This window comes from Micromonospora sp. CNZ303, from assembly GCF_004345505.1.
The window spans coordinates 56,023-113,693 of the sequence record NZ_SLVT01000008.1 but is presented as its reverse complement, the minus strand read 5'-3'; the positions used below and the strand labels follow the sequence as shown (position 1 = coordinate 113,693).

The 57,671-nt window shown below is 74.2% G+C and carries 42 protein-coding genes and 2 pseudogenes (2 of these 44 only partly in view); 25 read left to right on the top strand and 19 right to left on the bottom strand.

Features of this window, described 5'->3' with window-relative positions; all coding sequences use genetic code 11:
• The 3 genes from EV374_RS15080 to EV374_RS15070 all read left to right on the top strand — a co-directional run.
• Positions 1 to 255 carry the 3' portion of a glycosyltransferase family 39 protein gene (locus tag EV374_RS15080; RefSeq protein WP_165947797.1) on the top strand. 1,275 nt of this gene lie to the left of the window's left edge, so the window shows 255 of its 1,530 coding nt (coding positions 1,276-1,530); its start codon lies off the left edge, out of view; it ends in the stop codon at positions 253 to 255.
• Positions 197 to 1,420: a glycosyltransferase family 2 protein gene (locus EV374_RS15075; protein ID WP_132235745.1), complete on the top strand. Its 1,224-nt coding sequence runs from the start codon at positions 197 to 199 to the stop codon at positions 1,418 to 1,420. The genes EV374_RS15080 and EV374_RS15075 overlap by 59 nt, the downstream gene beginning before the upstream one ends.
• Positions 1,421 to 1,573: 153 nt before the next feature.
• Positions 1,574 to 2,932, top strand: a complete 1,359-nt coding sequence (locus EV374_RS15070; protein ID WP_132235743.1) for a solute carrier family 23 protein — start codon at positions 1,574 to 1,576, stop codon at positions 2,930 to 2,932.
• Between the two features lie 300 nt (positions 2,933 to 3,232).
• Here EV374_RS15070 and EV374_RS15065 read toward each other — a convergent pair whose 3' ends face one another.
• The 4 genes and pseudogenes from EV374_RS15065 to EV374_RS15060 form a co-directional block, all read right to left on the bottom strand.
• Positions 3,233 to 5,812, bottom strand: coding sequence for a DNA topoisomerase (ATP-hydrolyzing) (locus EV374_RS15065; protein WP_486485787.1), 2,580 nt, complete (start codon positions 5,810 to 5,812; stop codon positions 3,233 to 3,235).
• Between the two features lie 150 nt (positions 5,813 to 5,962).
• Positions 5,963 to 6,793 (bottom strand): annotated as a pseudogene (locus EV374_RS33435) (LAGLIDADG family homing endonuclease); the annotation flags it as partial.
• Positions 6,767 to 7,027 (bottom strand): annotated as a pseudogene (locus EV374_RS33430) (DNA gyrase subunit A); the annotation flags it as partial. The pseudogenes EV374_RS33430 and EV374_RS33435, both read right to left, overlap by 27 nt.
• Before the next feature lie 29 nt (positions 7,028 to 7,056).
• Positions 7,057 to 9,114 (bottom strand): DNA topoisomerase IV subunit B, encoded by a 2,058-nt coding sequence (locus EV374_RS15060; protein WP_132235739.1) that lies wholly within the window; start codon positions 9,112 to 9,114, stop codon positions 7,057 to 7,059.
• Between the two features lie 447 nt (positions 9,115 to 9,561).
• On the opposite strand from EV374_RS15060, the gene EV374_RS15055 reads away from it, so the two are divergent.
• Positions 9,562 to 10,821 (top strand): SGNH/GDSL hydrolase family protein, encoded by a 1,260-nt coding sequence (locus EV374_RS15055; protein ID WP_132235737.1) that lies wholly within the window; start codon positions 9,562 to 9,564, stop codon positions 10,819 to 10,821.
• A gap of 177 nt (positions 10,822 to 10,998) precedes the next feature.
• On the opposite strand, the gene EV374_RS15050 is transcribed toward EV374_RS15055, so the two are convergent.
• Positions 10,999 to 11,640, bottom strand: coding sequence for a methyltransferase domain-containing protein (locus EV374_RS15050; protein WP_132235735.1), 642 nt, complete (start codon positions 11,638 to 11,640; stop codon positions 10,999 to 11,001).
• Positions 11,641 to 11,649: 9 nt separating this feature from the next.
• Complete coding sequence (locus EV374_RS15045; protein ID WP_132235733.1) at positions 11,650 to 12,249, bottom strand: Rrf2 family transcriptional regulator; 600 nt, start codon at positions 12,247 to 12,249, stop codon at positions 11,650 to 11,652.
• A gap of 113 nt (positions 12,250 to 12,362) precedes the next feature.
• Here EV374_RS15045 and EV374_RS15040 point away from each other — a divergent pair, with 113 nt between their 5' ends.
• The 3 genes from EV374_RS15040 (at position 12,363) to EV374_RS15030 (ending at position 16,032) form a co-directional block, all read left to right on the top strand.
• On the top strand, positions 12,363 to 13,631 hold the full coding sequence (locus EV374_RS15040) for a globin domain-containing protein (RefSeq protein WP_486485786.1): 1,269 nt from the start codon (positions 12,363 to 12,365) through the stop codon (positions 13,629 to 13,631).
• Positions 13,632 to 13,852: 221 nt separating this feature from the next.
• Positions 13,853 to 15,070 (top strand): glycosyltransferase, encoded by a 1,218-nt coding sequence (locus tag EV374_RS15035; protein WP_132235729.1) that lies wholly within the window; start codon positions 13,853 to 13,855, stop codon positions 15,068 to 15,070.
• 98 nt (positions 15,071 to 15,168) lie between these two features.
• Positions 15,169 to 16,032, top strand: a complete 864-nt coding sequence (locus EV374_RS15030; RefSeq protein ID WP_132235727.1) for an alpha/beta fold hydrolase — start codon at positions 15,169 to 15,171, stop codon at positions 16,030 to 16,032.
• Between the two features lie 52 nt (positions 16,033 to 16,084).
• Here the strand turns inward: EV374_RS15030 and EV374_RS32570 are convergent, their stop codons facing one another.
• A complete protein-coding gene (locus EV374_RS32570) occupies positions 16,085 to 16,255 on the bottom strand; it encodes a hypothetical protein (RefSeq protein ID WP_165947796.1) in 171 nt (56 codons plus the stop codon).
• Positions 16,256 to 16,448: 193 nt separating this feature from the next.
• Between EV374_RS32570 and EV374_RS15025 the strand changes: the two genes are divergently transcribed.
• Positions 16,449 to 17,084 (top strand): hypothetical protein, encoded by a 636-nt coding sequence (locus EV374_RS15025; protein WP_132235725.1) that lies wholly within the window; start codon positions 16,449 to 16,451, stop codon positions 17,082 to 17,084.
• Positions 17,085 to 17,247: 163 nt separating this feature from the next.
• Positions 17,248 to 17,613, top strand: coding sequence for a hypothetical protein (locus EV374_RS15020; protein WP_132235723.1), 366 nt, complete (start codon positions 17,248 to 17,250; stop codon positions 17,611 to 17,613).
• Positions 17,614 to 17,709: 96 nt separating this feature from the next.
• On the opposite strand, the gene EV374_RS15015 is transcribed toward EV374_RS15020, so the two are convergent.
• The 3 genes from EV374_RS15015 to EV374_RS15005 form a co-directional block, all read right to left on the bottom strand.
• Positions 17,710 to 18,237, bottom strand: a complete 528-nt coding sequence (locus tag EV374_RS15015) for a DinB family protein (RefSeq protein ID WP_132235721.1) — start codon at positions 18,235 to 18,237, stop codon at positions 17,710 to 17,712.
• A gap of 60 nt (positions 18,238 to 18,297) precedes the next feature.
• Positions 18,298 to 18,489 (bottom strand): hypothetical protein, encoded by a 192-nt coding sequence (locus EV374_RS15010; RefSeq protein ID WP_486485768.1) that lies wholly within the window; start codon positions 18,487 to 18,489, stop codon positions 18,298 to 18,300.
• A gap of 102 nt (positions 18,490 to 18,591) precedes the next feature.
• Complete coding sequence (locus EV374_RS15005) at positions 18,592 to 19,503, bottom strand: DUF72 domain-containing protein (protein WP_132235719.1); 912 nt, start codon at positions 19,501 to 19,503, stop codon at positions 18,592 to 18,594.
• A gap of 202 nt (positions 19,504 to 19,705) precedes the next feature.
• On the opposite strand from EV374_RS15005, the gene EV374_RS15000 reads away from it, so the two are divergent.
• The 5 genes from EV374_RS15000 (at position 19,706) to EV374_RS14980 (ending at position 24,222) form a co-directional block, all read left to right on the top strand.
• Positions 19,706 to 20,656, top strand: coding sequence for a hypothetical protein (locus tag EV374_RS15000; RefSeq protein ID WP_207914201.1), 951 nt, complete (start codon positions 19,706 to 19,708; stop codon positions 20,654 to 20,656).
• A 156-nt stretch (positions 20,657 to 20,812) separates the two neighbouring features.
• Positions 20,813 to 21,547, top strand: a complete 735-nt coding sequence (locus tag EV374_RS14995; RefSeq protein ID WP_165947795.1) for a Pr6Pr family membrane protein — start codon at positions 20,813 to 20,815, stop codon at positions 21,545 to 21,547.
• Between the two features lie 120 nt (positions 21,548 to 21,667).
• On the top strand, positions 21,668 to 22,714 hold the full coding sequence (locus EV374_RS14990; protein WP_132235717.1) for an NAD(P)-dependent alcohol dehydrogenase: 1,047 nt from the start codon (positions 21,668 to 21,670) through the stop codon (positions 22,712 to 22,714).
• 24 nt (positions 22,715 to 22,738) lie between these two features.
• Positions 22,739 to 23,254 carry a 2'-5' RNA ligase family protein gene (locus EV374_RS14985; protein WP_132235715.1) on the top strand — a complete coding sequence of 172 codons (516 nt, stop codon included), beginning with the start codon at positions 22,739 to 22,741 and terminating at the stop codon, positions 23,252 to 23,254.
• A gap of 101 nt (positions 23,255 to 23,355) precedes the next feature.
• Complete coding sequence (locus EV374_RS14980) at positions 23,356 to 24,222, top strand: trypsin-like serine protease (RefSeq protein ID WP_132235713.1); 867 nt, start codon at positions 23,356 to 23,358, stop codon at positions 24,220 to 24,222.
• Between the two features lie 169 nt (positions 24,223 to 24,391).
• Here the strand turns inward: EV374_RS14980 and EV374_RS14975 are convergent, their stop codons facing one another.
• Entirely contained in the window at positions 24,392 to 25,480 is a 1,089-nt protein-coding gene (locus EV374_RS14975) for a PIN domain-containing protein (protein WP_132235711.1), read from the bottom strand.
• A 161-nt stretch (positions 25,481 to 25,641) separates the two neighbouring features.
• On the opposite strand from EV374_RS14975, the gene EV374_RS14970 reads away from it, so the two are divergent.
• The 3 genes from EV374_RS14970 to EV374_RS14960 all read left to right on the top strand — a co-directional run bounded on the left by EV374_RS14970 (position 25,642) and on the right by EV374_RS14960 (position 28,907).
• Entirely contained in the window at positions 25,642 to 26,931 is a 1,290-nt protein-coding gene (locus EV374_RS14970) for a histidine kinase (protein ID WP_132235709.1), read from the top strand.
• Positions 26,919 to 27,587, top strand: a complete 669-nt coding sequence (locus EV374_RS14965; RefSeq protein WP_132235707.1) for a response regulator transcription factor — start codon at positions 26,919 to 26,921, stop codon at positions 27,585 to 27,587. The genes EV374_RS14970 and EV374_RS14965 overlap by 13 nt, the downstream gene beginning before the upstream one ends.
• Positions 27,588 to 27,758: 171 nt before the next feature.
• Positions 27,759 to 28,907: an HNH endonuclease family protein gene (locus tag EV374_RS14960; protein WP_486485767.1), complete on the top strand. Its 1,149-nt coding sequence runs from the start codon at positions 27,759 to 27,761 to the stop codon at positions 28,905 to 28,907.
• A gap of 318 nt (positions 28,908 to 29,225) precedes the next feature.
• On the opposite strand, the gene EV374_RS14955 is transcribed toward EV374_RS14960, so the two are convergent.
• From EV374_RS14955 to EV374_RS14905, 4 genes are all read right to left on the bottom strand, one after another.
• On the bottom strand, positions 29,226 to 29,858 hold the full coding sequence (locus tag EV374_RS14955; protein ID WP_132235703.1) for a CG0192-related protein: 633 nt from the start codon (positions 29,856 to 29,858) through the stop codon (positions 29,226 to 29,228).
• 82 nt (positions 29,859 to 29,940) lie between these two features.
• Entirely contained in the window at positions 29,941 to 30,972 is a 1,032-nt protein-coding gene (locus tag EV374_RS14950; protein ID WP_132235701.1) for an MBL fold metallo-hydrolase, read from the bottom strand.
• Positions 30,969 to 42,071: a non-ribosomal peptide synthetase/type I polyketide synthase gene (locus EV374_RS32565; RefSeq protein ID WP_165947794.1), complete on the bottom strand. Its 11,103-nt coding sequence runs from the start codon at positions 42,069 to 42,071 to the stop codon at positions 30,969 to 30,971. The genes EV374_RS14950 and EV374_RS32565 overlap by 4 nt, the downstream gene beginning before the upstream one ends.
• Entirely contained in the window at positions 42,068 to 43,315 is a 1,248-nt protein-coding gene (locus tag EV374_RS14905) for an MFS transporter (protein WP_132235699.1), read from the bottom strand. The genes EV374_RS32565 and EV374_RS14905 overlap by 4 nt, the downstream gene beginning before the upstream one ends.
• A 221-nt stretch (positions 43,316 to 43,536) precedes the next feature.
• Between EV374_RS14905 and EV374_RS14900 the strand changes: the two genes are divergently transcribed.
• Positions 43,537 to 44,337 carry a crotonase/enoyl-CoA hydratase family protein gene (locus tag EV374_RS14900; RefSeq protein WP_132235697.1) on the top strand — a complete coding sequence of 267 codons (801 nt, stop codon included), beginning with the start codon at positions 43,537 to 43,539 and terminating at the stop codon, positions 44,335 to 44,337.
• Positions 44,338 to 44,427: 90 nt separating this feature from the next.
• Here EV374_RS14900 and EV374_RS14895 read toward each other — a convergent pair whose 3' ends face one another.
• Positions 44,428 to 45,522, bottom strand: coding sequence for a sugar kinase (locus EV374_RS14895; RefSeq protein WP_132235695.1), 1,095 nt, complete (start codon positions 45,520 to 45,522; stop codon positions 44,428 to 44,430).
• 3 nt (positions 45,523 to 45,525) lie between these two features.
• The gene (gene eda, locus EV374_RS14890) at positions 45,526 to 46,191 is read right to left on the bottom strand and encodes a bifunctional 4-hydroxy-2-oxoglutarate aldolase/2-dehydro-3-deoxy-phosphogluconate aldolase (RefSeq protein ID WP_132235693.1); all 666 of its coding nucleotides are present in this window, start codon (positions 46,189 to 46,191) and stop codon (positions 45,526 to 45,528) included.
• A 54-nt stretch (positions 46,192 to 46,245) separates the two neighbouring features.
• On the opposite strand from eda, the gene EV374_RS14885 reads away from it, so the two are divergent.
• The 3 genes from EV374_RS14885 (at position 46,246) to EV374_RS14875 (ending at position 50,125) form a co-directional block, all read left to right on the top strand.
• Positions 46,246 to 47,022, top strand: coding sequence for an IclR family transcriptional regulator (locus EV374_RS14885; RefSeq protein ID WP_486485766.1), 777 nt, complete (start codon positions 46,246 to 46,248; stop codon positions 47,020 to 47,022).
• Positions 47,023 to 47,214: 192 nt separating this feature from the next.
• Complete coding sequence (locus EV374_RS14880) at positions 47,215 to 48,768, top strand: ricin-type beta-trefoil lectin domain protein (protein WP_486485765.1); 1,554 nt, start codon at positions 47,215 to 47,217, stop codon at positions 48,766 to 48,768.
• A gap of 94 nt (positions 48,769 to 48,862) precedes the next feature.
• Positions 48,863 to 50,125: a family 16 glycosylhydrolase gene (locus EV374_RS14875; RefSeq protein WP_132235689.1), complete on the top strand. Its 1,263-nt coding sequence runs from the start codon at positions 48,863 to 48,865 to the stop codon at positions 50,123 to 50,125.
• Between the two features lie 127 nt (positions 50,126 to 50,252).
• Here the strand turns inward: EV374_RS14875 and EV374_RS14870 are convergent, their stop codons facing one another.
• On the bottom strand, positions 50,253 to 51,194 hold the full coding sequence (locus EV374_RS14870) for a phosphotransferase (RefSeq protein WP_132235687.1): 942 nt from the start codon (positions 51,192 to 51,194) through the stop codon (positions 50,253 to 50,255).
• A gap of 739 nt (positions 51,195 to 51,933) precedes the next feature.
• Here EV374_RS14870 and EV374_RS14865 point away from each other — a divergent pair.
• The 4 genes from EV374_RS14865 to EV374_RS14850 all read left to right on the top strand — a co-directional run bounded on the left by EV374_RS14865 (position 51,934) and on the right by EV374_RS14850 (position 57,230).
• The gene (locus tag EV374_RS14865) at positions 51,934 to 53,460 is read left to right on the top strand and encodes a TROVE domain-containing protein (RefSeq protein WP_132235685.1); all 1,527 of its coding nucleotides are present in this window, start codon (positions 51,934 to 51,936) and stop codon (positions 53,458 to 53,460) included.
• Between the two features lie 165 nt (positions 53,461 to 53,625).
• Complete coding sequence (locus EV374_RS14860) at positions 53,626 to 54,525, top strand: bile acid:sodium symporter family protein (RefSeq protein WP_132235683.1); 900 nt, start codon at positions 53,626 to 53,628, stop codon at positions 54,523 to 54,525.
• A gap of 84 nt (positions 54,526 to 54,609) precedes the next feature.
• On the top strand, positions 54,610 to 55,092 hold the full coding sequence (locus EV374_RS14855) for an NUDIX hydrolase (protein WP_486485764.1): 483 nt from the start codon (positions 54,610 to 54,612) through the stop codon (positions 55,090 to 55,092).
• 260 nt (positions 55,093 to 55,352) lie between these two features.
• Positions 55,353 to 57,230 (top strand): ABC transporter ATP-binding protein, encoded by a 1,878-nt coding sequence (locus EV374_RS14850; RefSeq protein ID WP_132236026.1) that lies wholly within the window; start codon positions 55,353 to 55,355, stop codon positions 57,228 to 57,230.
• Positions 57,231 to 57,281: 51 nt separating this feature from the next.
• On the opposite strand, the gene EV374_RS14845 is transcribed toward EV374_RS14850, so the two are convergent.
• Positions 57,282 to 57,671, bottom strand: the 3' end of a protein-coding gene (locus tag EV374_RS14845; RefSeq protein WP_132235681.1) for a DHA2 family efflux MFS transporter permease subunit. Its footprint extends 1,194 nt past the window's final position; the window shows 390 of its 1,584 coding nt (coding positions 1,195-1,584); the start codon falls outside the window, past its right edge — the gene reads right to left on this strand; its stop codon occupies positions 57,282 to 57,284.

The following is a 57,671-nucleotide window of genomic DNA, read 5'->3' as shown; positions in this document are numbered from 1 at the left end:
GGAATCATGGTCTTCTCCGTGGCCACCTCGATGTTCGACCACCGCTACGGCCTGCCGGCGCTGGCGTTCCTCCCGATCGCCGCCGCGGTCGGCTGGCAGCGCCTGCGGTCGGCACCCCAACCGACGGACCGGCCCGCGCCGGCCGACGGCGAGCCGGACCGGCTCGCGCCCACCACGGCAGAAAGCAACGGGAAGCATGACGAACGAACCGGAGATCGAAGTCACGGTGCTGCTGCCGTGCCTCAACGAGGCTGAGACCCTGGAGGTCTGCGTACGCAAGGCCCTGCGCTCGCTCGCGGAGTGCGGGGTGGTCGGGGAGGTGCTGGTCTCCGACAACGGGTCCACCGACGGCTCGCAGGAGATCGCCGAGCGGGCCGGCGCCCGGGTGGTGCACGCGCCCATCCGCGGCTACGGCGGTGCCCTGCTCAACGGCATCGACGAGGCACGCGGCCGGTACATCATCATGGCCGACGCCGACGACTCCTACGCGCTTGCGGACCTCGGCCCGTTCGTCGAGGCGCTGCGCGCCGGGCACGACGTGGTGATGGGCAACCGGTTCCGGGGCGGCATCGCCGCGGGCGCCATGCCACCCCTGCACCGCTACCTTGGCAACCCGGTCCTGAGCTGGCTCGGCCGGCGGCTGTTCGGGCTGCGCGAGGTCCGCGACTTCCACTGCGGCATGCGCGGGTTCCACGCCGAGCGGATCCGCGCCCTCGGGCTCTGCATGCCGGGCATGGAGTTCGCCTCCGAGCTGGTGGTGCGGGCCGCGCTGGCCGGCTACGACATCGCCGAGGTGCCGACCACCCTGTCGCCCGACGGCCGGTCCCGCCCGCCGCACCTGCGCACCTGGCGCGACGGCTGGCGGCACCTGCGGTTCCTGCTGGTGTTCGCCCCGCGCAAGACCCTGGTCTGGCCGGGCGGTGCGCTCGCCGGGCTCGGGCTGGCCGGCGTGGCGGCGCTCACCCCGGGCCCGTTCGCCCTCGGTCCGGTCCGGCTCGACGTCGCCACGCTGGTGTACGCGTGCCTGATGGTGCTGGTCGGGGTACAGCTCGTGCTCTTCGGTGGCCTGGCCGAGATCTACGGCCGGCAGGAGGGGTTGGCCCGGCAACGCACGTCGGACCGTTGGGTCCGCTTCCTGCGGCTGGAGACCAGCGTCACCATCGGCCTGCTGCTGCTCGTCGTCGGCGTCGCGGGCACCGGCGGGGCGGTCGCCCACTGGGGGCTGGACGGGTTCGGCGACCTCGACCCGCGCGAGACGCTGCGGGTGGTGCTCCCGGCGGCCACCGCGATCGCGCTCGGCGTGGTCGTGCTCTTCTCCGGCCTGGTGGGCAGCCTGCTCACCCTGCGACCGACGCATCGGGCGCCGGCGCTCATCCGCCAGCCCGGGCCGGGGCGCGAGCAGGTCCTCAACACCAGGTGACGGCAGGGGCGACGGTGGCGCGCTCAGGTCCCGGGCGCGGTGACGTGGGGACCGCGGGAGGGTGACGGACGAGGTGGGGTGGGGTTCTGCTAGAAACGACTCCCGGGTTCCACCTGCGCCCCCGTCACCTCTCCACGACGCGAAGGGCGTTCCATGACCCAGTCCTCCACCGAGCCGCGCTCCCGTTGGTCCGCGTGGGCGGTCCACGGCGACGGCCGGTCCATCCGCCCCGGCGACGTGGTCCACCCCGACGAACGCCTCTCCTGGCCAAGGACCCTCGGCGTCGGCGTGCAGCACGTCGTCGCGATGTTCGGCGCCACCTTCACGGTGCCGCTCATCACCGGCTTCCCGCCCGCCACCACGCTCTTCTTCTCCGGGCTCGGCACGCTGCTGTTCCTGCTGATCACCGGCAACCGGCTGCCCTCGTACCTCGGCTCGTCCTTCGCCTTCATCGCGCCGGTGCTGGCGGCCAAGGCCGGCGGCGACATCGGCCCGGCGCTCGGCGGCATCGTCGTCGCTGGCGCGGCGCTGGCCGCCGTCGGGCTGGTCGTCCAGCTCGCCGGGTCACGCTGGATCGACGCGCTGATGCCGCCCGTGGTCACCGGGGCGATCGTCGCGCTGATCGGCCTGAACCTCGCCCCGGTCGCCTGGGACGGCGACGGGAGCGGCACCGGCGTGAAGGCGCAGCCGCTGATCGCGGTGGTGACGCTGGCCGCCATCCTGCTCGCCACGGTGGCCTTCCGGGGCTTCCTGGCCCGACTCTCCATCCTGCTGGGGGTGGGGGTCGGCTGGGCCCTCGCCGCCGCGCTCGGCGACCTGGATCCGAAGGCGGTCGACGGCCTGCGCGACGCCGCCTGGGTCGGCCTGCCCGAGTTCCACGCGCCGAGCTTCAGCCTGCGGGCGGTCGTGCTGGTGATCCCGGTGATCCTGGTCCTGATCGCCGAGAACGCCGGGCACGTCAAGGCGGTCGCCGCGATGACCGGCCGGAACCTGGACCGGGACATGGGCCGGGCGTTCATGGGCGACGGGTTGGCCACGATGCTCGCCGGTTCCGGTGGCGGCTCCGGCACCACCACCTACGCGGAGAACATCGGCGTGATGGCGGCGACCCGGGTCTACTCCACCGCCGCGTACTGGGTGGCCGGACTGACGGCGGTGCTGCTCGGGCTCAGCCCGAAGTTCGGCGCGCTGATCCTCACCGTGCCGGCCGGCGTGCTCGGCGGCGCCACCACCGCCCTGTACGGCCTGATCGCCATCCTCGGCGCGCGGATCTGGATCGAGAGCCGGGTGGACTTCCACGACCCGGTCAACCTGATGACCGCCGCGGTCGCGGTGATCGTCGGTGCGGCCAACTACACCCTCACCGCCGGCGACCTCTCGTTCAACGGCATCGCCCTGGGCACCGCCGCCGCCCTGACCGTCTACCACGGCATGCGCCTGGTGGCCCACCTCCGCGGCACCTCCACCCCCACCACCCCACCCACCAAAACCCCACCCACCAAAACCCACTGACCCACCCCGCCCCACCCCAGGTCCCTGGCCAAGGTCCCCGGCCCCGCAAGGTTGATCATGAGGTTAGCGGTGCGATATGTCCGGTCCCGGCCAGCCAACGTCATGATCGACGCAGCAGTGCGCCGGCGGGACGGCCGGAGCCAGGTCGGACAGGTCGCGGGGCAGGCCGGACGGGCAGGGCCAGGACGGCAGGGCCAGGACGGCAGGGCCAGGCCAGGCGGGGCACTGAGACGGGAAGGGCACTGAGACGGGAAACGGGAAGGGCCGGCTGCGTGTGCAGCCGGCCCTTCCCGTGACGGGTCAGTCGCGTTCGATCTGGTGGCCGACGACGGTGGGGCCCAGCATCACGGCGAAGCCGGAGCCGTCGCGGCGCGGGTCCGCCGCCGGCAGCTCCACCGGCTCGCCGGTGGCCGTGGCGGCCACCGGACGCGACCCGACCCAGGCGACGGCCACGTCGGTCTCACCCTTGAGGAAGCGGTGGGCGCGTACGCCGCCGGTCGCCCGCCCCTTCGCCGGGTACGCCTGGAACGGCGTCACCTTCACCGTGGCGCCCGTGGAGGTGACCACCATCGGCTCGCCGTGGCCCGGGTCGTCGGTGCGGACCGCCCCGAAGAACACCACCCGGGCACCGGCGGGCAGGTTGATGCCCGACATTCCCCCGCCCTTGGTCCCCTGCGGCCGGACCAGCCCGGCGGCGAACCGCAGCAGCGACGCCTCCGAGGTTACGAAGGTGAGCGTCTCCGCGCCGTCGGTGAGCCAGGTCGCCCCGACCACCTCGTCGCCCTCCCGCAGGCCGATCACCTCGAACTCGTCCGAGCGGACGGGCCACTCCGGTGCGCAGACCTTGACCACGCCCTGCCGGGTGCCCAGGGCGAGGCCCGGGGAGCCCTCGGCCGTCGGCCCGAGCGGGGCCAGCCCGACCACGGTCTCCCCCGATTCCAGCGGCACCAGCTCGGCGGCGGCCATCCCGCCGCGCAGCGACACCGTCCCCGCCTGCTCGGGCAGGACCGGCAACGGCAGCACGTCGACCTTGAACGCCCGGCCGGCGCTGGTCACCAGCAGCACCTTCCCCCGGGCGGTGGAGTGCACGACGGCGCGTACGGCATCGTGCTTGGTCCGGCCGTGCCGCCGCCGGCCCTCGGACGCCTCCTCCGACTCCGCCGCCGTCCGGGCGACCAGCCCGGTCGCGGAGAGGATCACCTGGCACGGGTCGTCGGCGACCTCCAGCGGGCCGGCCGGCGCGGACGCGGCCAGCACCTCCTTGAGGTCCCCGTCGACGAGCGTGGTGCGACGCGCCGCGCCGAACTGCTTCACCACCGCCGCCAGCTCGTCGGAGACGACCTTCTTCAGCACCTTCGGGTCGTCGAGGATCGTGGAGAGCTCGGCGATCTCCTTGCGGAGCTTCTCCTGCTCGGCCTCCAGCTCGATCCGGTCGTACTTGGTCAGCCGGCGCAGCGGGGTGTCCAGGATGTAGGTGGCCTGGATCTCGGAAAGCCTGAACTTCTGCATCAGGCCGTCCTTGGCGGCCTGGGCGTCCTCGCTGGCCCGGATGAGCTTGACCACCTTGTCGATGTCGAGCAGGGCGATCAGCAGGCCGTCGACCAGGTGCAGCCGCTCCTGGCGCTTGCGCCGGCGGTACGAGCTGCGCCGGGTCACCACCTCGTAGCGGTGGGCCAGGAAGACCTCCAGCAGCGCCTTCAGCCCGAGGGTCTGCGGTTGCCCGTCGACCAGCACCAGGTTGTTGACGCCGAACGACTGCTCCAGCGGGGTGAGCCGGTAGAGGTCGGCGAGCAGCGCCTGCGGGTTGACGCCGACCTTGCACTCGACGACCAGGCGGGTGCCGCTCTCCCGGTCGGTGAGGTCCTTGACGTCGGCGATGCCGGTGAGCCGCTTGGTCTTGTTGACCTCGTTGGTGATGGCCGCGATGACCTTCTCGGCACCGACGCCGTACGGCAACTCCACGACGGTGATCGCCTGCCGGCCCCGGCTGCCCTCCAGCGGGCCGATCTCAACCTTCCCCCGCATCCGCACGACGCCGCGCCCGGTCTCGTAGGCCCGCCGCACCTCGTCGAGCCCGAGCAGCAGGCCGCCGGTGGGCAGGTCAGGACCGGGGACGAACTCCATGAGCTTGTCGAGCGTGGCGTCCGGGTGGTTGATCAGCCAGCGGGCGGCGGAGACCACCTCGCCGAGGTTGTGCGGGATCATGTTGGTCGCCATGCCGACCGCGATCCCCGACGCGCCGTTGACCAGCAGGTTGGGGAACGCGGCGGGCAGCACGGTGGGCTGGGTCAGCGAGCCGTCGTAGTTGGGCTCGACGTCGACCGTATCCTCGCCCAGCTCGCCGACGAGCAGCATCGCCTCCCGCGACATCCGGGCCTCGGTGTATCTCGAGGCCGCCGGCCCGTCGTCCGGACTGCCAAAATTTCCATGCCCGTCGATGAGGGGAACGTTCAACGAGAAGCTCTGCGCCAGCCGCACCATCGCGTCGTAGATCGCGGTGTCGCCGTGCGGGTGGTACTTGCCCATGCAGTTGTGGACCACGTAGCCCTCAGCTACGAAGGCGTGCTCGTCGGAGTCGACCTGGATGTCGTAGGTGGTAGCGGACGCCACGGCTTCGACGGAGACAACCCGCAGGAACGACTGCCCAGCCAACGACTCGAGTCGGCCGGCGAGGGGCGAACCGATGCGCCGGAGTTTGCGAACCCAACCGTCCCGCTCCGCGCGCCAAAGCGGAAACGACCGCTCCGACAAGGGCAGACCGTTGCGGTCCTTGCCGTACCGCACCTTGCTCCCAGGGCCTGACAGGGACGCCCGGAAGGCGTTGCCGTCCTCGTCGCGGAACCATCCACCGCCCTGATGGGCGTTGGTGAACTCCTGCATCACCGGCCGGCACGGCAGGCGGTCGTTGCCCTGTTTGCCCCCGTATCGATAGCCCAGCTCGACCACCCGCCGGAGGCCGTCGCTCTTGTAACCGATGCGTACCCAGGGCAGGAGCAACTCGGCGACCACAGCAGCATCCCGGCCGGTGACGGAGAGGCCGAGAAGCGGGCGGTGTCCGTCGCGTCCGCTGCTCCAGTGGTGACCGTGCACCCCCAGGTCGGCGAGCATGGAGTAGATCTGACGCACCAACACCTCGCTGGTGCTTACGAAGACGAGTTCGCGGTAACGCTTGCGGATGTAGCCGTCACCGTCGAAGAAGCCGGCGAGGAACGGCGACCACGCGGAACGATTTGCGAGCACGTCGTCGGGCACGCGCTTCGCGTGACTGAGTGGCGTGCCGGCCTCGAGCAGCCCCTCGTGCCTGGCGAACGTGAGGATGTGCTGGTCACGATGGCGCGGATCGCTTGCTTCGCGCTTGCCTCGGGAGGCGTTCAATCCGTTCGCGATGGCCCACCCGTGGGCGACGTCGAGCGGTTCTACGTCGCACATGTGCAGCCGTACGCGGCCGTCAGCGTCGCGAGACCGATCGACGGCGAATCCTTCGGCCACCACGAGCCCACGGACGTAGTCGTACGGATCGCCGCCGGATGCGGGTGCCGGTGCCGCCCCGCGGCGCGTCCCGTACGCGACAGTGAGATGCCCAGTCAGGTCTCGGGCTTCCACCCACCGGACAGCCAGGTCCTCATCCACCACACGGAAACGCTGTCCGGGCGTCACGACCATGGTGTGGCCGTTGCTCCACGTGACCCGGACCAGCTCCGAATCCGGATTCCGATAAGCAGCGGCCACCGGGATGGCAGCCCCGTCGCCGTCCAACACGAGGTCACCGACGTCGACATCCTCGATCGGCCGCAGGCCCTCGGGCGTCGAGACCAGGGTCCCGGCGACGAAGCAGTCCCCGACGATGCGGGCGGACTTCACGTGCCCCCGGTCGGGGCGGTGGCCCTGCTCGTACATGGACCAGAGGATGCGCCGGTGCACCGGCTTGAGGCCGTCGCGGGCGTCGGGCAGGGCCCGGGAGTGGATCACCGAGAAGGCGTACTCCAGGTAGGAGTCGGAGACCTCGGTGACCAGCGGGTTGTCGAAGACCCGCGCGCCGGCCTGGTCGAAGGCGGACAGGTCCACCTTGGCGCGGTCGTCCTTACGGCGTGCCATCGTTCAGCTTCCCTCTCGGCGGGCGGTGCTCATGCGTCGATCGCCTCGCGGTCGACCCGGTCGGCGGAGTCGATGAGCCAGTTGCGGCGCGGCTCGACCTTCTCCCCCATCAGCAGTTCGAGGATCCGCTCGGCGGCGTCGACGTCGTCGAGGGTGATCCGGCGCACGGCCCGGGTGGCCGGGTTCATCGTCGTCTCCCACAGCTCGTCGGCGTCCATCTCGCCCAGGCCCTTGAACCGCGGGATCGGGGTGACGATCTGCTTGCCGGCCTTCTCCAGCTTGCGGACCGTCGCCTCCATCTCGGCCTGGGTGTAGGTGTAGATCGTCTGCGGGTTGCGCCCCCTGGTGGTGATCTTGTGCAGGGGCGGCATCGCCGCGTACAGCCGGCCGGCCTCGATCAGCGGTCGCATGTAGCGGGCGAAGAGCGTGATCAGCAGGGTGCGGATGTGCGCGCCGTCCACGTCGGCGTCCGCCATGATCAGCACCCGGCCGTAGCGCATCGCGGACAGGTCGAACGTGCGGCCGGAGCCGGCGCCGAGCACCTGCACGATCGCGGCGCACTCGGCGTTGTCCAGCACCTGCTGGAGGTTGGCCTTCTGCACGTTGAGGATCTTGCCCCGGATCGGAAGAAGCGCCTGATATTCGGCAGATCGGGCAAGTCGCCCTGTCCCGAGTGCGCTGTCCCCCTCCACGATGAACAGCTCACTACGATCGATGCCCGCCGCGCGGCAGTCGACCAACTTCGGCGGCATCGACGCGCCCTCCAGGGCGGTCTTGCGCCGGGCGGCGTCCTTCTGCTGCTTCTGGGTCAACCGCACGCGCGCCGCGTCGACGATCTTCTGGAGGACCGTACGCGCCTCGGCCTTGGTCCTGCGGTCCTCCAGCCACGCCTTCAGGTGCTGCTCGACCAGCCCCTGGATCACCTTCGTGATGCCGGCGGTGGAGAGCTCGTCCTTGGTCTGCGAGGTGAACTGCGGCTCCGGGATCCGGACGTGCACGACCGCGGTCATGCCCTCCAGGACGTCGTCGAGGGTCGGCGGGTCCTCCTTGGCCTTGAGCAGGCCACGGGTGTTGCGGACGGCGTCGGCGAGCGTACGCGCCAGGCCCCGCTCGAAGCCCTTGCGGTGGGTGCCGCCGTGCGCGTTGCGGATGGTGTTGGTGAAGCACTCGACGGTGCGCTCGTAGCCCGTGCCCCAGCGGAAGGCCACCTCGACCTCGGCCCGACGCTGCACGTTGGACTGCATGACGCCGTTGGCGTCGGCGGCGTTCTCCCGGTAGGTGCCCTCGCCGGTGACCATCAGCATGCCGGAGACGGGCCGGTCGCCGGCCGGGGCGAGGAACTCCACCATGTCCGTCAGGCCATCGGGGTAGTGGAAGCTCTCCTCGGTCGGCTCCTCGCCGGTGTGGTCGCGCAGCGTGTAGTTCACGCCCGGCACCAGGAACGCCGTGTTGCGCAGCTTCATCCGCACGGCCTCGGCGTCCAGGCGGGCGCCGGTCTCGAAGTAGCGTGCGTCGTGCCACCAGCGGATCGAGGTGCCGGTGCGCTGGCCGCGCTTCATCGCGCCGACGATCTGGAGGCCGGGGCCCGGGGTGAACGCCGCGTCGGGGCCGTCGCCGTCGAAGATCCCCGGCACCCCGTGCCGGAACGACATCGCGTGGACCTTGCCGCCCCGGCGAACGGTGACGTCGAACCGGCGGGACAGCGCGTTGACCGCCGAGGCGCCCACGCCGTGCAGACCGCCGGAGGTCTTGTAGCCGGAGCCGCCGAACTTGCCGCCCGCGTGCAGCCGGGTGAGCACCAGCTCGACGCCGGAGATGCCGGACTTCGCGTGCACGTCGGTGGGGATGCCCCGACCGTCGTCGTCGACCTGGACCGAGCCGTCGGCGTGCAGCGTCACCTCCACCTTCGTGGCGTGGCCGGCGACGCCCTCGTCCGTCGAGTTGTCGAGGATCTCGTTGACGAGGTGACCCACGCCACGGCTGTCGGTGGAGCCGATGTACATGCCGGGCCGCTTGCGGACGGCGTCCAGCCCCTCGAGGTGCGTGAGGTCGTCGGCCCCGTACAGGGTCTCAGGCTCTGCGGTCAACTGGTCGTACTCCCAGGTCTCGGCGATGTGGTGCCGCGTCCGACGTCGTCGGCCGGCCGGCGCGCCGCAGCGAGCCTAACCGGGAGATGCGACAGGACGACGGCGCCCCGCAGCGAGGCACGCGCCTCGTCGTGGGTCGGGCCCGGGCGGCAGGGTAGCGCGTTCCGTCCGGTTGCGGCGCATCGGAGCCGCCCTGACCGGTTTGCGTGCCGGGCCGGTCGCGGACGGTTCCACCCGGACAACAACGATGCCGTGGCCGGCCTTCCCTTGCGCGGCGGGCGCCCCGGACCGACGCTCCGACCGCCGGCGCCGCCGGGGCCGCGGCCGGGTCGAGTGTGCCCCTCTCGGAAAGATCTTGTTACGGGCCATTGACGCCCGTCGTGCCGGAGTGATCTGATCGCGCCCTCGGAGGATCTTTCACATTTCGATGGACAGTTAGGGGACGTCATGTCCAGGTTCCGTCGTACCGCACTCGCGGCGGCGCTCGCCGTCGCCACCGCCACCCTGTCGACCGCCGTCGGGCTGAGCGCCCCGGCCTCGGCGGCCCCGCCCACCGCCGCGGTGGCGCTCGGCGACAGCTTCATCAGCGGCGAGGGCGCCGGGGCGTACACCCCGGTGGCCGACGCCAACGGGGTCGCCCAGGGCTTCCCGGGCTGGACCGCCGCGAACAACAACGCGTTCTTCTGCCACCGCTCGGCGAACGCCTCACTGCACCGGGCCAACCTGCCGGGCATCCAGGACCGGTTCAACCTCGCCTGCTCCGGCGGGCAGCCGCACGACATCGCGGCCGCCTCCTCGGCCCGGGCCAACGGGCGTCAGGTGGCCGCCCAGCTCGACCAGCTCCGCGCGGTCGGCCGGACCCACGACATCGACCTGGTGCTGCTCGGCCTCGGCTCGAACAACAGCTCGTTCACCTTCGGCAACGTCGCGGAGAAGTGCGCCAACCGGTTCATCGCCGACGCCTGGACCGGCTGGTGGGAGTTCTGGGCCTACCTGAACGGCCCCGTCGAGCAGAAGCCCTGCTCCGACGCCGACCTGGCCACCGCCGCCCAGTGGAGCGCCGCGACCGCGGAGACCACCTCGGCCGTACGCCAACTCCTCGCCACGCTGCGCGAGATCGACGCCGACGGCCAGCACCGGGTCGTCTTCCAGGACTACACGAACCCGCTGCCGTTCGACCTCGCCCCCGGGTTCCACGAGGAGGACAGCCGGGACGACACCCGGGACAAGTTCCGCGCGCTGGGTGCCGAGCGGTACGCGGCCGGCTGCCCGATCCATCGGGCCAGCCTGCTGCCGGGCCACCGCTTCTCGCAGGGGCTGGGCACCCTGGTGAAGTCCACCCGGGACACCCTGGCCGCCGAGTTCCCCGGCGCGGACCTGGTCTACCTCAACGTGCAGCGGGCCTTCGACGGCGCCCGGCTCTGCGAGTCGGGAACCAGCCCGGCCGGCACCCTGGCCACCCCGATCCGGTTGCAGGACAGCCCGCCCAACGGCGTCTTCGTCACCAGCCTCTCCGGCAAGGACAAGATCGCCATCCAGCGGATCGCGAACACCTGCGTGAGCTACTTCCAGACCTGCCAGGAGTCGTGGCACCCGAACGCCGCCGGCCACCAGGTGCTCGGGCAGTGCCTGACGGGCGCGGCCACCACCGGTGCGCGTTCCGTGGCCTGCGTCCGCGCCGGGGACGGTTCGATCACGGTCTCCTGACCGCGACCGCGTCCCGGAACCCCGTGCCGCCTGGCGCGGGGTTCCGCCACGTCCGGGCCCGGAACGGACCGACGCGGCAACGGTGAGTGGCACCGGTCCGACGGCCACAGCCAGCCGACGCGGTCATGGACGACCGGCGCGGCCACGGACGACCCGCGCGTCACAGGCGAGGGCGGATCAGTCGCGGGTGGCCACGCCGAGCACGTGCGGGGCGGCGGGGGCCGGGAGTCGGCTGTCGGGAAAGCGGAACGCGTCCAGCTCGGTGACGGTGAAGCCCGCCGCCCGGATCGCGGCCACCGTGTCGCGGCCCGTGTGGCAGCCGCCGCAGAGCAGCGGCCAGACGGTCGCGTCGGCCAACCGCTGCACGCGGCGCAGGCCGGGACTCTGCGCGCGTACGTGCTCGAAGAAGCGCACCTGCCCACCCGGCCGCAGCACCCGGCGGGCCTCGCGCAGCGCGGCGGCCTGGTCGGGCACCGAGCAGAGGACCAGGGAGAACACCACCGCGTCGGCGTCGCCGTCGGGCGCCGGCAGCGCCTCGGCGAGGCCGTCGACCACCTCGACGGGTACGGGAGCCGTGGCCGCCGCTTCCCGCGCCGCCGCCCGGAGCCGGGGCTCCGGCTCCACCGCCAGCACCCGCTCGACGGTGTCCGGGTAGTGCGCGAAGGTACGGCCGTTGCCGGCGCCGACCTCGACCAACCGGCCCGCGAGCCCGGCGACGAGGCGCCGCCGGTGAGCGGCCGCCCCGGCGCGGTCCATTGCCACGCTCGCCCGCTGGAACACCCGGGCGAAGACCGGGTGGGAGACCGCGTTGCCGGGCATCGTCACTCCTCAGACCGGACCGGGTACGGCCGGCCGGGCTCCGGCGGGCCCGACAGACGACGACGGCGCGTGGGGCTGCGGCGGGCCCGGCACGGTCGCGGAGGACCACGTGTCGCGCCCCGGCGGCCCTCCGGACGGCGTCGCGTCGCGCCCGGGCAACCCTCCGGACGGCGCCGGCCGGGGGCGGGGCAGGCCGAGGGCGAGCAGCGCCGGGCCGGTCGGCCCGGCGACGAGCTCGCCGAGGGTCACGTCGTCCAGCACGGCGAGGAAGGCGTCGCGGGCGCGGCGCAGTTCCCCCCGCAGCCGGCAGGCCGCGCGCAGCGAGCAGGCCGGCTCGTCGCAGGACACCACCTCGTCGTCACCCTCGAAGGCCCGGACCACGTGCCCGACGGTGGCGTTCCCGCCGTCCTCGGCGAAGGCCACCCCGCCGGAACGGCCCCGGATGGTGACCAGCACCCCGAGCCGCTGCAACCGCTGCACCACCTTGGCGACGTGGTTGCGGGGCAGGTCGAGCTGGTCGGACAGCTCGTCCACGGTCATCCGTCGCGGGTTCGCGGCGGCGAGCATGGCGATGCGCAGCGCCATGTCGGTGGACCGGTTGAGCTTCACGCCTCGACCCTAGCCAGCGCGGTCGACCGCCCACCACGGCCGGCCGAACCCCGGGTGTGATCCGGACGACCCTCGACCCGGGACCTTCGGCCCTGAAGAGGTATTTCGAATACCTGTTTTGCTGTCGGGGCCCGAGCGGTTCAGCCCAGAAGGAGACAGTCGTGCTCTCGGAGTCCTCAGCAGCAGTGGTGACGGCGACCCTGCCCGCCGTGCAGGCGCACGGCGAGGCGATCACCGGCCGGTTCTACGAGCGGATGTTCGACGCGCACCCCGAACTGCTGAACATCTTCAACCGCAGCAACCAGGCCACCGGCACCCAGAAGGCCGCCCTCGCCGCCGCCGTGGTCGCGTACGCGGAGCACCTGACCGGGGGCAGCCACGCACCATGGGGGCCGATCCTGGACCGCATCGCGCACAAGCACGCCTCGCTCGGCATCACCGCCACCCAGTACACGATCGTCGGCCGGCACCTGCTCGCCGCCGTCGGCGAGGTGCTCGGCGACGCCGTCACCGACGAGGTCGCGGCGGCCTGGGACGAAGTCTACTGGCTGCTGGCCTGCGAGCTGATCGCCCGGGAGGCCCGCCTCTACACCGTGGCCGGGCTGGCCGAGGGCGAGCCGGTCTGGCGGGACTGGCGGGTCGTCGCCCGGGCCACCGAGGCGCTGGACGTCGTGTCGTTCACCCTGGTCCCGGCCGACGGCGGCCCGGTGCCCACCTTCGTCCCGGGCCAGTACACCTCGGTCGCCGTCGACCTCGACGGCGGGCGCGGTCAGCAGATCCGCCAGTACAGCCTCTCCGGCCGCCCCGGCGCCGACCACTGGCGGATCACCGTCAAGCGCGTACGCGGCGTCGGCGACGCCCCCGACGGCGTGGTCTCCACCTTCCTGCACGGGCGCGTGGGCGTCGACGACGTCCTCCGGCTCAGCCCGGCGTTCGGCGAGGTCAGCGCGGTGGCCGGGGAGGGCCCGCTGCTGCTGGTCAGCGCGGGCATCGGCCTGACCCCGGCGATGGCCGCCCTGGAGCACCTGGCCGCCACCGAGCCGCAGCGTCCGGTGGTGCTCGTGCACGCCGACCGGGCCGGCGCGGCCCACGCGTTCCGCGGCGAACTGCCGCGCCTGCACGCCGCGCTGCCCAACCTGCGCACCGCCCTCTGGTACGAGGACCTCACCGACGGCGAACTGGCCGGGGTGACCGCCGAGGTCATCGCCGGCCGGGTCGACCCGGCGTTGATCCCGCTCTCCCCCGACGCCCACGTGCACCTCTGCGGGCCGCTGCCGTTCATGAACACCGTCCGGGGCGGTCTGCTGCGCCGGGGGGTGCCGGTGGAGCGGATCGCCTACGAGGTCTTCGGGCCGGGCATGCTCCACGACGAGCGGTCCTGACCGGCTGCGACCGGGCGGTCACGGGCGGTGGGGCGGTTCGCCCCACCGCCCGTCGGCCGCTCCACACCCGACGGACGGCCCGTCAGGACGAGCCGGGCAGGCGGCGGTTAGGAGGGAAGGTCGGGGGTAGGGACTTCTGCGGCGGGGTCCGCCAGGCGGCGCGGAGACGTCCCGGGGCTCGACCGGGTCCCCGCCGACGGGCCGGCCGATGGAGGAAGCACATGCGTATCGCGATGATCTCGGAGCACGCCAGTCCGCTCGCCGTCGGAAGGGTGGAGGAGTCCGGCGGTCAGCACACGCACGTGGCGGAGCTCGCCGCCGCGCTGGTTGGCGAGGGGCACGACGTCCGCGTCTACACCCGCCGGGACTCCGCCGTCCCGCCCGACTCCGTGGTCACCCCGGACGGCTACCGGGTGTGCCACGTGCCGGCCGGTCCGGCGCTGCGGGTGCCGAGGGACGAGCTGCTGCCGCATCTGGGCGAGTTCGGGCGCTGGCTGGCCGGTCAGTGGCGCGACGGCGACTGGGCGCCGGACGTGGCGCACGCCCACTTCTGGACGAGCGGGCTGGCCACCCTGCACGCCGGCCGGCGCACCGGGGTGCCGGTGGTGCTGACGTACCACAGCCTCGGCTCGGTGAAGCGGCGGTTGCCGGGCGCCCGGGACACCAGCCCACCGGGCCGGGTCGGCTACGAGCGGGCCCTGGGCCGGGCCGCCGACCGGATCATCGTGCAGTGCCAGGACGAGGTCGGCGAGCTGGTCCGCCTGGGCGTGCCCCGGTCCCGGATGACGCTGGTCCCCGGCGGGGTCGACCAGGAGCTGTTCCGTCCCGACGGGCCCGTCGCCCCGCGCGACCCGGCCCGCCCCCGGATCATCACCGTCGGCCGGTTGGTGGAGCGCAAGGGCATCCAGGACGTCGTCCGGGCGCTGCCGGCCGTGCCGGACGCCGAGTGCGTGGTGGTCGGCGGCCCGCCGGCGGAGTTGCTCCCCGCGGACGGCTTCGCCCGCCGGCTCCGCGCGCTCGCGGAGTCCTGCGGGGTCGCCGACCGGGTGAAGCTGGTGGGCGGGCTGCCCCGGGAGGAGCTGGCCCCGTGGTACCGCTCGGCGGACCTGCTGGTGGCCGCCCCCTGGTACGAGCCGTTCGGGCTCACCCCGCTGGAGGGCATGGCGTGCGGCGTACCGGTCGTCGGCACGAACGTCGGTGGGATCGCCGACACCGTGGTCGACGGCCTGACCGGCGACCTCGTGCCACCCCGGGACCCCCGGGCCCTCGGTACCGCGGTCCGCCGGCTGCTCGCCGACAAGGTCCGTCGCTTCGCGTACGCGACGGCGGCGCTGGACCGGATCCGCAACCGGTACTCGTGGAGGCGCTGCGCCGAGCAGCTGAGCACGGTCTACGCCACGGTCAGCACGGTCGGCCGGCCTGCTCCGGCGGTGGCGTAGCGCGGGGTGGTGGTGGGCGGCCCCCGGTCGTCGCCCGGGACGTGACGCCCACCACCCCACGGTTACCCGCCGGTAGCCTCGGGCCGTAGCCTGGGCCGGTGAACGCGACGGGGGAATACCGGCAGGAGTTCGTCGAGGTCGACGGGGCCCGCATCGGGCTACAGGTGTATCCGGATCCGGAGGGCGTCGCCGACGCCCCGCTGGTGCTGATCACGCCGGCGATGGGCGTCCGGGCGCGCTACTACCGGCCGTTCGCCGCCGCGCTGCGCGCCGCCGGCCTGGCCGTGGCGGTGGCCGACCTGCGCGGCACCGGGGAGAGCACCCCGAAGCCGAGCCGCGCCTGCCGGTACGGCTACCCGGAACTGGCCGCCGACGTGGGCTGCGCACTGGCGGCGCTCAAGACCCGGCGGGACGGGCGCAGGACGCTGCTGCTCGGGCACTCCCTCGGCGGGCAGGCGGCGCTGCTGCACCTCGCCCTGCACGGCGAGCACGACGTCGACGGGCTGGCGCTGGTCGCCGTCGGCGTACCGTGGTGGCGCAGCTACCCGGGCCTGCGCGGGTACGGCGTCCTGCCGTACACCCAGGGGATCGCGGCGAGCGCCCGGCTGCTCGGCGTCTGGCCGGGCTGGGGCTTCGGCGGCCGGCAGGCGCGCGGGGTCATCCGGGACTGGGCGTACACCGCGCGGACCGGGCGCTTCCCGCACCTCGACGGGGTGGACGCCGAGGCGGCCGTGCGGGCGCTGCGGACCCCTGTCCTCGCGGTCAGCGTCGACGACGACCAGTACACCCCGCACGAGACCGTCGACCACCTGTGCGCGAAGCTGACCGTGGCGCCCGTCGCGCGCGAGCGCTACACGCCGGCGCAGGCCGGCGCCCGGATGGACCACTTCACCTGGGTACGCGCGAGCGCCCCGCTGGCGGCCCGGGTGGCCCGCTTCGCCGCCGACCTGCCGCCCCGCTGACCCGGGCGGGGCGCGTCCCGGGCGGCGCGACCACCGCCCGGGACCCAGACGGTCACTCGTCGGTGTCGACGGGCACCATCTCGCCGTCGCGCTCCACGCGGGTCTCGCCGCGCTCGGCGGGCGGCGGCACCTGCGCCGTGGTCCTGCGCGGATCGTTGTCCGGGTGCATCAGCACCGCGTCGGTCGACGCGGTCTTCTCCCGGCTCTCCTCGGGCTGCGACATCCGCTTCCCCTCTCGCTCGGGTCGTCCGACGAACTACCCGCGCCGGCCCCGACGACTCCTCCCGGCCCGTCCCCGGCGACGACGCCCCGGGCCCGGTATCTGTGCGGCCGCGGCGTATCGGCAGGTCACGGGCGGGATTAGCCGGCCGGGCGGCGGGTATGCCGCACCGCCCGACACGGTGGAAGGGGATCAGATGTCCGAACGGCACACCGCACTGCGCTCGATGCACGACCTGGGCCTGGCGGCCTGGTTCGGGGGCTCCCTGATGGGAGCGTTCGGCGTCAACGGCGCGGCGGCACAGATGAACGACTCGACCCAGCGGTTGCCGATGGCCTCGGCCGGCTGGGCCCGGTGGACCCCGGTGAACGCCGCGGCGATCGGCGCCCACCTGGCGGGGGCCGTCGGGGAGCTGGTGACGGAGAGCCCCCGGGTGGCCGCCCAGTCGGGGGTGGCCCGGGCCAGCACGCTGAAGACGGCGTTGACGGTCGGCGCGCTGGCGGTGACCGGCTACAGCCGACTGCTCGGCATGAAGCTGGAGAAGGCCGGCGGGCCGGCGGTCGAGGGGGTCACCGAGCCGAACTCGCACACGCCGTCGAACGTGGCGTCGTGCCAGCGGCAGATGCGGATGCTCCAGTGGGCGGTCCCGGCGATGACCGGGGCGCTCATCGTGATGACCGCGTACATGGGCGAGCAGCAGAAGCCCGGCGAGGTGTTCCGGGGGATGTTCGGGCGCATGGGCGGCATGCGGAACGCCCCGAAGGGGATGGGCGCGCTCATGGCGATGGGCGGGGCCAGGCAGAAGCGGATGGCGAAGTCCGGCCGCTGCTGACCGACGTGCCGTCGGACGGCGTCCCGCCGACTCCTCGGCGGCGGGGCGCCGCTGCGCGCGTCCCCACCCGCCGGTACCGCGGCCCCGGGGCGCCGGCGAGGCATGACCGCCCCGGTGACGGGCATTCGGGGCCGGTACCGGCGGACCGAGCAGCGAGGTGGCCATGACGGCAGGAGAGGGGCACGGCGGGGGCCGACGCGCACCGGAGGCGACCACGCCCTGGGTGACCAGGGACGGCATGGACGTGGAGGCGCCGTGGGGTGTCGGTGAGCACGACCCCATGAACGAGGGCAGCGAGGAGACCGCCGCGCCGGAGGGGCGGCGCGGGGAGCGACGGGCCGACGAGCCGGCGGGACCGTCCGGTCCCGCCGGGCGGCACGGCTTCGGCCCGGTCGAACCGACACCCACGCGGCCGGCGGGCCCCGGCGCGCCGCCCGACCCGGCGCCGGCCCGACGGTCCTTCCCCGACGCCGCGGACGTCGAGGAGCGGACGGAGGACGCGCTGCGGACCAGGGGCCGACGTTCCTGACGGGCGCGCCCCGGCACGGGGTCGCACGAGGCGTGGCTGCCCGACCTGGGCGCTGAGCCGCGCGGACGGGACCGCCCCCGCCGGAAGCCCCGGCGGTCAGGCGCGCCCCGCCGCCCGCAGCAGCCGGAGCTGACCGATCTCGGCCGCGTTCTTCATCAGCTCGGCGTTGACCCAGCCGAGCATGTGCGCCACCGTGTGGCCCGGGTCGTCCTGCCACGGGAACGGCGCGGTGCCGTCGAGGTCGGCGTCGGTGAGCCGGTCGAGATGCCCCAGCCACTCGGCGCGCAGACCCCGCAGCCAGGCGACCGTCGGCTCGCCCGCGCCCGGCCATCGCACGTCGGTGCGCTGCCGTGCCGGCCGTCCCCCGAGATGGTCCATGGTCACCGTCCACCACCAGCCGATGTGCCAGGACAGCCAGCCGATCGTCGGGACCGGCACGGGGTCGGGTTCGGTGTCGGCCCAGTCGGGTGTCCAGCCGCCGGCGGGGTCGCGACGCACCGTCCAGCAGAGCGCGGCCGGTTCCCAGAGGAAGTCCGCCGCGTCGAGGCGCTCGAGGTGGTACTCGAACAGCGACCACGTCAGGTCGAACTGCCAGCGCAGCAGCGCACGGGAGGTTGTCGCCATCCGGCGATCATGCCGGAGGGCACCGGCCCGGTCCACGGAATTGGACCCCGCGCCCCGGGGTCAGCCGCCGGCGGTGTCCTCCTCAACGATCTCGGCCGGGTCCGCCGCCACCGGGTGACCCGTGTCGTCCACCAGAGCGGGCGCCATGCTGCCGCCGTGCGCCTCCTGGGCCTCCCGGGTCTCGCGCGCCGCCGCGTCCCCCGGTACGCCGGGCGCCGCCTCCCCGGGATGCTCCTGCCGCTGCTCACCCATCACCGCGTCCCCTTCCGTCGCTCACGCCCCCGCCGGTACCCGGGCGGCCGGCGGGGAAACCTGGCCGCCGCGCCGACGATCCCGGGTGGGGCCGGCGCGTGCTCAGGACGGCGAACCGGCTCCCGCCCGGTCGCGTCCCACCGGGCGGACCCCGAGCAGCTCCGCGAGTCGGGCGGCGTCACGCTGGGCCTGGTCGCCGCAGCAGTTGTTGAACAGCGCGTGCAGCTCCCCCGCCTGCCCGGCCAGCTCGGCCAGGAGTTCCGACCAGCGGCGCAACTCCTCGTCGCCGTACGCGTAGCGGAACTTCTCCTGCTTGTCCCCCGTCTCCCAGGCGGTGCTGTGGCCGTGGAACCGGACGACCGCCAGCTCCGCCGTGGCGAACAGGATGGGCGGCACCGACGAGGCGTGCCCCTGCGGCATGTCGACGCAGACGAACGACAGCCCGCGCTCCCGCAGGAACCCGAGCGTGTCCGGCGCGGCGGTGCCGTCGAACCAGGACGCGTGGCGCAGCTCGACGGCGACCCGCCACGGCTGGCACCGCTCCGCCAGCTCGGCGATGCGCCGCTCGGCGGCGGCCCCACGGGCCAGCCACGGCGGAAACTGGAGCAGGACCGCGCCGAGCCGGTCGGCCGCCGCGATCGGGTCCAGCGCCGCCCGGAACCGGTCCCACAGCTCGTCGTACGCGGCCGCGGGGAGGTCCCGGCGGCGGATCCGGCTCGGGCCGCCGGCCGGGCGCAGGTCGCGGGGCAGCGCCGCCACCGGTGTCGGGTGACCGGTGAAGAGGCTGAACGCCTTGACGTCGAAGGTGAAGCCCTCGGGCGTGGCGTCCACCCAGCCTCGCGTCGTCTCCGGGACGGGCACCGCGTAGTAGGAGGTGTCCACCTCGACCAGCGGGAAGCGCCCGGCGTAGAAGTCGAGCCGACCGGCCGGGGTGTTGGCCGTGCGGGGATACCAGCCCGAGCGCAGCAGCATCTGGTCCGCCCAGGACGACGTGCCCACCTTGATCACACCCATGTGATTCAGTGCACCGCGTACCGGACGAATCGGCAACCGCTGGCGGAAACCCGGCGTCCGGGCTCCTGCGCGAGGCGATCGACGGCGTGCCAGGACACGGGCTGACCCGGTCGGTCCCGGCCCGCCCCGGCCCGGCGCTTGTCGCACGTCACACCCCGACCCGTGTGACGGCCCGACGGCCCGTGGCGCTGAGGGACACGAGATGAACGCACACCGGATGGACCAGGAAACCGTCGAGCGGCTGCTCGCCGGCCCTGTCCTCGACCCGCAGGACGGCCCGCATCCACTCACGTCGCTGTTGACGGCGGTCCGCGCCACGCCACACGCCGACGAACTGGCCGGCGAGGAGGCGGCCGTACGGGCCTACCGGCTGGCCCGGGCCGGCAACCCGCTCGGCCGGCCGGAGCCGCGCCGCCGTCCCGCCCTCGCGGGGTTCGGCGTACGCGCCGCGCTGGCCGGTGCCGCCCTCGCCCTCACGGGCGGGGTGGCCCTCGCCGCCGCCGGGGGCGCGCTGCCCCACCCGCTGCGGGGTCCGGCACCCACCACCGCCGCTCCCGGGCCCGCCCCCACCACGGGTGCCGCCCCCACGACGGCCCACCGTCCGCCGTCCGCCCCGACGGGCGGGGTGGACGGTCGGCCGGAGCCGGACGCGGCGGTACGGGAGTCGTGCCGGGCGTACCGGGCGAACGCCGGCGACGGCGGTCCCCCGGACGAGGCCGCCTTCGGCGACCTGATCCGCGCCGCCGGTGGCCACGGGGAGGTGGCCGGCTACTGCGAGCGGGTGCTGGCCGACGAGCCGAAGAGCCCCGCCCCGCACGGCAGCCCGTCCGGCGGGCCGACGGTCACGCCGACCGGCCGCCCCGGAGTCGACCCGACGGGCCGCCCCGGAGTCGACCCGACGGGCCATCCGGGAGCGGAGCCGACCGGCCGACCGGGAGCCGACCCGACCGGGCGGCCCGGTACCGACCCGACCGGCCGGCCCGGAGCGGACCCGACCGGCCGGCCCGCAGCCGACCCGAGCCGGCGGACCGGGTCGCCGCCCACGGCGTCGCCGTCGGCCACGGCCGCGCGACCGGCCGGGCCCGGCCCCGCCCACCTCCCGCCGGAGCAGGGGCGCCACACCGCCGCGCCGAGCGCCGGCGAGGCGGGCTGACCGGACCGCCGGACCGCCGGGTTGAGCGGCGGCGAGGCGGGCTGACCGGGCCGCCGACGGGTGGGGCTCGTCCCTGCCGGCACGCGCTCCCCCGGCGGCTGGCCCGCGTGGCGTCGGCTGGTGACCTCGGCTCCGGGCGGCTGGTAGCTTGCCCCGATGAGTCTGCGGCGTCGACGCGTGGCGGTGGTCTTCCGCCTGGCGATCGTGATCAGCGTGCTGGCCGGGATCGTGCTCACCGCGCTCGGTTCCGCCACCCTCACCGGCCTGCTGCCCTACTTCACGATCCAGAGCAACCTCGCCGTCGGGCTCTTCGCCGGATACGCCGCCTGGCTGGCCCGGCAGGACCGGCCCGAGCCGCCCTCGGCGCTCAAGGGCGCGGTCACGCTCTACATCACCATCACCGGCGTGGTCTACCACCTGGTGCTGGCCAACCCGGCCAGCCCGTTCGCGATGCCGCAGGCCGACCGTACCCTCGGCGAGGCGCTGGGCAACCAGTTCCTGCACACCGTCGTGCCCCTGCTGGCCGTGGCGGACTGGGCGCTGTTCGACCGCCGGGGCCGGCTCCGCCCGCGCTACGCGGCCTGGTGGCTGGCGTTCCCCCTCGGATACCTCGGCTTCGCGCTGCTGCGCGGGCTGGTGGTGGACCGGTACCCGTACCCGTTCATCGACGCGGGCGAGTTGGGCTACGCGGGGGTGGCCGTCAGCGCGGTCTTCTTCGCCGCCGCGTTCTGGCTGCTGGGCCTGCTCTTCGTCGCCGTCGACCGGGGCCTGGGCCGCCGTGCCGTGGCGTCGGCCGCCCCCTCGACCAGCCCGGACGCCTCCGCGACAACCCCCGACGCCCCCTCGACGGCCCCGGACGCCGCCCGGCCCGACGCGACGGCCTTCCCCTGACATCCACTCCTGCGGCGGCTCACCGCCACGGGGCGGACCGGAGCGTCGCGGCGGGCCGTTTGGGCTCCCGCGGAACGGGCAGCCGGCAGGCGGACCGAAAGCGGGAGAACAGGAGGCGTCATGCGCGCGCTGCGATTGCCCAACTGGAAGTCGGAGCCCGAACTGGTCGAGGTCGACGAGCCGACCCCGGGCCCGGGTCAGGTGGTCGTGAAGATCGGCGGTGCCGGCGCCTGCCACTCCGACCTGCACCTGATGGACGACTTCGAGGCCGGCACCGTGCCCTGGAACCCGCCGTTCACCCTCGGCCACGAGAACGCCGGCTGGGTGCACGCGCTCGGCGACGGGGTGGGCGGGCTGACGGTGGGCCAGCCGGTGGCCGTCTACGGGCCGTGGGGCTGCGGCACCTGCGCCCGCTGCCGGGTGGGCGTCGACCCGTACTGCGAGAACACCGCCGAGGCGCCGGTGCCCGGCGGGGGCGGCGGCCTCGGCCTGGACGGCGGCATGGCCGAGTACATGCTGGTGCCGCAGGCCCGGCAGGTGGTGCCGTTGCCCGACGGGCTCGACCCGGTGCTGGCGGCGCCGCTGACCGACGCGGGGCTCACCCCCTACCACGCGATCCGCCGTTCCTGGGCGAAACTCGGCCCGACCAGCACCGCCGTGGTGATCGGCGTGGGCGGGCTCGGGCACGTCGGCGTGCAGATCCTCAAGGCCACCACCGCGGCCCGGGTGATCGCGGTGGACACCCGCGAGGAGGCGCTGAAGCTCGGCGCGGAGTGCGGGGCCGACCTGACGATGCTCTCCGGCGCGGACACCGCCCAGGAGATCCGCCAGGCCACCGGCGGCCGGGGCGCCGACGTGGTCCTGGACTTCGTCGGCGCCGACCCGACCCTCGCGCTCGGCGCCGCCGCCGCCCGCACCGTCGGCGACCTCACCATCGTCGGCATCGGCGGCGGCACCCTGCCGGTCGGCTTCTTCTCGGTGCCGTACGAGGTGAGCATCCAGACCACGTACTGGGGCAGCCGGCCGGAACTCATCGAGGTGCTCGAACTGGGCGCCCGGGGCCTGGTGAAGCCGAAGGCCAGCACCTTCTCGCTGGACGACGCGGTCGTCGCGTACCGGAAGATGCGCGACGGCACGCTGGAGGGCCGGGCGGTCATCGTGCCGTGACCACCGCGACCCTAGGATGATCATGTGGTCGCGGCGCTGGAGCTCTACCTGGACACCGACGCCACCCGACGGATCCGGGTGCTCTGGGACGCGCTGGAGTCCGAGGGTGTGCAGAGCATGCGGTCGCTGCTGGAGCAGCGTCACCGGCCACACGTCTCACTCGCCGTCGCGACCCGCTTCGATCCGGAGCGGGTCGCGGCGGCGTTGCGCGGGACGGTGGTGGCCGCGCCGCTGCGGCTGAGCTTCGCGCACGCCGGGCAGTTCGTCGGCCGGGTGCTGTGGCTGGGCCCGACCCCCACCGCCGAACTGCTCGCGCACCACGCGCGGGTGCACGACCGGTTGGCCGAGGCGGGGATCGGGCTGGTCGAGCACTACCGGCCGGGGCGTTGGGTGCCGCACTGCACGCTGTCGATGCGGGTGCCGAACGCCCTGATGGCCGCCGCCGTGCGCCGCTGCCTGGAGATGCTGCCGCTGGAGGCGACCGTCGTCGGCGCGGCCCTCACCGACCACGCCCGGGGCATCTCCCAGCCGTTGCCGTAGCCGGACCTCGGACGGGTCGCCGGCACGCCGAGCCGCTTGTCCGTGTCACGCCGGGGGTGGATCCTGTAGGGAATCGACAGAAACGAATCTATGGAGGTTCGATGCGTCGTCTCCCGCCCGCCCTGCTCCTGCTCGCCGCGCTGCTGCTCGGCCTGCCGACGCCCGCCCACGCCGCCCCCGGCCACGGCGGGGCCGCCCCCGGACACGACGCCGGCCGCGCCGCGGCCGCGCTCGCGCAGGTCCGTACCGCCGGCACCGCCTGGGGGCTCGACCCCGCCACCGGCCGGATGACCCTGACCGTCGACGACACCGTCTCCGCCCGGGACGTCGCCGCGCTGCGGGCGACCGCCGCCCGGGCCGGTGCGGTGCTCCGGCACGAGCCGGGCGAGCTGCGCGTCCTCATCGCCGGCGGGCAGGCGATCTACAGTGGCGGCCGGTGCTCCCTCGGCGCCAACGTCCGCAGCGGCAGCACCTACTACTTCGTCACCGCCGGCCACTGCACCGCCGTCGGCACGACCTGGTACGCCAACAGCGCGCAGACCACCGTCCTCGGCAGCCGGGCGGGCAGCAGCTTCCCCGGCAACGACTACGGGCTGGTCCGCTACACGAGCCTGGTCGCCCACCCCAGCGCCGTCTACACGTACCCCGGCCTGCTCACCATCAACGGTGCCGGCAACGCCTACATCGGCCAGGCGGTCTGTCGCAGCGGCTCCACGACGGGGGTGCGCTGCGGCACGGTCACCGCGCTCAACGCGACCGTCAACTACGCCGAGGGCAGCGTCTCCGGCCTGATCCGCACCAACATCTGCGCCGAGCCGGGTGACAGCGGCGGGCCCCTCTACGCCGCCGGCACCGGCACGATCCTCGGCATCCTCTCCGGTGGCAGCGGCAACTGCACCAGCGGTGGCACCACCTACTACCAGCCGATCATGGAGATCCTGGCCGCGTACGGCGTGACCGTCCCCTGACCCGCCGAGGCCCGGCCCGGCCCGCGCGACGGGCCGGGCGGGCGCGGCGGGTCAGCCCTTGCGACCGGTGGTGGCGATGCCCTCGACGAAGTGCCGCTGGGCGAGGAACGGCGTGCCCGTGGTGGCCGTACCGCCGCCCTCGTCGCCGGCACCGCCGGGTGGCGACCGCTCAGGCGGCTTTGGGGGTGAGCAGGTAGTCGTCGGCCTCGGGACTCCACCGCAGGTCGACGACGCCGCTGGTGGCGGCCGCCTTGCAGAACTGGAGGAAGCTGCGGTAACCCAGCTTCTTCTCGCTGAAGTCGGGCCGCGCCCGGCGCAGCTGGTTCTTCAGCCCGGAGAGGGCCACGGCGCCCTCGTCTCCGGCGAGGTCCGACACCACCGAGCCGAGCAGCCCGAACGCCACCTCCCGGTCGCCGTGTTCGGGCAGGGAGACCTCGGGGTCGCCCTTGGCGGGTCCCTCCCCCAGCTCGACCACGTTGTGCTGGGCGAGGTGCCGCATGAGCTCGCCGAAGGTGCGGAACCCGTAATCGGACTCGCTGAACGTCGGGTCCTTGCGCAGCAGGGTGCGCTTCAACGTCGAGGCCGTCACCTCGCCGCTCGAACTGCCCTGGAGGCCGGCGACGGTCTGCGCCACGAGCACGGCGAGCGTGTCGACGTCCCGGCCGGCCTCCTCGGCCGCCGGCTGCGGCTCGGGCTCAGGCTCGGGCTCCTGCTCCACCCGCGGCACGTCGGGGCTGGGCAGGCGCGCCGGGCGGCCCCGCCGGACCCGGGCGGGCGGGATGTCGACGCCCTCCAGCCGGTCGTAGTAGAGGAACTCGTCGCACGCGGGCGGCAGCAGCGCCGAGGTCGACTTCTCCACACCCACCCCGATGACGCGCTTGTTCAGCTCGCGGAGCTTGTGGACCAACGGGGTGAAGTCGCTGTCGCCGGTGCAGATCACGAAGGTCGAGATGTACCCGCGCTCGAAGGCCAGCTCCACCGCGTCCACGGCCATCTTGATGTCGGCAGCGTTCTTGCGCGAGGCCCCCATCCGCTGGGGGATCTCGATCAGCTCGACGTGCGACCGCGTGAGCATCCGCCGGTCCTCGTCGAAGTACGACCAGTCCGCGTACGCCCGGCGCGCCACCACCCGGCCGCGCTCGGCGAGGGCGTCGGCGATGGGACGGAAGTCGAAAGCCACGCCGCCGAGGTGGTCGCGGGCCCCCAGCGCGAGGTTCTCGTAGTCGAGGAAGAGGGCGATGCGGTCTTCGTGATCCACGCAGGTCAGCCTACCCCCGGCGGGACGCCGCACCGTCACGTCCGCCGCTGACCCGGCGCGGTGCCCGCCGGGTCGGCCGGCCACCGGGTAGTGCTGGCCCTACCCGGGAACTACGTCCAGACGGCTGGGTCGGCGCGTCACCCGCCGTTAGCGTCAGCGGCATGACGACAGCCCGTCCCCTGTGCCTGGCCGAGGCGCTGCGCCGGCCCGGATACCTGCTCTCCCCGTGGCCGTGGCGCGCGCTGGCCTACCTGCTCACCACCGTCCCGGTCGCCGGGGTGCTCGCCGTCGGGCTGCTCGTCGTCGGGGCGCCCCTGCTGGCCGCGGTCAACGCCGCCCGGCAGGGCCGCCCGGCCGAGCTGCCCCTCGTGCTGTTCCTCACCGTCGGCGCGCTGACGGTGCTGGCGTCGGCCCCGGTCGTGAGCATCGCGGTGACCGCCGTGGAACGGCAGCGGCTCGGCCTCGTGGACGGGCGGCCGTTGCCGGCGTACCGGTGGCGGGGCCTGGCCGCGCGCTACACCGGCGCCGACGCGTGGCGGGAGGTCGCCCACACCTTCTGGCTGGGCGGCGTCGTGCCGCTCGGCTACGCCGTGTCCACCCTGCTCGTGCTGCTCGACCTCACGCTGGTCGCCAGCCCCTGGCTGGTCGGCGACGCCGACGAGGTCATCGTGGTCTGGACCACCGTCGACACGGCCGGCGAGGCCGTCCCGTACGCCGTCCTCGGGGTCCTGCTCCTCCCCGTGCTCTGGTACGGGCTCGGCGTGCTCGCCGCGGCCCAGGGCGCGGTGGCGCGGTGGCTGCTCGGCCGGCCCGCCGACGGGGCGGCCCTGCGGGAGGTCAGCCGCTCGCGGGCCCGGCTGGTCGACGCGTACGAGACCGAACGCCGCCGCATCGAGCGCGACATGCACGACGGCGCGCAGCCCCGGCTGACCAGCCTCACCCTCCACCTGGGTCTGGCCCGGCTGGACGTGCCCGAGGACTCCCCCGCCGCCGCCCCGCTCGCCGTGGCGCACGACCAGGCCAAGAACCTGATGGTCGAGCTCCGGCAGATCGTGCAGGGCATCCGCCCGCAGAGCCTCACCGACCTCGGCCTGGCCGGCGCGGTACGGGAACTGGCCGGCGAGGCCACCGTCCCGGTCACCGTCCACGCCGACCTCGGGCAGCCGCTGCCCGAACTCGTCGAGAGCACCGCGTACTTCGTGGTGTCGGAGGCGCTGGGCAACGTCGTCCGGCACGCCGGGGCGACCCGGGCCGAGGTCCGGCTCGTCCAGGCCGACGGCGAACTCGTCGTGGAGGTCTCCGACGACGGTCACGGCGGGGCCGACCCGGCGCGGGGCACCGGCCTGACCGGTCTCGCCGACCGGGTCGCCGCCGTCGACGGGCGGCTGCTGCTCGCCAGCCCGCCCGGGGGCCCCACGCTCGTCCGGGTGGAGTTGCCGTGCCTCCGGTGACGCGCGTCGTGCTCGCCGAGGACGAGGTCCTCCTGCGCGAGGGCCTCGCCGGCCTGCTGGCCCGGTTCGACTTCGAGGTGGTCGCCGCCGTCGGCACGGCACCGCAGTTGCGGGACGCGGTCCGGGCGCACGAGCCGGACCTGGTGGTGACGGACATCCGGATGCCGCCCGGCCCGCACGACGACGGGCTGCGGGCGGCGGTCGACCTGCGCGCCGAACGGCCGCGGCTCGCCGTCATGGTGCTGAGCCAGCACGTGCAGGCCGAGTACGCCTCCGCCCTGCTCGCCAGCGGCGACGGCCGGGGCGTCGGCTACCTGCTCAAGGACCGGATCGCCGAGGTCGCCGAGTTCGCCGGGCAGCTGCGTACGGTCGCCGCCGGCGGCACGGTCGTCGACCCCGACGTGGTGCGGCGGCTGCTGCACCGCCCGCGCGACCCGCTCGCGGCCCTGTCCGCCCGGGAGCGCGAGGTGCTGACGCTGCTCGCCGAGGGGCACTCCAACGCGGCGATCGCCGCGCGGCTGCACGTCACCGAGGCGGCCGTCGGCAAGCACATCGGCAACGTCCTGGCGAAGCTCGGCCTGCCGCCCAGCGACGACACCAACCGCCGGGTGCTGGCGGCCCTCACCTACCTGCGTGCGGGCCCGTCGCCCCGGTAGCCGCGCCGGCGCGGCTGGTGGCCGGCACACCGGCGCGGCCGTGCGCCGAGCAGGTGCAACCGCCGCGCCGAAAGTTGCGGTCCCGATCTCCCGCCGTTCACCCGCGCCCCGATAGCATCGCTGCTCATGAATACGAGGAGCAGTACCCGCTCGGGCCCCAGAAGGCTGGCGATGGCGTTCGCGCTGGCCGTCGCCCTGGTGGCGCCCGTGGCGGTGACGGCGGCGGCGTCGGCCGCCGGCCCCCTTACCGTGGCCCAGGCGCTCGCCGCGCAGGACGGCCGGACGGCCGCCGTGACCGGCTACGTCATCGGCCAGCCGACCAGCACCACGACGGTGCTCAGGTCCGGCTTCACCGCCGACACCGCGATCGCGATCGCCGACACGGCCGCCGAGACCGGCGCGAGCCGGATGCTCTACGTCCAGGTCACCGCCGCCTACCGGAGCACGTTCGGGCTGCTCACCAACCCGGGCCTGCGGGGCCAGCGGATCACCGCCACCGGCACGCTCACCGCCTACTTCAGCCACGGCGGCCTGAAGAACCCGACGGCGATGACCCTCGGCGGCACCACCCCGTCGCCGAGCCAGTCCCCGACTCCGGTCCCGACGGGCACCCCGGCGCCCGGCGGCGACTACGACTCCACCTACTACGCCAACGCGATCGGCAAGTCGGGCACGGCGCTGCGCAGCTCGCTGCACTCGATCATCAAGGTGCAGACGAAGCTCTCCTACGACCAGGTGTGGGAGGCGCTGAAGGACACCGACCAGGACCCGGCCAACACCAACAACGTCATCCTGCTCAACACCGGCCGGTCGCAGAGCAAGAGCAGCAACGGCGGCGGCGTGAACGACTGGAACCGCGAGCACGTCTGGGCCAAGTCGCACGGCGACTTCGGCACCGCGACCGGCCCGGGTACGGACGTCCACCACCTCCGGCCGGAGGACGTCTCGGTCAACTCGACGCGCGGCAACAAGGACTTCGACACCGGCGGCAGTCCCGTCGCCGAGGCGCCGGGCTGCTACACCGACGCCGACTCGTGGGAGCCGCGCAACGCGGTCAAGGGCGACGTGGCACGCATGCTGATGTACATGGCGATCCGGTACGAGGGCACCGACGGCTGGCCCAACCTGGAGCTGAACCAGTCGGTCAACAACGGCAGCGCGCCGTACCACGGCAAGATGTCGGTGCTGCTCCAGTGGAACCAGGCCGACCCGCCGGACGCCTTCGAGAAGCGCCGCAACCAGCGGATCTACGAGCGCTGGCAGGGCAACCGGAACCCGTTCGTCGACCACCCGGAGTGGGCGACCGCCATCTGGGGCTGACCTCGCCACAGCGGCGTGTCCCGGCCGGTCCTCCGTCGGGGGGACCGGCCGATCGGCGGGCGGCCGGTCGGCACGCGCCCGTGGGGCCGGCGTGCCACGCGCCGCGCCCGCGCCTGATCCGTCCGCCCGCGCCCCGGACGGACCCGGCAGGCCGGCGGGCCCGGGCGGATCCACCGGCCCGGCCCGGCGGGGCGAGGATCGTCACCGCGCGCCGGCGGGTTCCGGGACGAACGGCAGGCTCCTCGGCTCCACCGGCTGGGCCTCGCCGGCCGGGTGCCGCCACAGCCCCCGCGCGCAGGATCGGGGCGGTGCGTCTCGTCAGCGCCGGCGGGCGTACGCCAGCGGCAGAGGGCTCGGCTGGCCGCTCCACGTGCCGGTCAGCACGGCGCCCTCCGACGCGGTGCCGCCGTCGGGGCGGCGCACGACGGCCAACTCCACGGAGTCGGTGACGATGACGGTGAGGTCGTCCTCCACCACGCGGCGCACGGCGCCGACGGGCGGGACCTCGGCGCCCCGGGTGCCGCTGCCGGCGATGGTCATCGACAGCTCGCGGTACTCCCGCTGGCCGTCGGCCTCGAAGTACTCCTGCGCCTGCCCGGCGTCGGCGAGGACGGCCGCCGCCAGCGTCGCGGCGTAGACGGGGTCGGCGCACGCGTCGTACACCCAGCGACGGCCGAGCACGGAGTGCTCGGTGGTGCCGACGAGCCAGTCGTCGCCGCCGTCGAGGGGCGCGTCGCGGTAGGTCAGCGGGACCTGGTGGATCGGCCCGTCGCCGGCCCTGACGAGCAGCGTCTCGACGCCGACGGCGCCGGCCGGATCGTCGAACCGGTAGGCCGCCACGCGCTCGACGTCGGCGCCGGCCGGCCCCTGGAACCAGGGTCGGCCGGGCAGCCACGCCGCCAGGAGTGCGAACTTCGTGGGGCGCATCTCCGCCCGGTACAACAGCGCCATACGCCGCATCGTAGGGGCACCTCCGTGCCCCGCGCTGACCCGGCCGCACGCGACGCGCCCGGCGGGAGCGGGACCCGGCGGGTCAGGCGGTGGCGTAGCGGCGCAGCCCGTCGACGTCGGACCGGGTCAGGCGGCCCTGGGCGACCAGGAGTTCCAGGTGCGCGGCGGTCTCGGTGACGGCGAGCATGGCGTTGAACACGTCGAGGTCGGCCAGCCGGCGCTCCCGCCGGGTCCAGCGCAGCCGCGCGGCGACCTCGTACGCCGAACTCGCCCCCCGGGCCACGGCGGCCTCCGTCTCGTCGAGCCGCGCGCCGTGGTGCGCGACGAGTTCGTCGACCCGCGCGTGCACGCTGGGGGTCACCGGCCCGTGCGCCGGGAGCAGCCGCGCGTCCGGTCGCCGCCGCACCAGCGCGAGCGATGCCAGGAAGTCGCCGAGCGGGTTCGCCGACAGTGCGGCCTCGAAGCCGATCGAGGGCGTGATGGTGGGCAGTACGTGGTCACCGGCGAACAGCAGGTGCGAGCCGGTGTCGTGGAAGACGACGTGCCCGCGCGTGTGGCCCGGCGTCTCGACGACGTGCAGGGTGCGCTCGCCGTGCCTGATCTGCTGACCGTCGTGGAACCAGTCGTCCGGCAGATCCCAGTCCTCGGTGCTCAGCCGCGACCCGGTCAGCCCCGCCAGGGTGTCGGCCAGCTCGCCGGCGCCCAGCAGCCGCAGGCGGGCGAGCTGCTCGGCGAGCGGGTTCCGGTGCGGCGTCATGGACGCCACCAGGCTCTCGCGTTCGCCGGCGCCGAGGCTCACCCGCATGCCGTACTCGCGGCGCAGGTGCACGGCCTGCGTGTAGTGGTCCCGGTGGACGTGCGTGACGAGGAACCGGCGCACGTCCCCCAGCGAACAGTCCAGCTCCTTGAGCGCCGCGTCGAGCGCGGAGCGCGCCTCGGCGATCGCCCACCCGGAGTCGACGAGCACGAGACCGTCGTCGTCGCGCAGGACGTACACGTTCACCGCGCGCAGGCCGTCGTTCGGCAGCGGCAGCGGCACGCGGTGGACGCCGGGGGCGACCTCGAACGTCCCGGGAGTGGTCCAGTCGTCGGAGTTGCCGGTGCCCGAGGTCATGATCCGACCATAGTGCGCGCCGCGACCTGCCCCGGCCCCTCGTCGGCGGCCGCGACGAGAATGGCGACGAAGCGGTCGCACCAGGCCGTCACCGTCGCCCGGTCGAACAGGTCCGTGGAGTACTCGACGACGCCCCGCAGGCCGCCCCCGTGCGGGGTGACGACCGTGGCGTAGTCCCGGCGGGCGCAGCCGAGCCCCTGGTCGGTGGCGTGCGCCACGAGCCCCGGCAGCCGCACCTCCGGCATCCCCGGATTCCAGCCGAACAGCGCCGTGGCGACCGGTGGCGGCATGCCGACCCGCCAGCGCGGATCGAGGGCCGCGTACACCTCGGCCAGGGGCGCCGGCTGGTGCCGGATCGCGTCGAGGAACACCCGGTCGGTGCCCGCCGTCAGCTCCGCGAACGACGCCGCGCCCGCCAGCGGCGGCCGCAGCAGCAGCGGGCTGGTGAACAGGCCCACGACCGACTCGTCCTCGCGGTGGTCGCGGTGGGCGTACGGGCAGGCGAGGACCACGTCACGCGTGCCGGTGAGTTCGCGTACGAGCAGCGCGTACCCGCTGGCCAGGACCGGGAACAGGGTCGTGCCGCAGCGCTCGGCGAGGCCGGTCAGGCGGTCGGTCAGCTCGGCCGGGACGTCGAAGGCGAACTCGCTGCCCCGGCCGGACGGTCGCGCCGGCCGTGGGCGGTCGGCCGGGAACGACACCGCGCGGGGCGCTCCGACGAGTTGGTCCCGCCAGTACCGCAGGACGTGCGGCGGGACGGCGGTCGCCCGTTGCCGGCGCGCGTGGTCGACGTAGCGGGCCGTGGGCGCGGCGAGGGCCGCACCCTGGCCGGTCTCCGCGGCGTAGCCCCTGCCCAGCTCGTCGAGCAGTTGGAGCATCGACCAGCCGTCACCGCAGAGATGGTGCACGACCAGCATCAGCACCCACGCGTCGTCGTCCAGCCGCGCCAGCCGGGCCCGCAGCCACGGTCCCGTGTCCTCCGGGAAGGGCTCGCGGCCGGTCCGCACGCACCACTGCTCGACCTCGTCGGCGGCGAGGTCGCACACCGGCAGCGTTCCCGGCCGGGCCGGGAGCACCTCCTGGACCAGCTCACCGGCGCGTTCCACCAGGCGGGTGCGCAGCGTCTCGTGCCGGGCGACCAGGCCGTCGACCGCCCGGTGCAGGGCCGGCACGTCGAGCCGACCGGCGAGGGTCACCCGTACCGCCATGTGCACGGCCGGCGGATCGGGGGCCTGCCGCTGGCGGTGCCACATCAGTTCCTGCGGGTAGGTCGCCGGCGCCCGGTCCACGACCTCGGACCCGCCGTCCACGGTCGTCAGGTCCCGCGCCATCGCCCGGATGCCCGGGCTGCGCAGCACCCGGTGCGTGCCGACCTTGAGGTCCAGCAGGTCCGTCAGCCGGTTCGCCAACCGTACGGCCGCCAGGGAGTGACCGCCCGCGGCGAAGAAGGGGACGTCCACCGGCAGCCGGGCCACCCCGAGCTCGGCGCACCAGGCGTCGTGGACGAGCTGCTCCATGGCGGTGCGCGGCCGGTCGGCGGCGCCGGTCACGGCGGGTGCCGGCAGCCGCGACCGGTCCACCTTGCCGTTGTCCGTGGTGGGCAGGGTGTCCAGCAGCACCCAGGCCCGGGGCACGAGGTGTGCGGGCAGGCGCTCGGCCAGCACGGCGGCGAGTCGCTCCGCGCGGGTCGCGGCCGGTTCCCCGTCGTCGTCCGCCACGACGTACGCGGCGAGGTACGGCTCGTCGCCCCGGTCGTGCCGCGCGATGACGGTGGCCTGGCGTACCCCGGGCAGCGTGGCCAGCTCCGCAGCGGCCTCGCCGGGCTCCGTCCGTTGTCCGGCGATCTTGACCTGGTCGTCCACCCGGCCGACGAACTCGAGGGTTCCGTCGCCCCGTTCCCGGACCAGGTCCCCGGTCCGGTAGACCCGCGCCCCGGGCAGGCCAGGATCGGGCAGGAAGGCGGCGGCGGTCGCCGCGGGTCGGCCGAGGTAGCCCCGGGCCACGCCGGTTCCGCCGACGTGCAGCTCCCCCACCGCCCCCCGTGGCACCGGCACGCCGCGCTCGTCCAGCAGGTACAGCCGATGGTTGTCGACCGGGGTGCCGATGTCGACCGGCCCCGGGACGTCCGCCCGCACGGGGCCCGCCGTGACGACGATGCTGCACTCGGTCGGACCGTAGGCGTTGATCACCTCGGCCGGGAAGCCGGCGGGCGGTCGGCGCCGGAGCTGGCTGCCGCCCACGACGAGCGTGCGCGGGGTGTGCGCGGGCATCGGAAGGGCGAAGACCAGCTCGGCGAGCGGCGCCGGCAGGAAGGCCACCGTGACGCCGCCGCGGGACCACTCCTCGACGAGGGCCGCGGGGTCGGTCCGCGCCTCCTCCGGTACGAGATGCACGGTGGCGCCGGCGGCGAGCGCCGGATGGATCTCGGCGAGGTTCGCGTCGAAGCCGAGTCCGAGCGCGTGGCCGACGGTGTCGGCTCCGGTGAGGGCGAGGGCCCGCACGTGCCAGTCGACGGCGTCCACGGCGGCCCGGTGCGGCACCAGGACGCCCTTCGGCCGGCCGGTCGAGCCGGACGTGTGGACGCACCAGGCCACCTGCTCCGCCGTCGGCACCCGGCCCGGGGGCGGCAGGTCCGGGTCACCGGGATCCTCGACCCGCAGGCAGACCGCGCCCGTCGGCGCGTCCACGTCCCTCGTGGTGACCAGCAGCCGGGCGCCGCTGTCGGCGAACAGGGTGGCCACCCGGGCGGCGGGCAGCCCCGGGTCGAGGGGGAGGAAGCCCGCGCCGGCCATCAGCACGGCGAGCTGGGCGGCGATCAGCTCCGGTCGGCGCGGCAGGAGCACCGCGACGAGGTCGTCGGGCCCGACGCCGGCGGCGGCGATCCGGCGGGCGAGCAGGTCGGCCCGCTCGCGCAGTTCGCGGTACGTCCACCGGGTCGGCCCGCACACGACCGCTGCGGCGTCCGGGGTGCGGGCCGCCTGCCGCAGGAACAACTCGTGCAGCCGGGCGTCACCGACGGGTGTCCGCGGCCCGTGCAGGCGGTCGGCGGAGTCGTCCAGGTACGCCGCCAGGCCCGACAGCGGCTCGTCGGGCTCCCGGGTCGCCCGGTCGAGCAGCCGCTCGACGTAGTCCAGCAGGCGACGCACCGTCGCCCGGTCGAGCACGTCGGTCCGGTACTCGACGTGGCAGCGCACGGTGTCGCCATGTGACAGGTAGACGACCAGGTCGACCGGGGCCTTGTCCAGGCCCACCGGGATCGGCTCGGCGGTGACCCCCGGCAGGTCGAACCGGAACGCCGCTGCGCCGCGCTCGTACTCCACGACCACGTCGAAGAGCGGGTGGCGGCCGGCCTCCCGGTTCGGCGCGAGCGCACCGACGAGGTCGTCGAAGGGCACGCCCGCGTGTTCGTACCCGTCCGCCGAGCGGTACTGCACCCGGGCGAGCAACTCCCGGAAGGTGGGGTCACCGCCGAGGTCCAGCCGCAGCGGCACGGTGTCGACGAAGAACCCGATCAGGTCCTCGGAATCCTCGTCGCGGCCGCTCATGCCGGTCCCGATGACCAGGTCCGGTTGGCCGCTGAGCCGGAACAGCGCCACCCCGATCGCGCTGAGCAGCGTGGTGAACGGGGTGACCCGCTCGACGCGGCTGAGCTGCCGGACCCGTTCGGTCAGCTCCACCGGGATCTCCGCGAGGAGGCTCTCGCCGGCGGCCGAGACGGTGGCCGGTCGCTGCCGGTCCGAGGGCAGCACGAGGGTGGGCGGCAGCGGATCGAGCAGGTCGAGCCAGTACGCCAGGCTCTTGTCCACGCCGTCCCGGGCCGCCCGGGCGCGCGCCCGGGCCAGCTCCGGGTAGGTGACCGGCAGCGGGGGCAGCGCGGCCGGCGTACCGGTCGACCGGGCCCGGTAGCACGTGCCGACCTCGCGGGTCAGGACCGTGTACGAGCCGCCGTCGGTGGCCAGGTGGTGGAACGACATCACCAGCACGTGGTGTGTCGGGGAGAAGCGCAGCAGCTCGAACGCGAAGACCGGCCCCTCGACGAGGTCGAACACCCGCGCGCTCTCCCGGGCCATCGCCGCCCGCACCACGGCGTCCTCGTCGGCACCGGAATTCTCCCGCACCGGGAGGTCGACCGTCGCCGTCGGCCGGACGACCTGGCAGGGTTGCCCGTCGACCTCGCGGTAGGTCGTCCGCAGTGGCGCGTGCCGGTCCACGACGTCCTGCAACGCCCCGCGCAGCGCCCCGGTGTCGAGCGCGCCGCACAGCCGCACGGCCACGCCCTCGGTGTAGGCCGGGGTGCCCGGGTACGCCTGCTCGACCAGCCACAGCCGCCGCTGGCCGGGCGTCAACGGCGCGATCTCGACGGTCGGCGGCGCGATGATCCCGACGGCCTCCGGCGCCGCCGTCCCGACGACCACCGGGGCCGGTGCCGGGGCCACTGCCGGGGCCGGGGTTGGGGCCGGGGTTGGGGTTGGGGTTGGTCGGCGGGGCGTGGCCCGCCGTAGCGCGTCGATGGCCGGCAGGCCGTCCCGCACGGCCGCCGCCGGCAGGCCGAAGTCGACGAAGCAGGCGATCTCGTCGGCGCCGGCGTCGAGGACCGCGTCGAGCACCGGCCGGCAACTCTCCGGCGAGCCGATCAGGGCCCGCTGCTCGCAGTACCGCTGGTAGGCACGGGACAGCACGAACCGGACGTCCTCGTCGGGGGTGCCGGCGAGGTCGACGTTCATGCCCAGGCTGTTGACCACCTGGCCGAGCAGGCTGAACGAGGAGCGCAGGTAGGCGCAGAACGGCTCGAACGCCATGGCCCGCGCCTGGTCGGCGTCGTCGCCGAGGAAGGTGTGCAGCAGCACCACCACCCGCCCCGCAGCGGGATCGAGACCGTGTTCGGCCCGGGTACGCCGGTACAGCGCGACGTTCTCGGCCAGCCGCGCGACGTCCTGGGTCATCAGGTTGGTGACCACGCCGAGGCCGCGGCGGGCCGCCTCCCGGTAGCTGTCCGGGTTGCCGACGATCGCCGTGAAGGTCGGCGGTTCCGCCTGCACCGGGCGGGGGAACAGCCGGATGTCGACGTCTTCCCCGCTGCCCGACCGCGCGGTGATCGCCTCACCGCGCCAGAGCCGCCGTACGGTGTCGAGGTTGTCGTACATCACCTGCTTGTGGCGACGGTAGTTGTCCGGGTAGAAGACGAAGTCGTTGGCGTGCCAGCCGGGCGCGCACCCCAGCCCGACCCGGCCCCCGGAGAGGTTGTCCACCATGGACCATTCCTCGGCGACGCGGACGGGATGGTGCAGGGGCAGCACCACGGAGCCGGCGTTGAGGCGCAGCCGGCGGGTCCGGGTCGCGAGGGCCGCGGCGAGCACCGACGGGTTGGGAAAGAGCCCGCCGAAGGAGTGGAAGTGCCGTTCGGGCAACCACACCGCGTGGAAGTCGTGGGTGTCGGCGAACTCGGCGGCCTCGATGATGGTTCCGTAGGCGTCGTCCCGGGCCGAGTCGGGGTAGTCGCCGAAGAAGTACAGGCTGAAGTCGACGGTGTCCGGCGCGTCGGCGACCGACGCGGCCGGCGCCGGCCGCGTCGACGGCTCGGGGGCGACGGCCGCACTGCCACGACTGGTGCCGCCGTTACCGCCGGTGCCGGTGGCACCGGTGGCGGCGCCGAGAAGAGCGAGCTGGTCGCGCATCAGGTCCAGCTGGCGGTGCACGATCGTGACGAGGTCGGCCGGTACGTCCCGGGGAGCGTCGCCCGGGTCGGCCGGAGCCGCCGAAGCGACGGGCACGGGCACCGGCCCGGCGGAAACCGGCGTTACAGACACGGGGACCGACACGGCGGGCACGGGGACCGACACGGCGGGCACGGGGACCGACACGGCGGGCACGGGAACCGGCGCGACAGGGACAGGGGGCGACGCGGTCGTCGGGCCGGTCGGCGGGAGCACGCCGGTCGAGGCGCCGCGCGTCACCGCCTCGGCGAGCCGGCGGGGGGTGTCCACGGCGGCGAACAGGTCCCGGACGGGAACCCGCACCCCGAACGCGTGGTCGATCTCCCGGGCCATGGTGATCAGGAGCAGCGAGTCGGCACCGAGGTCGAGGAAGGTCTCGTCCGGGTCGACCTCTCCCACGTCCAGTCCGAGCCGCTCGGCCGTCAGCGCCCGGATGCGCGCGAGCACCTGCTCGGCCCCGACGTCGTGTCCGGCCGGCGGCCGGGGCGGCCCCGGCTCGGCGGTCGCCGACGACCCGGCCGCACCGCTCGCGGCGGACCCACCGGCCGCGACCTGCACGTCAGTCGCGGCAGAGGTGCCGGCCGCGATCCGCACGTCAGTCGCGGCAGAGACATCCCGCGCGGCGGACCCGCCAGCCGCGACCCGCACGTCGGTCGCGGCGGAGACGTCGGCCGCCCCGGGCGCGGAGACCCAGAATCGCCGGCGCTGGAACGGATAGGCCGGCAGTGGCACCGCCCGGCCACCGCAGTCGGCGGTCAGCGCGGCCCAGTCGACCGGGAACCCCGCCACGTGCAACTCCGCGACGGCGCGCCACAGCCCGGCGACCGGTGGGGTGCCACGGCGTTGCGACGGCACCCACCGCAGGTCGGATCCCGTGCCGCGGGCGATGCCGGTCAGCGCCCCGTCCGCGCCCGCCTCGACGACCGATCGCACGCCCTGCTCGGCGAGGGTGGCCACGGCGGTGCTCCAGGCGACCGGCTCGCGCGCCTGCCGGCACAGGTGGTCGGCGTCCGGCAGCCAGCCGGGCGGGCGTACCCGGCCGTCCAGGCTGCTGATCAGGGGCAGGCGGGTCGGTGCGAGCTCCACCTCCCCGATCATCCGGCGGAGCCGGTCGAGGACCGCGTCCACGCCGGTCGAGTGGAACGCCCGGTCGACCGGGAGCGGGCGGGTCGCCACGCCGCGCCGTTCGGCTTCCCGGACGACCGCCGCCAGTGCCTCGGGGGGACCCGCGAGCACGTGGTGCTCCGCGCCGTTGCGGGCGGCGATCTCCGCCGTCGACCCACGCAGCAGGCCGCCGACCGTCGCTTCGTCGGCCAGCACCGCGCACATCGCGCCGGGTGGCAGCGCGTCGCGCATCAGGACGCCCCGGTGCGCGGCCAGCCCGACCGCGTCGCGCAGGGACAGCGCACCGGCCACGACCAGTGCGGCGTACTCGCCGACGCTGTGCCCGAGGACGACGTCCGGCGTGAGTCCCCACGACCGCCACAGCTCGGCGAACGCCACCGCGGTGACCACCAGCGCAGGCTGCGCCACGTCCGTCGGGCGCCCCGTTCCGACAGGGTGTTCCCGTAGCCGGGCGACGAGGTCGCCACCGGTCGCCCGGCGGTACGCGTCGGCCCCATCGGCCAACACGTCCCGCGCGACCGGGAACCGCTCGGCGAGATCGAGGACGACGCAGCGACGGTCGCCCTGCCCTGGAAAAGCCAGCGCGACCGGGGTGACGTCCTCCGGCTCCGCCCGGCCGGTCAGCACGTTTCCCGCCACGCCCGCCTCGACGTACCGGTGGAGGCCGTCGGCCAGCTCGGCGGCCGAGGTGCCGAGCGCGACCAGGCGGTGCCGGAGGTGGCGTCTGCGCCGCCCGGCGCTGGTGACCACGTCGGCCAACGCCGGCCCGGGGTCCTCGCGGAGCAGGTCGCGGTGGCGGGCGGCCAGCTCCACCAGCGCCGACGGGTCGGCCGCCGACAGGGGCAGCAGTCCCGGCGCGGGGTGGGGCGGCGGCTCGTCCGACCGACGTCGGTCCGCCGGGGGCGGCTCCTCGACGATCACATGGGCGTTGGTGCCGCCCACCCCCAACGCGCTGACGGCCGCCCGGCGCGGCCGCAGGTCCGCCGGCCACCGCGTGCCACGGGTGGTCACCGTGAAGGGGCCGGCGGCCAGGTCGATCGCCGGATTCGGCCGGCGGAAGTTGATCTGTGGGGCGACCCGGCCGGAACGCACGGTCAGGATCGTCTTGATCAGGCCGGCCATGCCCGCGCAGCTGTCCAGGTGACCGATGTTCGCCTTGACCGAGCCGAGGAACGGTCGACCGCCCGCGTACACCTCGGCGAGAGCGTGGTGCTCCACCGGGTCGCCCAGGGCCGTGCCCGTACCGTGCGCCTCGACGTACCCGATCGACTCCGCCGCGACCCGCGCGGCGGCCAGCGCCCGCCGGGCGACGTCGACCTGCCCGGCCACCCCGGGTGCTGTGAAGCCCACCTTGCCGGCGCCGTCGTTGTTCACGGCCGAGCCGATGATCACGGCGTGCACGCGGTCGCCGTCGGCGAGGGCCCGGTCGAGCGGCTTCAGCACCACGGCGGCGACGCCGTTGCCGCCGACCGTTCCGTCCGCGTCGGCGTCGAAGGGCCGGCACCGACCGCTCGCCGACAGGATCGATCCCGGGGTGTGCCGGTAGCCCGTCACCTGCGGCACGTGCACGGCCACGGCGCCCGCGACCGCCTGGTCGACCTCGCCGTCGAGCAGCGCCCGCACCGCCAGGTGCACCGCCACGAGCGAGGTCGAGCAGGCGTTCTGCACGTTGATCGCAGGCCCGGTCAGCCCCAGCCGGTACGCCACCCGGGTGGCCAGGAAGTCCGGCTGGTTGCCGAGGGCGACGCCGATCGGGTCGGCCGGATCGGCGGAGACCGTCCGGTGGCCGAGCTGGCGGAGGTAGGTGTGGTGCGGATAGAGGTTCATTCCGCTGCCGGCGTAGAGGCCGGTCCGCGGCCCCCGCGCGTCGCCCGGGTGCCCGGCGTCCTCCAACGCGTGGTGACAGGTCTCCAGGAACAGCCGGTGCTGCGGGTCGAGCAGCTCCGCCTCCCGGGCGCTGATCGAGAAGAAGCCCGCGTCGAAGCCGGCGACGTCGTCGTCGAGGACCCCGCTGGCCGCCACGAGGTCGGGGGCGTCGACGGTGTCGCGTGGGATTCCCGCCGCGACGAGTTCGTCCGGTGTGAAGGCACGCACGCTCTCCACCCCGGCGGTCAGGTTCGCCCAGTACTCGTCGACCGTGCGCGCTCCGGGGAACCGGACCGCCATGCCGATCACCGCGATCCGCCGGTCCCGTACCGGCCCGCCGACGGGCTCCGCCGTGGGCGTGGCCGCCGGGGCGGCGAGGTGCGCGCTGAGCGCGTCGACCGTCGGGTGGGCGAAGAGCACCGGCTGCGGGACCGGGCGCTCCAGTGCCCGCTCCAGGCGGGCCCGGAGACGGACGATCTCGACCGAGCCGATGCCGAGCTCGTAGAACGGACGCGCCGGGTCGACCTGGCCACCCGTCAGGTCGCCGAGAATGCCGGTCAGCAGGGCGCGCACCTCCGCCCTGCCCGGTCCGGCCGCGCGCGCCGCCGGGGCCCCGTTGTGGTCGGTGGTCGCCCGCCGCCCGTCGTGCGGCCGCTGCGACGACCGGTCGGCCAGGCAGCGCCGGACCAGCTCCGCGCGCCGGATCTTCCCCCCGGTGGTACGCGGGAACTGCTCCGCGGGGAGCGACAGCACCCGCTCGGGTACGACCTGCCAGCGTCGGGCCACCGCCGCCCGCACCGCCTCGGCCACCCCCGTCGCGGGCGCGTCGTCGTCGGGCACGTAGAAGATCACCAGCGACTCGGTGCCGGTGCGGGGCTCCGGTACGCCGACGGCGGCCACCAGGCCACGCCGTACCCCGGCCACCTCCCCCGCCGCCTGCTCGACCTCGTGGCAGGGCAGGTTGTGCCCGTTGAGGATGATCATGTCCTTCGCCCGGCCGGTGATGGTGATCCGACCGTCCCGCATGAAGGCGAGGTCGCCGGTCTCCAGCCAGCCGTCCCCGTCGGGGAAGGCCAGGCGGTTCGCCTCCGGATCGGCGAGGTACCCGGGCGTGACCCGCGCCGACGAGACCTGGAGGCGGCCGATGCGGCCCTCGGGAAGCACCGCGCCGGCGGCGTCGACGATCCGCAGGGTGGCACCGGGCGCGGGCGGCCCGACGGAGAGGAACTCGGTGACGTCGGCCGGGTCGTCGTCCTCGGCGTACTCCAGGTCGCCGCCCAGGCTCGCCGTACGGATCCGGAGGCGGGTGCCGGGCTCGGTGAAGGAGGCGAAGGTGATGCCCGTGCTGGTCTCCGACATGCCCCAGGCCGGCGTCATCGCCTCCGCCGGCACCCCGGTCGCGGCGACGAACGCCTCGAAGGTCTCCGGCAGGCACTGCTCCCCGCCGCTGACCATGCGGCGTACGCCGCCGAGGTCCCACGGTTCACCGGGGGCCCGGGCGACCGCGTCGGCCACCAGCCGCAGGCCGAAGTTCGGCGCCCAGCTGTGCGTGACCCGGTGCCGCCGCATCAGCTCCAGCCACCGCAGCGGATCGTCGAGCACCCACTCGGTGGCGACGTGGACGGACGTGGCGCCGAGGAAGACGCCGCCGAGGTGGTAGAGCAGCAGGCCGGCGACGTGGTCCAGGGGAAGCCAGTTGAGCAGGACGTCCCGCGGGTCGATGTCGAGCATCGTCCGGGCGCCGACGGCATATTCCGAGAGCCCCCGGTGCGTCAACGGGATCACCTTCGGCCGGCCGGTGCTGCCCGAGGAGAGCTGCAGCAGCGCCACCGACCCGGGGTCGGTGTCAGTCGCCTCCGGCTCCGGTACGGAGGGGGCGGGGCCGTCGGGAGCGGTCGTCGCGGCCAGCTCCGCCACCGCGACCACCCGGTCCCGCAGCGGCAGCCGGTCCAGCGCGTCCAGGTCCTCCGGCCCGGCCAGCACGACGGGCTCCCCCAGCACCCGCCAGGCGTGCACGAGGGCGGCGGCGGTGGGGTTGTCCGCGTCGTACCCGGTGGGCGCGCCGACGGTGAGCGGCACGATCCCGCCGAGGACGCAGCCGAAGAAGGTCGGCCAGTACTGCTCGCCCGAGGTGATCCGCAGGACGACGTGGGACCCCCGGCCCAGGCCGTGGGCCCGCAGACCGGGCAGCGCCGCGCGCGCCCCGGCGAGCAGCCGCCCGTGGTCGAGGAACTCCTCGCGCCCGTCGGGACCCACGATCCGGATGCCCGCGTCCGGGTGGTTCCGGGCCGCCCGCAGCAGCGCCTCGGCCAAGGTCGGGGGATGGTCGACGGGGCCGGGCAGGTCCCCGCCGTGGCTGACGGCGGCGGGACGATCGGCGGGCGTCGACTTCACGGTGCTACCTCGACTTCTTGCGTTCGCTGCGGACGGTGCGCCGGCGTACGGGCGTGGGAGATGAGGAAGGCACCGGCGGCGGCGAGCGCCAGGCCGTGCGCCAGCGCGACCACCGGCAGGGGTGTCAGCCGGTCGAGCGCGAAGGCGCAGACGATCATGCCGATGCCGAACCCCGCGTTCTGCGCCGTGCTGGCCAGGCCCATGAGTTGCGGCAGCCGGGAGGGCTCGACGGTCTGCAACCGGGTGGTGTAGCTGATCTCGGCGTACCCGTCCGCCATGCCGGCGGCCAGCGCCAGGACGGCCACCAGCCAGATCGGGGGCCCCGCGAAGGCGAGCACGAACAGCAGCGACATCGCGCAGGTGGCGACCCCGAAGGCCCGCGGCGATCCCGGACGGGAGGTGCCGGCGGCCCGCCGGGCGTACCACCGGCCGGCGACGAGACTGCCGACCGCCCAGGGCGTGGTGAACAGGGCGGCGAACGCGGCGGGGGCGTCGGGCCAGGCCAGGTTCGCGTACACCGGCAGGCCCACGTTGTGGGAGGCGGACCCGAACGCGTCGACGGACCGCACCGCGATCATGGCCAGGATCACGGGGGCGACCGCAGGCAGGAGGCGCCGGAGCCCCGCCCGGCGGGGGCCCTTGGCGGGCGGCCCGGCGGGGCGGCCCACCACGCGCCAGGCGCGGACCGCGCACAGCAGCAGTGCGGACAGCGCGAACGAGGCGGCGTCGAGCAGGAACGCGGCGTGGTAGCCGAACAGGGTCACGAGGATTCCCGCGCTGCCGAAGCCCAGCAGCATGGCCACCGAGCGGGCCGCCACCAGGTTCGCGTTGGCCCGGGCCAGGTCGTCCGGGCCGACCAGCGCGGGCAACCCGCTGCGCAGCGCGACCACCCACAGCGTCTGGCTCCCGCCGAGGAGCACGGCAAGCGCGTGCAGCATGGTCGGTTGCGCGGCGGACGGCATCGCGACCAGCAGCACCAGCGCACCGGCCGACAGCAGGTCGCCGCCGATCATGAGCCTGGCCCGCGCGTAGCGGCTGACCAGCGTGCCGGCGACCAGCCCCATCAGGACGCCGGCGCACAGGCGGACCGCCATGAAGATCCCGGTGGACACGGCGGAGCCCGTGATCTCCAGGGTGAACAGTCCCAGCGCCACCATGTTCAGGAAGCTGCCGTACGTGGACACGGCGTGCGCGGCGATGACGAGACGGAGCGGGCGTGCGGAAGGTTCCTCCGTTGCTGGCACCTGTCGAGATCCGCCCCGCTCATGATCGTGTATGGAGCGAGGATCATGCCATTGCGGGTACGGGCATCTCAATACGCCGAAGGACCGGCGCCCGCATCGCCGACGGCGGCTGTCCGCCCGCCGCGACGGAGTGCCGTCCGGGGCACCCCGCCTTGCCGGCCGGGCGGGCGTGTGGTTGGTTTCGGGGCAGACCAGATCAGCGGCACACCGAGGAGACACGCGTGGACGACCCGGTTCTCGTCGAGCGGGACGGTCCCGTGGAGACGTGGACGATCAACCTGCCGGAGGCCCGCAACCCCATCTCCGGCGACGACGTGATCGACGCGTTGGTCGCCCGGGTCGAGGCGGTCAACGCCGACCGGGCGGTCCGGGCGGTCATCGTCACCGGCGCCGGCAGCGCCTTCTCCGCCGGCGGCAACGTCAAGGACATGGCGGACCGGGTCGGCCTCTTCGGCGGCTCCCCGCACGAGCTGCGCGACGGCTACCGTCGCGGCATCCAGCGGATCCCCCGGGCGATGTACGCGTGCGACGTGCCGCTGATCGCGGCGGTGAACGGAGCGGCCGTCGGCGCCGGCTGCGACCTGGCGCTCATGTGCGACCTGCGGATCGCCTCGGAGCGGGCGTTCTTCGCGGAGAGCTTCGTCAAGCTCGGCATCATCCCCGGCGACGGCGGCGCCTGGCTGCTGCCCCGTGCCGTCGGCGCCGCCCGGGCCGCCGAGATGACGCTGACCGGGGACCGGGTCGACGCCGCCACCGCCCTGGAGTGGGGGCTGGTCTCCCGGGTCGTGCCGCACGAGGAACTGCTCACCGAGGCGCGCCGGCTCGCCGACCGGGTGGCCGCGAACCCTCCGCACGCCGTACGGATGGCCAAGAAGCTGCTGCGCGAGGCCCAGCACCAGAGCCTCGACAGCGTGCTGGAGCTCTCCGCCGCGATGCAGGCGCTGGCGCACCAGACCCGGGACCACGACGAGGCGGTCCGCGCCTTCCTCGACCGGCGCGAACCGCACTTCACCGGGGAGTGAGCGGGACGGCGGCCGGCGCGCCGCCGTAAGGAAGGGCACCTTCCTATCGCGTGCGCGATAGGAAGGTGCCCTTCCTTACATGCGAGGGCGTCAGCGTTGCACGCGCGCGCCGGCGCCCCGGACGAGCGCCTCGACCTCCCGGAGGCTGGCCATCGAGGTGTCGCCGGGCGTGGTCATCGCCAGCGCGCCGTGCGCCGCGCCGTACTCGACGGCGGTGGCCAGGTCGCCCTTCTCCAGCAGTCCGTAGATCAGGCCGGAGGCGAAGCTGTCGCCCCCGCCGACGCGGTCCATGATCTCCAGGCCGGGCCGGTGGGTCGCCTCGACGAACCGTCCGTCGGCCCAGGCGATCGCGCCCCAGTCGTTGACGGTGGCCGTGCGCACCGTACGCAGGGTGGTGGCGACGACCTTGAAGTTGTCGTACTCCCTGGTGGCCGCCTCGATCATCCGCTGGAAGTTGGCCACCTCCAGCTCCGACAGCGACGCGTCGGTGTCGGGCACCTCGAAGCCCAGCGAGGCGGTGAAGTCCTCCTCGTTGCCGATCATCACGTCGACGTACCGGGCCAGCCGCCGGTTCACCTCCTGCGCGCGGGCCTGCCCGCCGACCGCCTTCCAGAGGCTGGGCCGGTAGTTGAGGTCGTACGAGACGACGGTGCCGTGCCGGGCGGCGGCGGCCATCGCCGCCTCCATCGTCTCCGGGGTGGTCTCGGACAGGGCGGCGTAGATGCCGCCGGTGTGCAGCCACCGCACCCCCAGCGTGCCGAACAGGTGGTCCCAGTCCACCTGGTCGGGCCGGAGCTGGCTGGCGGCGCTGTGGCCGCGGTCGGAGGTGCCGACGGCGCCCCGGACGCCGAAGCCGCGCTCGGTGAAGTTGAGCCCGTTGCGCACGGCGCGGCCGACCCCGTCGTAGGGCAGCCAGGTCACCAGCGACGTGTCCACCCCGCCCTGGAGCACGAGGTCCTCCAGCAGCCGGCCCACCTCGTTGTCGGCGAACGCGGTCACCACGGCGGTCCGCAGCCCGAAGCAGCGGCGCAGGCCGCGCGCCACGTTGTACTCGCCGCCGCCCTCCCAGGCCCGGAAGGTGCGGGCCGTGCGGACCCGGCCCTCGCCCGGGTCGAGCCGCAGCATGATCTCGCCGAGGGAGACCAGGTCGTACCGGCACTCGCCGGCCGGACGGATGGACAACACGGCTCAGGCCTCCACGGCGGGTCGGGCGGCCTCGACGGCCGCGGCGGTGCGGGCGGCGACCTCGTCCCAACGCCCGGCGGCGATTAGGTCGGGCGCGACCATCCAGGTGCCCCCGACGGCCAGCACGGCCGGCAGGGCGAGGTAGTCGGAGAGGTTGGCGGTGTTGACCCCGCCGGTCGGGATGAACCGCACCGAGCGGTACGGCGCGGCGAGCGCCTTGATCATCGCGACGCCGCCGAGCTGCTCGGCGGGGAAGAACTTGACCGTGTCGAGCCCGGCGTCGAGGGCCATCTGGATCTCGGTGCCGGTGGCGACGCCGGGGAAGACGGGCACGCCCGCCTCCTGGCAGCGCCGGACGACCGCCGGGGAGAACCCGGGGGTGACGACGAACCGGGCGCCCGCCTTGACGGCCCGGTCGACCTGGGCCGGGGTCAGCACGGTGCCGGCGCCGACGAGCAGGTCGCCCCGCTCGGACATGACGCGGATCGACTCGGCCGCGGCGTCGGTGCGGAAGGTCACCTCGGCGCAGGGCAGCCCGCCGCGCACCAGCGCCTCGGCCAACGGGGCGGCGTCGCGGGCGTCGTCGAGCACGACGACCGGCAGGATCCGGGCCGCGCCGACGGCCGCCACGACCGCAGGGCTCTGTTCATCATTCTGTACGCCAGTCACATATGTGACCCTAGCGCTGCCGTCCGGCCTGTCAACCCCGCTAGAGTGGCGCCCATGACGCTGCCCGGCGGGTTCCAGCCCGTGAAGTCCTCCACCCGGACGCTGGAGGTGCTGGAGGCGCTGGCCGCCTCGCCGCAGCGGCGCTCGTTGGTCGACCTGGCCCGCGCGCTGGACATCCCGAAGAGCAGCCTGCACGGCATCCTGCGCACCATGGCCCAGCGCGGCTGGGTCGAGAGCGACCCGACCGGCACCCGGTTCGGGCTCGGGGTGCGCGCGCTCCAGGTCGGCGCCGCGTACCTCACCAGCGACGACACCGTGGGCCTGCTCGGCGGGGTGCTCGACGACCTGTCCCGGCAGTTCGGCGAGACCGTCCACCTCGGGCGCCTGGACGGCGCGCACATCGTCTACCTCGCCAAGCGCGAGTCGGTGCACCCGCTGCGGCTCTACAGCGCGATCGGCCGGCAACTGCCGGCGCACGCCACCGCCCTGGGCAAGGCGCTGCTCGCCGAGCGCCCCGACGAGGCGCTCGGCGGGCTGCTGACCTGGCCGTTGTCCGCCCTCACCCCGCACACCGTCACCGACCCCGACGCGCTGCGCGCCGAGCTGGCCGCCGTCCGGGAACGCGGCTACGCGGTGGACCGCGAGGAGAACACCGAGGGCATCGTCTGCTTCGCGACGGCCGTACCCCTGGCGGCGCCGGCCACCGACGCGATCAGCCTGTCGGTGCCGGTGGCCCGGCTGGGCGCCGCCGGCGAGGACCGGATCGTGGCCGCGCTCCGCCGGGCCGTCGACCAGGTCCGGGCGGCGCGCGGCCTGCTCTCCACCGCCTGACCCGGCGCCGTTCCGACGCCCCCGCCGCCCACCGGCGGGCCCGGCGCGGGCGCGCACCGGCCGTCGCCGAGGGCGACGCGCGGGCCACAACTGGCAACCTTCTTGACAGATGTGTCGAGATATCGACAGACTTCTTTCAGAGAGCGCTCTCTTGATCCGTCTGCCACCCTCGCCGCACCGGGAGGAACCCCCTTGTCTCGAAGACTGCGCATGCTCGTCCCCGCCGCCGCCGGCCTCCTGCTCCTCGGCCTGACCCCGGCGGCGGGCCACGCCAGCGACACGTCCCCCGCCGCCCCGGACCGCACCGCGGCGGCCCCGACCGGCCCCAGCCCCGCCCTGGTCGAGGCGATGCGCCGCGACCTCGGCCTCACCACCACCCAGGTCGACGAACGCCTGCGCACCGAGGCGGCGGCGCCGGTGGTCGAGCGGCGCCTGCGGGCGAAGCTCGGCCCGGCGTTCGCCGGCGCGTGGATCCCGCCCGGCGGGCAGCGCCTCACCGTCGCCGTCACGGATGCGACCCTCGCCACGGCCGTCCGCGCCGAGGGCGCCGACGTCACGGTCGTCACCCGCAGCGAGCGCACCCTCGACGCGGTCAAGCGCGCCCTCGACCGGCGCACCGTCGCCGCCGACCCGCGCGACGTCCACGGCTGGCACGTCGACGTCGCCCGCAACAGCGTGGTCGTGACGGTCCGGCCGGGCGCCGCCGACAAGGCGATCGCGTACGCCAAGGCCAGCGGCGTGCCCGCGGACGCGATCCGGGTCGTCACCGCCACCGACGCGCCCCGCCCGCTCTACGACATCCGCGGCGGCGACCAGTACGTGATCAACGGCAACACCCTCTGCTCGGTCGGCTTCGCGGTCGTCGGCGGCTTCGTCACCGCGGGCCACTGCGGGGGCGTCGGCAGCCCGACCCTCGGCTACAACAACGTCTCCCAGGGCACGTTCGCGGGATCGTCGTTCCCCGGCAACGACTACGGGTGGGTACGCACGAACGGCTCCTGGACGCCGCAGCCCTGGGTGAACAACTACGCCGGGGGCAACGTCACGGTCGCCGGATCGCAGGACGCGGCGATCGGCAGCTCGGTCTGCCGCTCCGGGCGCACGACCGGCTGGCGCTGCGGGACCATCCTGGGTCGCAACGAGACCGTCAACTACCCGCAGGGCGCGGTGTCGGGCCTGACCCGCAGCAACGCCTGCGCCGAGGGCGGCGACTCCGGCGGGGCCTGGATCTCCGGCAACCAGGCCCAGGGCGTCACCTCCGGCGGCTCCGGCAACTGCTCCACGGGCGGCACGACCTGGTTCCAGCCGGTCAACGAGATCCTCGGCGTCTACGGGCTGTCCCTGGTGACCACCGGCGGCGGCGGCGGAAGCCGGCTGATCAGCAACTGGAACAACCGCTGCATCGACGTGCCGAACTCCAACTTCTCCGACGGCGTGCCCCTGCAGACCTGGACCTGCAACGGCACCGCCGCGCAGTCGTGGACCTTCACCGGCGGCACGCTGCGTACCCAGAACAACAAGTGCATGGACGTGGCGTGGGGGTCGACCGCCAACGGCGCGGTCATCCAGATCGCCAACTGCAGCGGCAACCCGGCCCAGCAGTTCGTCCTCTCGGCGGCCGGCGACCTGGTCAACCCGCAGGCCAACAAGTGCGTCGACATCAAGGAGTGGAACAACTCCGACGGCGCCCGCCTGCACCTGTGGGACTGCCTCGGCGCCGCCAACCAGAAGTGGCGTCGCGGCTGACCCGGTGCCCGCCTGTCGTCGCGCCCGCACCGACCGGCCGACCGACCGCCGCGAGAGAGGTCGCGCCGGCGCAGTTCCGCCAAGGAGGTCCTACATGTTCAGAGTCCGTACCCGCCGCCGGCCGTGGGCGCTCGCCCTCGCCGCCACCGCGATCATCGCCGCCACGACAGCCCTCTCCGTGCCGGTCCACCCCGAACCGGCGCAGGCCGCCATCGGGGGGATCACCTGGCAGGACGAGTTCAACGCCGCCGCCGGCACGCCCGTCAACCAGAGCAAGTGGCGCTTCGACATCGGCGGCGGCGGCTGGGGCAACAACGAACGGCAGTACTACACCAACAGCACGAGCAACGCCGTGCACGACGGCCAGGGCAACCTGGTGATCACCGCCCGCCGGGAGAACCCCGCCAACTACCAGTGCCACTACGGCCGGTGCGAGTACACCTCGGCCCGGCTGCTCACGGCGGCCACGTTCACCCAGGCGTACGGCCGCTTCGAGGCCCGCATCAAGATCCCCCGCGGTCAGGGCATCTGGCCGGCGTTCTGGATGCTCGGCAACGACATGGGCAGCGTGGGCTGGCCCAACGCGGGCGAGATCGACATCATGGAGAACATCGGCCGGGAGCCGAACACCGTCTACGGCACCATCCACGGCCCGGGCTACTCGGGTGGCGGCGGCATCACCGGCAGCCGCACCATCGGCCAGCCGCTCGCCGACACCTTCCACACCTACCGGGTGGACTGGGAACCGAACTCCATCATCTGGTACCTGGACGGCGTCGAGTACCACCGGGTCGACCCGGGACGGCTGGGCGGCAACCGCTGGGTGTTCGACCACCCCTTCTTCATGATCCTCAACGTGGCGGTGGGCGGTAACTGGCCGGGCTACCCCGACGCCTCCACGCAGTTCCCGCAGCAGATGCTCGTGGACTACGTACGCGTCTCGGGCTACACCTCGGGCGGCAACCCGCCGGCCGGCACCAACGCCATCCGGGGCGCACTCAGCGGTCGGTGCATCGACATCCCGAGCGCCAACCCGGTCGACGGGGCCAAGCTCCAGATCTGGGACTGCAACGGCACCGCCGCGCAGGCCTGGACGTTCGCCTCCGACGGCACGATCCGGGCGATGGGCAAGTGCATGGACCCGGCCTGGGCCGGCACGGCGAACGGCACCGAGGTCAACCTTGTCACCTGCAACGGCAACCCGGCGCAGCGGTTCACGCTCAACGCCGCCGGTGACCTGGTCAACCTCAGCGCGAACCGGTGCGTCGACGTACGGGACCGCAACCCCAACAACGGGGGCAAGCTCCAACTGTGGGACTGCACGGGCGACGCCAACCAGAAGTGGTCCCGCGTCTGATCCCTCGGGCAGCACGCGGGCGCCGGCAGGGTCGGCCGGGGCACACCGCCTCGACCGGCCCTGCCGGCTCGCGCCCCTCAGCGGCCGTCCTGCCGGTCCCGCACCACGACCGTCTCGTCGGCACCCGTCACACCCTGTCCGGCACGCCACTCCCGACCCAACGCCGGACCTGCTCGGCCGCCTGGTCGGCGACGGCATGCCCCACGGGGCGAGTCACCAGGTCGCTCAACGCGAACATGTCCAGGACCCGCCCCACGTAGGCCCAGTCCTCGACCAGGGCCAGGTCCGCAGGCTGCCGCTCAGCGAATCCCGCGCGGAAGCCGTCCAGGAAGCCGGCGGGATAGTCGGCGCCGAACCGGGCCATGTTCGCGGCGTCGCCGTACGGGCAACCGGAATAGCTGAACTCCCAGTCGAGCAGCGCATCCACCCGCCAACCGCCGCCCACGCGAGAGACCAGGATGTTCTTCGGGTTGATGTCGGCATGCACCAGCCGGGTGTGACCGTCGACGCCTTCCAGCGCCGACGAGTGAGCCGCGCACAACTCCACCCAGGCGCGACGCGTCCCGCCGTCGAGCCGGCCCTCGGGAACCGCGGCCATACAAGCCTCGGCGACCTCAACCAGTTGCTGCGACCACGGGTCTTCCTCCTTGACGGTGAGGTCCCCGTCGACAAAGAAGCCTCGCCGGTCGAACGCCACGACGGCGACCCCCGCGACGACCCTTCCGACCTCAGCCCCCAGCTCACCCGCTTCCGCCTGACCAAGATCACCCTTGGCGAGCACCCCGCTCAGCACATCGCCGGCCACATACTCGATGACCATCGCCGGCCGCACGCTCCCGTCCTCACCGGGCGTGACCAACAGAACGTCCGGAACCGGCACATGCCGACGGGCGACGGCCATGACCCCGGCCTCGATCGCCGGGTCCGTTCCTCCGAACCGGGCAACGACCTGGCCGTCAGCAAGCGTGAGCAGGCGTGTCTCGTGGGAGAAGCCGCCCGCCAACACCGACGTCGTCACCACCCTGCTACCCAGCGCCGCCGCGATGCCCTCGAGTTCTCCGATCCGCATCCGACCAGTCAATCAGGACGGTAGGACAGCCAACCGACCGAAGTTACTTGCCCACTTCCGCACGGGTCGCCTACCGTCGTCGGGCACCTCCCGGTGCGCAGGCAACGGCTACTTCCGCTTCCCACGGGGAGACGCGGGTGCGAATCCCGCCGCCGCCGGAAGGCGGTGTCGACCAGCAGCCCAGGTCACCTTGGCCCGCGAGGGCCGGTCTCCGTTGCCGCCTCGACCTCGGGAGGTGCGCACGCCGCGTACCCGGTGCGCAGACAGCGGATACTTCATCTACGGGTCGGGGGTTCGAGTCCCCTCCAGCCCTCCGGGCGCTGGTAGCTCAGCTGGCAGAGCGACCGCTGTCGACCTTCTGATCTCGGGTACGCGGCGTGGCCGTCATTCCCGGCCACGGTCACCGGGCGGCAAACCTCGTTGCCCCGAGGCGGCGCCACCGCTACGTTCGTGCCCGCACCTCCCGGTGCGAAGGCGACGGTTACATCTTGGAGGGGTGCCCGCACCCCGTTGAAGAGGCCGTCCGTCGCCGGCTCCGATCTCGGGAGGCGCGACCACGCCGCACGCCCGGTGCGCAGGTGACGGTTACTTCAGGGATCCGCGGGTTGGAGGTTCGAGTCCTCCGCCGCCTCCGGGTGGCTAGCTCAAGCGGCAGAGCGGCGGACAGGTCCGTCGCCGACTTCTGGTCTCGGGTGTGCGGTGCGGTCGCGCCTGCCGCTGCACCCACACGGGGTACGCGATGGCCAAGTTCAACCTCAAGCGGCGGCGCGACAAGCTGCCCGTCACCACCGAGGGCGCGCCCGGCTTCGCCCGCGAGCCACGGGCCGAGCTGTTCCTGCTGGGCGTGTCGAACATGGTCGGCGAGGACACCTTCTACGAGGGCGCCGCCGACCGGGACTCCCGGTTCCGCGAGCTGGTCGCCGCCGTGGCCGTCGCCGACCCCGACTGGTTCGCGCGTTTCGTGCGGTGGCTGCGTACCGGCGCGATGCTGCGTTCCGCATCCGTCGTGGCCGCCCTGGAGGGCGCCCGCGCGCAGGTCGCCGCCGGCATCCCCGGTTCCCGGGCGGTGGTGGACTCCGCGTTGCAGCGGGCCGACGAGCCGGGCGAGGCCCTCGCGTACTGGCTGGGGCGCCACGGCCGGACGATGCCCAAGCCGGTCAAGCGGGGCGTCGCCGACGCGGTGGCGCGGCTGTACCACGAGCGGAGCCTGCTCAAGTACGACGCCGACGGCAGCGCGGTACGGTTCGGCGATGTCATCGACCTGACCCACCCGACGGCGCGGGACGAGCGGCAGGGCGACCTCTTCCGGCACGCGCTGGACCGCCGGCACAAGCGCGACAACCCGCTGCCCGGGTCCCTCACGATGCTGGCGGCGCGGGCCGAGCTCATGGCGTTGCCGGTCGAGCGGCGCGTCGGGATCACCGACCCGGCGGTGCTGGGCGCGGCCGGCATGACCTGGGAGGCCCTCGCGGGCTGGCGGCAGACCGCGATGGACGCCGCGGCGTGGGAAGCGATCATCCCGACCATGGGTTACCTGGCGCTGCTGCGCAACCTGCGCAACTTCGACCGGGCCGGCGTCAGCGACACCGTCGCCGAGGCTGTGGCGGCGAGGCTGGCCGACCCGGGCGAGGTCGCCCGGTCGCGCGTGCTGCCGATGCGGTACCTGTCGGCGTACAACGCGGCACCGAGCCTGCGGTGGGCGTACCCCTTGGAGCGGGCGTTGCAGCAGGCGCTGGCGCACGTGCCCGCCCTGGACGGGCGGACCCTGGTGCTGATCGACACGTCGGGCTCGATGAACAGCGCGTTCAGCAAGGACGGCACGCTGCGCTGCTGGGACGCGGCCACCGTGTTCGGCCTCGCGCTGGCCGCCCGCGCGCGGGACGCCACGGTGGTGTCGTTCTCCAACTCCAGCACGGTGTTCCCGGCCGTCGCCGGCGAGTCGGTGCTGGCGGCGGTGCGCCGGTTCAAGGAGGGTGGCTACTTCCACGGCGCCGGGACCCAGACCGAGAAGGCGGTGCGCGACCACTACGACCGGCACGACCGGGTGGTCATCCTCACCGACGAGCAGGCGCACTGGCACGGCGCGGCGGACGTCACGGCCGCCGTGCCGGCGCGGATACCGGTGTACACCTGGAACCTGGCCGGGTACCGGGTCGGGCACGCGCCGGCGACCGGCAACCGGCACACGTTCGGCGGCCTCTCCGACGCCGCGTTCGCGATGATTCCGCTCATCGAGGCGGGGTCACGAGACCAGTGGCCCTTCTGACCCGTGTCGCGGCGTCGGCCCCGTCGCCCGGGGCCGGCGCCGGGGCACGGCCGGTGGACGATGCCCATTGACGGACGTCTAGGCACGTTGCAAGATGCGGGCGCACCCGTCTTGGTGTGAAGCTCCGGTGATCCCTGGCGTACCGCGATCAGGAGGCCCAGCACTGTGAATACCGGTCTGTCGCTCGTGCTCTTCCCCATCGCGCTGGGCATCGTCATGCTCGGCCTCGGGCTGACCCTGACCATCGCCGACTTCCGTCGCGTCGTCGCCTATCCCCGGGCCGTGATCATCTCCCTGGTCTGCCAGATGCTGGTCCTGCCGGCCGTCTGCCTGGGCCTGGTGCTCGCCGCCGACCTGCGCCCGGAGTTGGCCGTCGGCATGATGCTGCTCGCCGCCTCCCCCGGCGGCAGCACGGCCAGCCTCTTCAGCCACCTGTTCCAGGGCAACGTCGCGCTGAACGTCACCCTGACCGCCATCAACTCGGTGCTCGCCCTGTTCACGCTGCCGGTGATCGTCAACCTCTCCGTCGCCGCGTTCATGGGCTCGGACAGCTCGCTCGGCCTCCAGTTCGACAAGGTGCTCCAGGTGTTCGCCCTGGTGCTCATCCCGATCGCGATCGGCATGGTCGTCCGGCAGCGGCGTCCCGCGTTCGCCGCACGCATGCAGCGACCGGTGAAGATCCTCTCCATCGTGGTCCTCATGGTGGTGATCGTCGGCGCGGTCCTCGGCGTCAAGGACGAACTCGCCGCCACCATCGGCGCGGTCGGCCTCATCGCCCTGCTGTTCAACCTGCTCAGCCTGGCCATCGGGTACGCGGCGCCGCGCCTGCTGCGCGTCGGGCACCGGGACTCCGTCGCGTCGTCGTTCGAGATCGGCGTCCACAACGCCACCCTGGCCATCACGATCGCGCTCAGCCCGGCCCTGCTCAACAACACCGACATCGGTATGCCGCCGGCGATCTACGGCATCCTGATGTTCTTCACCGCCACCGCCTTCGGCTTCGTCGCCGCCCGCCGCTCCCGGGCCGCGGACGATCCGACCCGCCTGCCCACCCCGACGGCGTGAGCGGGCATTGAGCCACACCGCGCGAGCGGCGGCGTGCCGTACCGCCGCTCGCGCGCGTCATCGGGCTTCCCCTGGTGTCCGGCCATGACGCGGCACGGTCCCGACTTCACGGCCGGGCTGCCCCGCAAGCGCATGGGCGCCGGCCTGCTCGTGACCGGTCCCGCCGGCCGGGTCCTCCTCGTCGAGCCGGCGTACAAGGCCTCGTGGGAGATTCCCGGCGGGTGCGTCGAGGCGGACGAGTCTCCACACCGGACGGCGGTCCGCGAGTGCCGCGAGGAGCTCGGGCTCGCCATCGAGCCGGGGCGGCTGCTCGTCGTGGACTGGGTCCCCCCGCAGCGCGGCCGGACCGAGGGGGTCATGTTCGTCTACGACGGGGGCCGGCTGACGCCGGCGCAGGCCGCCCGGATCGTCTTGCCGCCCGCCGAGCTGCGGAGCTGGTCGTGGTGTGACCGGCGGGAGGCCGACGGGCGGCTGGTCCCGCTGCTCGCCCGACGGGTCGCGCAGGCACTCGCCGCGCGCGACGACGGCGGCACCCGCTACCTGGAGGACGGCTTCCGGGTGAGCTGACCCGTCCTGGATCCGCTCCACCTCACCTGCCGTGAAGGCTGGACCGGCGCGTCATCGACAGTGACCATTGGTAGCTGTGCAAATACTGTGGGTTGGATACTTCGCTCCCCCACCGCCGCCGACCCGCGACCGCCGACCACGTCACCGCGCAGCGAGGAGACACGCCCGTGACCGGAGCCGCCGCCCGCACCGAACGGGACACCACGTCGGAACATTCGGCTCCGGCAGGGGCGCAGTCGGTCCTGCCGGAGCTGCGGACGATGTACTGGGAGACCGGGATGCAGGCGCGGTCGGAAGCCGGCCTGTTCACCGTGTTCGCCGAACTGCCCCGGCTGGTCTGGACGGCGGTCCGGACCAGCTGGCGGGCCGACCGCCTCCGGACCTCGGTGGTGGCCGCCGCGACACTCGGCGGCGGGGCGATGGCCGCCTTCGGGCTGCTGGCCACCCAGCGGGTGCTCGTCGAGCTGTTCGCCGGGGGCCCGACCACGGAGAAGGTGGTCGCCGCGACGCCCGCGCTCGCCGTGCTGGCGGGGGCGACCGCGCTGCGCGCCGGCATGGGCATCGCCACCGGGTACGCGCAGAACGGACTCACCCCGCGGGTGAGCCGGGAGGTGGAACGCGGCCTGTTCGAGATGTCCACGGCGGTACGGCTGGAGGCGTTCGACGCCGACGCGTTCGCCGACGACATGGAGCGCGCCTCCCGGGGCACCGAGTCGACGGTCGACCTGGTCGAGTCGTCGATGAATCTGCTCGCCGGGCTGGCCGGCCTGCTCGCCGTGGCGGTCGCCGTCGTCGTCATCCACCCGCTGCTGCTGCTGGCGCTGTTGGTCGCCACGCTGCCCAAGGCCTGGGCGTCGCTGCGGGCCGGGCACCTGCGCTACCGGACCTACACGGCCGGCTCGGTGCGGCGACGGCGACTGTGGCTGCTGCACCGGCTGATGGCCGAGCGGGACTCGGCGCCGGAGCTGCGCTCCTACGGGCTGCGCCGCTTCCTGCTGGACCAGTACGACCGGGTGATGGAGGTCGAGACCGACATCGAGCTGGCCCTCGCCCGCCGGGTCACCACGACCACCACGGTCGGGGCGGTGATCGGCGGAATCGCCACCGCCGTGGTCTACCTCCTGCTCGGGCTGCTGCTCGTCGACGGTCAGATCCCGCTCGCGGCGGCGGCGACCTGCGTGGTCGCGGTGCAGGCCGCGCAGCGTTCGCTGGCCGTCACCACCTTCCAGGTCGACCGCGTCTACACCGAGGGTCAGCACTTCGGCGACTACGCCGGGTTCATGACCCGCGCCGCCGACTACCTGCCCGACCCGGCGCCGGGCGCCGCGGGCGCCGACCCCGGCCCGCTGCGCGAGCTGGCCGTGCGGGAGGTCAGCCTGCGCTACCCCGACCGGGACATCCCCGCCGTGGACCGCGTGACGCTGACGATCACGGCGGGGCAGACGGTGGCGTTCGTGGGCGAGAACGGCTCGGGCAAGACCACCCTCGCCGCGATGATCGCCACCCTGCGCGCGCCCACCGAGGGCGTCATCTGCTGGAACGGGCGACCCCTGCCCGAGTGGGACCTCGACCGGCTGCGGGCCCGCATCGCGGTGGTCACGCAGGAATACCACAAGTGGCCGTTCACGGCCGCGACGAACATCGCCGTCGGCGACGTCGAGAGCGAGGCACGGCAGGACCGGATCGAGGCCGCCGCCGCCCGCGCCGTCGCGCACGACATGATCCAGGAGCTCCCCGACGGGTACGAGACGCTGCTCGACCGGACGTTCGCCAGGGGCCAGGACCTCTCCGGCGGCCAGTGGCAGCGCATCACCGCCGCCCGCGGCTTCCTCCGCGACGCCGAACTGCTGGTCATGGACGAGCCGTCCTCCGCCCTCGACCCGCGCGCCGAGGACGCCCTGTTCCAGGCCATCCGGGACCGGCAGGGCCGGGCGACCACCATCCTCATCACCCACCGGCTGGCCAACGTCCGGCACGCCGACCGGATCTTCGTCCTGCACGACGGCGCGCTGGTCGAGGCCGGCAGTCACGCCGAACTCGTCGCCGCCGGCGGCCGGTACGCCGAACTGTTCGCCCTCCAGGCCGCCGGCTACCACGGCGCCCACGACGAGCACGCCACCGCGCCACGGCAGCGCTGACCGACGGACGCTCCCGCCCCCGGGTGGTGCCCCGGGGGCCGGAGCGTCGCGTCAGTGGATGATGACCGGAGCCTTCGGCTGCCCCTCCTGCTGGCCGTCGAGCAGGTGCGACGGCTCGCGCCGGCGCGGCAGGAACGCCACCGGGACGAACGTGACCAGCACCAGCGCGAACGCGACCCAGAACGTGGTGGCGAAGGAGCTGGCGGCGAAGTCGAGGCCACGCTGGATGAGCGAGGGGTCGACCGGGAACTGCTCGGCCAGCTCCGGCTGCTGCTGGAGGGCGATGGCGAGACCGGCCTCCGTCACCGGCTCCCCGCTCGGGTCGGTCGCCCCCGGGATCGGCCGGGAGCCGTTCAACTCGCTGGTGAGGATCACCGACATCATGGCGGCGCCCACGGACCCACCGATCTGCTGGAGGATGTTGACCAGGGTGGAGCCACG

What these genes read in the sequence shown, in the direction of transcription:
- EV374_RS15015 (WP_132235721.1), bottom strand. Translation starts at nt 18,237, where the DNA reads ATGGCGACAACCTCCCGTGCGCTGCTGCGCTGGCAGTTCGACCTGACG.
- EV374_RS14955 (WP_132235703.1), bottom strand. Translation starts at nt 29,858, where the DNA reads ATGGCGCTGTTGTACCGGGCGGAGATGCGCCCCACGAAGTTCGCACTC.
- EV374_RS15025 (WP_132235725.1), top strand. Translation starts at nt 16,449, where the DNA reads ATGTCCGAACGGCACACCGCACTGCGCTCGATGCACGACCTGGGCCTG.
- EV374_RS15050 (WP_132235735.1), bottom strand. Translation starts at nt 11,640, where the DNA reads ATGCCCGGCAACGCGGTCTCCCACCCGGTCTTCGCCCGGGTGTTCCAG.
- EV374_RS14995 (WP_165947795.1), top strand. Translation starts at nt 20,813, where the DNA reads ATGAGTCTGCGGCGTCGACGCGTGGCGGTGGTCTTCCGCCTGGCGATC.
- EV374_RS15035 (WP_132235729.1), top strand. Translation starts at nt 13,853, where the DNA reads ATGCGTATCGCGATGATCTCGGAGCACGCCAGTCCGCTCGCCGTCGGA.
- EV374_RS14875 (WP_132235689.1), top strand. Translation starts at nt 48,863, where the DNA reads ATGTTCAGAGTCCGTACCCGCCGCCGGCCGTGGGCGCTCGCCCTCGCC.
- EV374_RS15055 (WP_132235737.1), top strand. Translation starts at nt 9,562, where the DNA reads ATGTCCAGGTTCCGTCGTACCGCACTCGCGGCGGCGCTCGCCGTCGCC.
- EV374_RS15065 (WP_486485787.1), bottom strand. Translation starts at nt 5,812, where the DNA reads ATGCAGGAGTTCACCAACGCCCATCAGGGCGGTGGATGGTTCCGCGAC.
- EV374_RS15075 (WP_132235745.1), top strand. Translation starts at nt 197, where the DNA reads ATGACGAACGAACCGGAGATCGAAGTCACGGTGCTGCTGCCGTGCCTC.
- EV374_RS14980 (WP_132235713.1), top strand. Translation starts at nt 23,356, where the DNA reads ATGCGTCGTCTCCCGCCCGCCCTGCTCCTGCTCGCCGCGCTGCTGCTC.
- EV374_RS15020 (WP_132235723.1), top strand. Translation starts at nt 17,248, where the DNA reads ATGACGGCAGGAGAGGGGCACGGCGGGGGCCGACGCGCACCGGAGGCG.
- EV374_RS14885 (WP_486485766.1), top strand. Translation starts at nt 46,246, where the DNA reads ATGACGCTGCCCGGCGGGTTCCAGCCCGTGAAGTCCTCCACCCGGACG.
- EV374_RS14950 (WP_132235701.1), bottom strand. Translation starts at nt 30,972, where the DNA reads ATGACCTCGGGCACCGGCAACTCCGACGACTGGACCACTCCCGGGACG.
- EV374_RS32570 (WP_165947796.1), bottom strand. Translation starts at nt 16,255, where the DNA reads ATGTCGCAGCCCGAGGAGAGCCGGGAGAAGACCGCGTCGACCGACGCG.
- EV374_RS15070 (WP_132235743.1), top strand. Translation starts at nt 1,574, where the DNA reads ATGACCCAGTCCTCCACCGAGCCGCGCTCCCGTTGGTCCGCGTGGGCG.
- EV374_RS15005 (WP_132235719.1), bottom strand. Translation starts at nt 19,503, where the DNA reads ATGGGTGTGATCAAGGTGGGCACGTCGTCCTGGGCGGACCAGATGCTG.
- EV374_RS14865 (WP_132235685.1), top strand. Translation starts at nt 51,934, where the DNA reads ATGGCCAAGTTCAACCTCAAGCGGCGGCGCGACAAGCTGCCCGTCACC.
- EV374_RS15000 (WP_207914201.1), top strand. Translation starts at nt 19,706, where the DNA reads ATGAACGCACACCGGATGGACCAGGAAACCGTCGAGCGGCTGCTCGCC.
- EV374_RS14850 (WP_132236026.1), top strand. Translation starts at nt 55,353, where the DNA reads ATGTACTGGGAGACCGGGATGCAGGCGCGGTCGGAAGCCGGCCTGTTC.
- EV374_RS14970 (WP_132235709.1), top strand. Translation starts at nt 25,642, where the DNA reads ATGACGACAGCCCGTCCCCTGTGCCTGGCCGAGGCGCTGCGCCGGCCC.
- EV374_RS14855 (WP_486485764.1), top strand. Translation starts at nt 54,610, where the DNA reads ATGACGCGGCACGGTCCCGACTTCACGGCCGGGCTGCCCCGCAAGCGC.
- EV374_RS14990 (WP_132235717.1), top strand. Translation starts at nt 21,668, where the DNA reads ATGCGCGCGCTGCGATTGCCCAACTGGAAGTCGGAGCCCGAACTGGTC.
- EV374_RS14870 (WP_132235687.1), bottom strand. Translation starts at nt 51,194, where the DNA reads ATGCGGATCGGAGAACTCGAGGGCATCGCGGCGGCGCTGGGTAGCAGG.
- EV374_RS15010 (WP_486485768.1), bottom strand. Translation starts at nt 18,489, where the DNA reads ATGGGTGAGCAGCGGCAGGAGCATCCCGGGGAGGCGGCGCCCGGCGTA.
- EV374_RS14960 (WP_486485767.1), top strand. Translation starts at nt 27,759, where the DNA reads ATGGCGTTCGCGCTGGCCGTCGCCCTGGTGGCGCCCGTGGCGGTGACG.